This is a genomic window from Paenibacillus wynnii (assembly GCF_000757885.1).
In the GTDB taxonomy this organism is placed as follows: domain Bacteria; phylum Bacillota; class Bacilli; order Paenibacillales; family Paenibacillaceae; genus Paenibacillus_AQ; species Paenibacillus_AQ wynnii.
On sequence record NZ_JQCR01000002.1, the window covers coordinates 1,613,097 to 1,670,767 of the forward strand.

General features: G+C 46.0%; 43 protein-coding genes and 2 riboswitches (2 of these 45 cut by a window edge). Of the genes, 12 read left to right on the forward strand and 31 right to left on the reverse strand.

The window, feature by feature from the left end; genetic code table 11:
• Nucleotides 1–3,781 carry the 5' portion of a glycosyl hydrolase 53 family protein gene (locus PWYN_RS27995; protein ID WP_052087871.1) on the reverse strand. 563 nt of this gene lie to the left of the window's left edge, so 3,781 of the gene's 4,344 nt are visible here — the first part of the coding sequence; the start codon lies at nucleotides 3,779–3,781; its stop codon lies beyond the left edge, outside the window.
• A gap of 312 nt (nucleotides 3,782–4,093) precedes the next feature.
• On the opposite strand from PWYN_RS27995, the gene PWYN_RS09820 reads away from it, so the two are divergent.
• Nucleotides 4,094–5,590, forward strand: a complete 1,497-nt coding sequence (locus tag PWYN_RS09820) for a glycoside hydrolase family 30 protein (RefSeq protein ID WP_036650841.1) — start codon at nucleotides 4,094–4,096, stop codon at nucleotides 5,588–5,590.
• Between the two features lie 131 nt (nucleotides 5,591–5,721).
• Here the strand turns inward: PWYN_RS09820 and PWYN_RS09825 are convergent, their stop codons facing one another.
• From PWYN_RS09825 to PWYN_RS09870, 10 genes are all read right to left on the reverse strand, one after another.
• Nucleotides 5,722–7,923, reverse strand: a complete 2,202-nt coding sequence (locus PWYN_RS09825; protein ID WP_036650844.1) for an alpha-galactosidase — start codon at nucleotides 7,921–7,923, stop codon at nucleotides 5,722–5,724.
• A gap of 55 nt (nucleotides 7,924–7,978) precedes the next feature.
• Nucleotides 7,979–8,800 carry a carbohydrate ABC transporter permease gene (locus tag PWYN_RS09830; RefSeq protein WP_036650848.1) on the reverse strand — a complete coding sequence of 274 codons (822 nt, stop codon included), beginning with the start codon at nucleotides 8,798–8,800 and terminating at the stop codon, nucleotides 7,979–7,981.
• Nucleotides 8,800–9,654 carry a carbohydrate ABC transporter permease gene (locus PWYN_RS09835; RefSeq protein ID WP_036653639.1) on the reverse strand — a complete coding sequence of 285 codons (855 nt, stop codon included), beginning with the start codon at nucleotides 9,652–9,654 and terminating at the stop codon, nucleotides 8,800–8,802. Before PWYN_RS09835 ends, PWYN_RS09830 begins: the two co-directional genes overlap by 1 nt.
• Before the next feature lie 103 nt (nucleotides 9,655–9,757).
• A complete protein-coding gene (locus PWYN_RS09840; protein WP_036650851.1) occupies nucleotides 9,758–11,017 on the reverse strand; it encodes an ABC transporter substrate-binding protein in 1,260 nt (419 codons plus the stop codon).
• Between the two features lie 148 nt (nucleotides 11,018–11,165).
• Nucleotides 11,166–12,209: a LacI family DNA-binding transcriptional regulator gene (locus tag PWYN_RS09845; protein WP_036650854.1), complete on the reverse strand. Its 1,044-nt coding sequence runs from the start codon at nucleotides 12,207–12,209 to the stop codon at nucleotides 11,166–11,168.
• 307 nt (nucleotides 12,210–12,516) lie between these two features.
• On the reverse strand, nucleotides 12,517–13,269 hold the full coding sequence (gene nfsA, locus PWYN_RS09850; RefSeq protein ID WP_036650857.1) for an oxygen-insensitive NADPH nitroreductase: 753 nt from the start codon (nucleotides 13,267–13,269) through the stop codon (nucleotides 12,517–12,519).
• 770 nt (nucleotides 13,270–14,039) lie between these two features.
• Complete coding sequence (locus PWYN_RS09855) at nucleotides 14,040–16,499, reverse strand: heavy metal translocating P-type ATPase (RefSeq protein ID WP_036650860.1); 2,460 nt, start codon at nucleotides 16,497–16,499, stop codon at nucleotides 14,040–14,042.
• A 115-nt stretch (nucleotides 16,500–16,614) separates the two neighbouring features.
• Nucleotides 16,615–17,994, reverse strand: coding sequence for an RNA-guided endonuclease IscB (gene iscB, locus PWYN_RS09860; RefSeq protein WP_052087872.1), 1,380 nt, complete (start codon nucleotides 17,992–17,994; stop codon nucleotides 16,615–16,617).
• Nucleotides 17,995–18,194: 200 nt separating this feature from the next.
• Complete coding sequence (locus PWYN_RS09865; protein WP_036650862.1) at nucleotides 18,195–18,428, reverse strand: copper ion binding protein; 234 nt, start codon at nucleotides 18,426–18,428, stop codon at nucleotides 18,195–18,197.
• A 21-nt stretch (nucleotides 18,429–18,449) separates the two neighbouring features.
• Nucleotides 18,450–18,791, reverse strand: a complete 342-nt coding sequence (locus tag PWYN_RS09870) for a metal-sensitive transcriptional regulator (RefSeq protein ID WP_036650864.1) — start codon at nucleotides 18,789–18,791, stop codon at nucleotides 18,450–18,452.
• Between the two features lie 230 nt (nucleotides 18,792–19,021).
• On the opposite strand from PWYN_RS09870, the gene PWYN_RS09875 reads away from it, so the two are divergent.
• Nucleotides 19,022–20,542 (forward strand): MDR family MFS transporter, encoded by a 1,521-nt coding sequence (locus tag PWYN_RS09875; RefSeq protein WP_036650866.1) that lies wholly within the window; start codon nucleotides 19,022–19,024, stop codon nucleotides 20,540–20,542.
• A gap of 6 nt (nucleotides 20,543–20,548) precedes the next feature.
• Nucleotides 20,549–21,115, forward strand: a complete 567-nt coding sequence (locus PWYN_RS09880) for a PadR family transcriptional regulator (protein ID WP_036650868.1) — start codon at nucleotides 20,549–20,551, stop codon at nucleotides 21,113–21,115.
• Nucleotides 21,116–21,325: 210 nt separating this feature from the next.
• Here PWYN_RS09880 and PWYN_RS09885 read toward each other — a convergent pair whose 3' ends face one another.
• The 3 genes from PWYN_RS09885 to PWYN_RS09895 form a co-directional block, all read right to left on the reverse strand.
• Nucleotides 21,326–21,601, reverse strand: a complete 276-nt coding sequence (locus PWYN_RS09885; RefSeq protein WP_036650870.1) for a hypothetical protein — start codon at nucleotides 21,599–21,601, stop codon at nucleotides 21,326–21,328.
• Between the two features lie 16 nt (nucleotides 21,602–21,617).
• Complete coding sequence (locus PWYN_RS09890; protein WP_036650872.1) at nucleotides 21,618–22,301, reverse strand: hypothetical protein; 684 nt, start codon at nucleotides 22,299–22,301, stop codon at nucleotides 21,618–21,620.
• A gap of 93 nt (nucleotides 22,302–22,394) precedes the next feature.
• Nucleotides 22,395–22,775, reverse strand: coding sequence for a hypothetical protein (locus PWYN_RS09895; protein WP_036650875.1), 381 nt, complete (start codon nucleotides 22,773–22,775; stop codon nucleotides 22,395–22,397).
• Between the two features lie 361 nt (nucleotides 22,776–23,136).
• On the opposite strand from PWYN_RS09895, the gene PWYN_RS09900 reads away from it, so the two are divergent.
• Complete coding sequence (locus PWYN_RS09900; protein WP_036650878.1) at nucleotides 23,137–23,349, forward strand: hypothetical protein; 213 nt, start codon at nucleotides 23,137–23,139, stop codon at nucleotides 23,347–23,349.
• 169 nt (nucleotides 23,350–23,518) lie between these two features.
• Here the strand turns inward: PWYN_RS09900 and tnpB are convergent, their stop codons facing one another.
• The gene (gene tnpB / locus PWYN_RS09905) at nucleotides 23,519–24,640 is read right to left on the reverse strand and encodes an IS200/IS605 family element RNA-guided endonuclease TnpB (protein WP_052087873.1); all 1,122 of its coding nucleotides are present in this window, start codon (nucleotides 24,638–24,640) and stop codon (nucleotides 23,519–23,521) included.
• Nucleotides 24,641–24,779: 139 nt separating this feature from the next.
• Between tnpB and PWYN_RS09910 the strand changes: the two genes are divergently transcribed.
• Nucleotides 24,780–25,757 (forward strand): aldo/keto reductase, encoded by a 978-nt coding sequence (locus PWYN_RS09910; protein WP_036650884.1) that lies wholly within the window; start codon nucleotides 24,780–24,782, stop codon nucleotides 25,755–25,757.
• Between the two features lie 80 nt (nucleotides 25,758–25,837).
• On the forward strand, nucleotides 25,838–26,182 hold the full coding sequence (locus PWYN_RS09915; protein WP_036650888.1) for a helix-turn-helix domain-containing protein: 345 nt from the start codon (nucleotides 25,838–25,840) through the stop codon (nucleotides 26,180–26,182).
• Nucleotides 26,183–26,309: 127 nt separating this feature from the next.
• On the opposite strand, the gene PWYN_RS28665 is transcribed toward PWYN_RS09915, so the two are convergent.
• Nucleotides 26,310–26,456 carry an anti-repressor SinI family protein gene (locus PWYN_RS28665; RefSeq protein WP_157261183.1) on the reverse strand — a complete coding sequence of 49 codons (147 nt, stop codon included), beginning with the start codon at nucleotides 26,454–26,456 and terminating at the stop codon, nucleotides 26,310–26,312.
• 34 nt (nucleotides 26,457–26,490) lie between these two features.
• A riboswitch (cyclic di-GMP riboswitch) is annotated at nucleotides 26,491–26,575 on the reverse strand.
• A gap of 543 nt (nucleotides 26,576–27,118) precedes the next feature.
• On the opposite strand from PWYN_RS28665, the gene PWYN_RS09920 reads away from it, so the two are divergent.
• Together PWYN_RS09920 and odhB are read left to right on the forward strand one after the other, a co-directional pair.
• A complete protein-coding gene (locus PWYN_RS09920) occupies nucleotides 27,119–29,986 on the forward strand; it encodes a 2-oxoglutarate dehydrogenase E1 component (protein WP_036650891.1) in 2,868 nt (955 codons plus the stop codon).
• 51 nt (nucleotides 29,987–30,037) lie between these two features.
• On the forward strand, nucleotides 30,038–31,345 hold the full coding sequence (odhB, locus tag PWYN_RS09925) for a 2-oxoglutarate dehydrogenase complex dihydrolipoyllysine-residue succinyltransferase (protein WP_036650894.1): 1,308 nt from the start codon (nucleotides 30,038–30,040) through the stop codon (nucleotides 31,343–31,345).
• Nucleotides 31,346–32,009: 664 nt separating this feature from the next.
• On the opposite strand, the gene PWYN_RS09930 is transcribed toward odhB, so the two are convergent.
• Nucleotides 32,010–33,446 carry a glycoside hydrolase family 1 protein gene (locus tag PWYN_RS09930; RefSeq protein WP_036650896.1) on the reverse strand — a complete coding sequence of 479 codons (1,437 nt, stop codon included), beginning with the start codon at nucleotides 33,444–33,446 and terminating at the stop codon, nucleotides 32,010–32,012.
• Between the two features lie 135 nt (nucleotides 33,447–33,581).
• Here PWYN_RS09930 and PWYN_RS09935 point away from each other — a divergent pair, with 135 nt between their 5' ends.
• Nucleotides 33,582–34,157 carry a nucleotidyltransferase family protein gene (locus PWYN_RS09935; RefSeq protein ID WP_036650899.1) on the forward strand — a complete coding sequence of 192 codons (576 nt, stop codon included), beginning with the start codon at nucleotides 33,582–33,584 and terminating at the stop codon, nucleotides 34,155–34,157.
• A 93-nt stretch (nucleotides 34,158–34,250) separates the two neighbouring features.
• Here PWYN_RS09935 and PWYN_RS09940 read toward each other — a convergent pair whose 3' ends face one another.
• Together PWYN_RS09940 and PWYN_RS09945 are read right to left on the reverse strand one after the other, a co-directional pair.
• Nucleotides 34,251–35,792: a methyl-accepting chemotaxis protein gene (locus PWYN_RS09940; protein ID WP_084146669.1), complete on the reverse strand. Its 1,542-nt coding sequence runs from the start codon at nucleotides 35,790–35,792 to the stop codon at nucleotides 34,251–34,253.
• Between the two features lie 72 nt (nucleotides 35,793–35,864).
• Complete coding sequence (locus PWYN_RS09945; protein WP_036650903.1) at nucleotides 35,865–37,307, reverse strand: NAD(P)/FAD-dependent oxidoreductase; 1,443 nt, start codon at nucleotides 37,305–37,307, stop codon at nucleotides 35,865–35,867.
• Nucleotides 37,308–37,383: 76 nt separating this feature from the next.
• A riboswitch (purine riboswitch) is annotated at nucleotides 37,384–37,483 on the reverse strand.
• A 213-nt stretch (nucleotides 37,484–37,696) separates the two neighbouring features.
• Here PWYN_RS09945 and PWYN_RS09950 point away from each other — a divergent pair.
• A complete protein-coding gene (locus PWYN_RS09950; protein ID WP_036650907.1) occupies nucleotides 37,697–38,791 on the forward strand; it encodes a GGDEF domain-containing protein in 1,095 nt (364 codons plus the stop codon).
• 48 nt (nucleotides 38,792–38,839) lie between these two features.
• Here the strand turns inward: PWYN_RS09950 and PWYN_RS28000 are convergent, their stop codons facing one another.
• Nucleotides 38,840–41,980 carry an EAL domain-containing protein gene (locus PWYN_RS28000; RefSeq protein ID WP_052087875.1) on the reverse strand — a complete coding sequence of 1,047 codons (3,141 nt, stop codon included), beginning with the start codon at nucleotides 41,978–41,980 and terminating at the stop codon, nucleotides 38,840–38,842.
• Between the two features lie 296 nt (nucleotides 41,981–42,276).
• Between PWYN_RS28000 and PWYN_RS29595 the strand changes: the two genes are divergently transcribed.
• Together PWYN_RS29595 and PWYN_RS09960 are read left to right on the forward strand one after the other, a co-directional pair.
• On the forward strand, nucleotides 42,277–42,420 hold the full coding sequence (locus tag PWYN_RS29595; RefSeq protein ID WP_169744099.1) for a hypothetical protein: 144 nt from the start codon (nucleotides 42,277–42,279) through the stop codon (nucleotides 42,418–42,420).
• 140 nt (nucleotides 42,421–42,560) lie between these two features.
• A complete protein-coding gene (locus PWYN_RS09960) occupies nucleotides 42,561–44,813 on the forward strand; it encodes a TPM domain-containing protein (RefSeq protein WP_036650909.1) in 2,253 nt (750 codons plus the stop codon).
• A 416-nt stretch (nucleotides 44,814–45,229) separates the two neighbouring features.
• On the opposite strand, the gene PWYN_RS09965 is transcribed toward PWYN_RS09960, so the two are convergent.
• The 11 genes from PWYN_RS09965 to PWYN_RS10015 form a co-directional block, all read right to left on the reverse strand.
• A complete protein-coding gene (locus tag PWYN_RS09965) occupies nucleotides 45,230–46,888 on the reverse strand; it encodes an ATP-binding protein (RefSeq protein ID WP_084146670.1) in 1,659 nt (552 codons plus the stop codon).
• A gap of 78 nt (nucleotides 46,889–46,966) precedes the next feature.
• Complete coding sequence (locus tag PWYN_RS09970; RefSeq protein WP_036650912.1) at nucleotides 46,967–47,755, reverse strand: formate/nitrite transporter family protein; 789 nt, start codon at nucleotides 47,753–47,755, stop codon at nucleotides 46,967–46,969.
• A 283-nt stretch (nucleotides 47,756–48,038) separates the two neighbouring features.
• Nucleotides 48,039–49,136: a toxic anion resistance protein gene (locus PWYN_RS09975; protein ID WP_036650915.1), complete on the reverse strand. Its 1,098-nt coding sequence runs from the start codon at nucleotides 49,134–49,136 to the stop codon at nucleotides 48,039–48,041.
• A gap of 11 nt (nucleotides 49,137–49,147) precedes the next feature.
• A complete protein-coding gene (locus PWYN_RS09980; RefSeq protein ID WP_420805763.1) occupies nucleotides 49,148–49,867 on the reverse strand; it encodes a hypothetical protein in 720 nt (239 codons plus the stop codon).
• Between the two features lie 36 nt (nucleotides 49,868–49,903).
• Complete coding sequence (locus PWYN_RS09985; RefSeq protein WP_036650921.1) at nucleotides 49,904–50,959, reverse strand: ATP-grasp domain-containing protein; 1,056 nt, start codon at nucleotides 50,957–50,959, stop codon at nucleotides 49,904–49,906.
• A complete protein-coding gene (locus PWYN_RS09990; protein ID WP_036650923.1) occupies nucleotides 50,956–51,789 on the reverse strand; it encodes an HAD family hydrolase in 834 nt (277 codons plus the stop codon). Before PWYN_RS09990 ends, PWYN_RS09985 begins: the two co-directional genes overlap by 4 nt.
• Nucleotides 51,786–52,937 carry a cysteine protease StiP family protein gene (locus tag PWYN_RS09995; RefSeq protein WP_036650926.1) on the reverse strand — a complete coding sequence of 384 codons (1,152 nt, stop codon included), beginning with the start codon at nucleotides 52,935–52,937 and terminating at the stop codon, nucleotides 51,786–51,788. Before PWYN_RS09995 ends, PWYN_RS09990 begins: the two co-directional genes overlap by 4 nt.
• Entirely contained in the window at nucleotides 52,938–54,368 is a 1,431-nt protein-coding gene (locus tag PWYN_RS10000) for a phosphoribosyltransferase family protein (RefSeq protein WP_169744100.1), read from the reverse strand.
• A complete protein-coding gene (locus tag PWYN_RS10005; protein ID WP_240479709.1) occupies nucleotides 54,313–55,521 on the reverse strand; it encodes an HpcH/HpaI aldolase/citrate lyase family protein in 1,209 nt (402 codons plus the stop codon). The genes PWYN_RS10000 and PWYN_RS10005 overlap by 56 nt, the downstream gene beginning before the upstream one ends.
• Nucleotides 55,522–55,708: 187 nt before the next feature.
• Nucleotides 55,709–56,449 carry a TerC family protein gene (locus tag PWYN_RS10010; protein WP_036650928.1) on the reverse strand — a complete coding sequence of 247 codons (741 nt, stop codon included), beginning with the start codon at nucleotides 56,447–56,449 and terminating at the stop codon, nucleotides 55,709–55,711.
• A gap of 27 nt (nucleotides 56,450–56,476) precedes the next feature.
• On the reverse strand, nucleotides 56,477–57,671 hold the 3' portion of the coding sequence (locus PWYN_RS10015; protein WP_036650932.1) for a TerD family protein. Its footprint extends 98 nt past the window's final position; only the last 1,195 of its 1,293 coding nucleotides appear in the window; its start codon lies beyond the right edge, outside the window; it ends in the stop codon at nucleotides 56,477–56,479.

Here is a 57,671-nt window from a genome sequence, read left to right on the forward strand (position 1 = left end):
CGTATTTGCTGAAGTGGCTAATCTTAGCCGTTATGAAATTACCTTCCTGCTGGCCACCAATGTACTGCACGCTGCCGTTATCAGCGATATAGAAGATCCCTATCGGCCCAGTAACCGCAGGAACTGGTTTCATAATTCGTATCTTGATAGGCTCGTTGAACTTATTCAAGTTAATCGTCTTACCGCTCGTGGTTGTGATAGACAACCCGAAATCATATAGAGACCCAATTACGCGAACCGCTGCATTCGCAGACTTTTCAACTTGAGCAATCCGTTTTGTGCTTTCTGCATCCGTGAGCGACTTCATCGTCAGGGAGATGGATACCGGTTGATCTCCCGCGGCAAGCCCCTTAGTCAGTTGTTCAAAAAGAGACGCCGGAATATCAAGCATCAAGGCTCCTGCCTTCAGCTGTAGTGGAGCTCCAGCTAGAAGTTCTGCAACATTCGCAGGAAGCTTGATTTCGGTAGCAGTTACTGGAACATTAACGACCGTTTTACCCCCAAGAAGTTGATCGGCCTGAAGGGTCACAACAGAAGATTGCCCTGGCACTGTATCCGTAGGTGTTGTATTCGTCGGTGTTGTATTCGTCGGTGCTGTATTTGTTGGTACGTCCGGAGTTATCGGATCAGCCGGAGTCGTTACAGAAACAGACGGTCCGGTAGAGGTCCAGATCGCTCCATCGAGGCTGGTTTCCACTTTGAACGTATAGGCTGTGTTTGGCAGCAGATTCGACACCGTGTAGGTGGCTCCCGTCACACTCGTCAGCAGCTTTCCGTCTTTGTAGATTTTGTAGCCGCTCACGGGGTCCGTTTCAGATACTCCTGACCATGCGAGCTTAATGCTTCGCGCACTGAGGTCTGAAGCAGTCAATGACTTCGAGCTCTCCCACTGAGGAACCTGAACTTGCTTATAAAATTCAAAGCTGTCAATCCAGCCCCAAATCCCATCCGAGGTAGCAGGAGCGTCCACACTCAGCCCAATGGTCGCCTGTCCGTTCGTCACATTAATATTTCCAAGTGTTCCTTCGTTCCACTGCTGCCAACCTGAGTTGACGATATTGCCGCTGGTCAGCTTATCATCGCCATAATTTTCTGCGAATAAGTGTATTCCGTTCTCACCGCCGCCTCCAGATACCTTCACCTTAAGCACATAAGTGCCATTGGAAAGACCCGTGAGCGCCTGCGACAAGATGAATTGATACGCGGAGTTGCTCCAATAGTTGACTGCTTTGTTTCCGGCATAGGCATTGCCGGCATCTGACTTAAAGCTTGCCACGCCGGTGGTCCCAGCAAGAGTCCATCCCGTTGAGGAAACGCTGCTCTCGAAGCTCGGATTGATCGCAATGTTTTTATAGGATGTCACCGTTACGGTAACCTTGACTGTTTTCCCCACACCTTCGACCTGACCTGTCAGCTCGAAGCTGCCAATCCGACTTAGGTCCTCCTGCTCTATCTCCTGCCATTCAACAGGCACTTGTTTTACACTGCCCTCATTAAAGAGCACATCAACGGTCTTCGGGAGCAGGGTTTTGACATTAACCACCGATTCATTGACAGCCACTGTGATGCCTGCTGGATCTTTTGTTATCAAAGCTGCTAGTTCGGCAAGATCTCCAGGCTGGAATTTGAAGGCATCCAGTGATGCTAGAGCATTGCCCTCAAAGTCAAACATCGCCTGATTGTTCCAACTGCTGCCTTCCCCGGTCTTCCATCCGGCTTGGTAATGGCCCTCTGCATCCTTAGGAACAGGAATCCAAGCGGGTTCCCAATAGAAGACTCCCACACCTTTACCATTCGGGACATTCGCTACCGTATTCATAACGGTTGTGACTAATTGGGCTTGCCCTTCAACCGTTGCTGGAAACCCTGCTTCTGCGGCTTCACTCTCTGTGAAGCTGTCTGGAAAACCATCGCCATCTCCCAGTCTAGAGCCGTAAGAGGTTTCGGCAACAAGCACTTCTTTGCCATAACGCGCAGCCATATCGTTCAAATTGTTCTTCAGATTATTAAAAGGACCATGCCAATACGCATAATAAGAGGCCCCTATGACATCGTAATTCACATTCCGGTCCCTCATTGCATCGAAGAAGCTTCTGAACGCGCTATTGTTGCCGCCTTCGGCCAGATGCAGCATAATTTTAACTTCATGATTTGTCGGAGTCGTGTCACGAACGGCTTGAATTCCTTTTTTCAACAAGGACGACAGCTTATCATAATCACTATTCGAACCGTCCGGCAGAAGCATTCCAGGATTGATTTCATTCCCGATTTGCACCATATCCGGATACGCATTCTCTTCCTTCAGTTCATTCATAACATCCGTTGTATAATCGTATACGGCCTGCTGTAACTCGTTAAAGCTAAGATCCTTCCACGCCGCAGGTTTTACCTGTTTACCCGGATCTGTCCAGAAATCAGAATAGTGGAAGTCGAGCAGCAGCTTCATTCCCTTTGCTTTTACTCGCTTAGCCAATGCAACGACATGAGCTTTATCGTTATAACCATCGACCTCCAGTGGATTATTCCATATCCGAACACGAATGTAGTTGACACCGTGATCCTGCAAAATGTCCAAGAGATCCTTCTCTACCCCTTGGTCATAGTATCTACCACCCGCATCTTCGACCGCCTGCAACGAAGAGATATCCGCTCCTTTTATGAACGGCTCAGCCGGAACGGCAGGCGTCTCCACATTTACTGAAGGCCCTGTGGTACTCCAAAGTGATGCTGCATTCCCTGCCTCTACCCTATAGGTATAGGCTGTTCCGGGAGACAGGCCCGTTAACTGGTAAGTCGCTCCTGTAACCGTTGCTTTAAGGGATCCATTCTCGTAGATCTGATAATGGGTAACCCCTACCTCATCCTGTGCGTCAGACCATGCTAACATCACTCCCCGTGAGGTCAGTTGTGATGCCGTAAGCGATTTACCTTCCTGCCAACTTGGTACATTGCCCGAAGCAACCTCTACGGTTGTGACTTCAACCGAAGGTCCGTCCGTGCTTACCACATCAGTTCCATTCTCGGCTTCAACTTTAAATGTATATTGGGTATTCGGGGCTAGACCGGACACCACGTAAGAAGTTCCTGTAGTTGAAGCCTGAAACACACCGTTCTTGAAAACTCGGTATCCTGTAACTTGCGTCGAAGCCTCTACACCGGACCAGTCTAAAGTCGCTCCCGTTGCCGAAACATTAGAAGTTGTTAATGCTTTAGCTTGACTCCAAACTGGAACCTTGTAAAACTCTATATCATCAAAGTAGCCCCATGTACCTGCGGGAGCATCCACTTCGAAACCGATGATTGCCTCACCTCCGGTAACTTGGATTCCCGAGACTGTATACTGGCTCCACTTATCCCAGCCGGTATTTGTGATGACAGACTGCTTCTTGTCACCGCCGTATCCGCTTACAAATAGCTTCGCTGCATTCTCTCCGCCCCCGCCGGAAGCCCATGCTTTCAGAACATATTCACCGTCAGGTAGATTCTTAATACTCTGTGACAAAGAAAACTGGTAAGCGCTTGCGTAATAGTAATTCAAAGATTTGGTTCCACTATGAATATTTCCACCTCCACTCCCAATGGCCCAAACACCCTTTACTCCTGTATTGCCTGAATAATCCCATCCGGTTAGAGAATCACCGCTCATTTCAAAGCCTGGATTGACTACCAGGTTAACTGGTGCTGAAGCGTACGCCTTATTCGGCGAGCCCATTGATAGTCCTGCAACCGCTACCATTATAAATGCCATTAAAGCAGACAAAGTCCGTCGGAACCTCTTCATTACGTCTTAACCTCCCCAAATGTTCTATGTTATTTGCCTTACAGGTTCATTCTAGGTAAGGGCCGATGGGAATTATAGGTTACGAAATGAACATTTCTACACTTTTCTCAAGCAAAATATGCTACTTTACAGAGATTTGGACAGCCTATAACTTTAAAAGGAACGAATTGATTTTTTTGGAATTTTGAAGTACGATGTATTTGATTGAAATCGATTTCATAAATACCTATATTTCTATCCTGAATCCCCAACATAATGCGCAAAATGAAATCGATTTCATTAAACCCAATTACGAGAGGAGTTTTAATTTCAATGAGAAAGTTGATGTGCACAGTCTTGATTGCATCATTAATTACGGTAAGTGGAAGTATTGCAAGCGGACCTGTCTCAGCCGCCGGAGAGCAAGCAGAGGTATGGATTTCATCCTCCGAACCAAACACGGAGCCTGCTGTAGGACTCAGCCCGAATGCCCGCTTGTCCCGCATAGGGGATAAGGCATTCAGCAGCAGTTCCGGCAGCGCCGACTACACTATCACGGTTAACGAAGGCACGACTTACCAGCAAATGGACGGATTCGGTGTCTCACTCACCGATGCCTCGTCTTGGCTGCTCAATTTCAAACTAAATGCAACTAAACGGGCCGAGGTGATGGAGAAGTTATTCGGCTCTTCCGGTATCGGTCTCAGTGTGCTACGGCAGCCGATCGGTAGTTCAGACTTTGCCTGGTCAGCCTACACGTACGACGATGTGGCCGGAGACACCTCACTCAGCCAGTTCTCGATAAGCCGCGATTTACCTTATATCGTACCGATGGTCAAGGCGGCCATCGCCAAAAATCCGAACATTAAAGTATTCGCCTCCCCGTGGAGCGCTCCGGCCTGGATGAAATACTCCAACTCTCTGAACACCGGCAAGCTTAAAGCTGAGAATTATCAGACGTACGCCGATTACTTCAAAAAATACATTCAGGCCTATCAAGCCCAAGGAATTCCAATCTATGCCGTCACACCTCAGAATGAACCTAAGTACGAAACAAGTGCTTATCCTTCTATGGGGATGAGTGAGCAGGACGAGGTTGGATTCATTGGAGACTACCTGGGACCTACCCTGCGCAATGCCGGCATTAATACGAAAATTATTGCTTTCGATCACAATTACCTGGATTGGAGTTTCCCGAACACAGTCATCCAGAATCTTAAGAACGCAGGCAAAGCCAGCTATATTGCAGGAAGCGCGTTCCACCATTATGACAGCGGAGACGGTTCTCAGATGACTTTGATGCATAATGCACAACCCGATAAGGATGTTTGGTTCACAGAAGGGGGCTTCGGGACATGGAATGATCCGCAAAATGGGACGTCGCAAGGCTTCGACAACATGATTTCGGAATTTATCAATATTACCCGCAACTGGTCCAAATCGGTTATTCTCTGGAACGCCGCCCTGGATCAAAAGGATGGTCCTACGTTACTCGCTGCCTATAATTCCAACCGGGGCATGGTTACCATTCAGAACTCTGACAACCGTAACGATAATCCTGAGAACGCTGTCACCTATACCAAACAGTATTATTTACTCGGCCATTTCAGTAAATTTGTGGTTCCGGGAGCCTACCGCATTCAATCGAACACCAGCAACGACCTGAAGAATGTGGCCTTTAAAAATCCAGATGGCTCCAAGGTTGTTGTCGCCTACAATCCGCAAACCTCAGCCCGTAATGTCAAAATCCAATGGGGAAGCCAGTCCTTCGTGGTGAATATCCCTGCTAAATCAGTCATGACGTATAAGTGGTACGGTAATCAATCCTAGCCTTATCCAGCATACAAAATTACAAAAGAGCCTCCCTCCAAATAGATATTGGAGAGAGGCTTTTTGTCTAAGCAAGGCATTCCACAGTTGGCTGGACAACTATGAACATTGTAGGCGAAATTGGGGAACACTTACTGATGAACCGCCTTCACCTTCCACATTTTACTTGCATAATCATGATGAAATTGAGGTAAATGGAGGCCTGCCTGCATGAGTCGGTCTCCCATGTAGAGACTTTCCGACTCTTCAACCTGGTAGATCCATTGGGAATTCAGGCCCTTTAAAGCTAGCCGTTTCATAGAGGCATTCGGCACTGCAAGCACTTGGAAATAAAATACCAATGCTTCTTTACGGTCTTCGGAAACAAACATCCACGCCGTTTCATTCCCTTTCCCGTCAAATGGACTTCTTAAGCGATAAAAATCACCTTTCTGCACCAGGGATCGGATATCCTTATATACAGAAACCTGCTTCCGGACCATAGTCTTCTCTTCCTCGGTAAATACAGTCAAATCAAGCTCATAGCCAAAGTTCCCTGACATGGCTACTTCCCCACGTGTAGCAAGAGGTGTTATCCGCCCTACCTGATGGTTCGGCACATCCGACACATGGGCGCCCATCGTGCTAATTGGATAAACTATGCTCGTGCCGTATTGGATCTTGAGGCGCTCTACCGCATCTGTATCATCACTCGTCCAGGTTTGCGGCATGTAAAACAGCATCCCCGGATCGAAGCGGCCTCCCCCTCCCGAACAGCTCTCGAACAAAATTTCGGGGAACCTTTTCGTTAAACGCTCAAGCAACTCGTAAAGTCCAAGTATATACCGATGGGCTGTCTCAGACTGCCGTTCCGGAATTGCCAGTGCCGAACCAATCTCTGTCATGTTCCGATTCATGTCCCACTTCACGTAAGTGATAGGAGCTGATGTAAGAACCTCACTTAAACGTTCAAACAGATAGTCCCTAACATCCTGCCGCGACATGTCCAAAATCAACTGCCACCGGGCCTCCGTCCGCCGCCGCTCTGGAGCGTGCAGACACCAGTCCGGGTGCTTCCTGTACAGGTCGCTTTCGGGAGAAATCATCTCCGGCTCGAACCAAAGGCCGAACTGCAGACCTTGGCTTTTGACCCTATTTGCTAGATCTTCCAGACCCCTTGGCAGCTTGTTCCGATCTACATTCCAATCGCCCAAAGAGCTGGTATCGTCATCACGCTTGCCAAACCAGCCATCATCCAATACAAAGAGCTCAATCCCGAGCTCAGTGGCCGTTGCAGCGATAGCTTCAATCTTGTCCGCGTTAAAGTTAAAGTAGGTCGCTTCCCAGTTATTGACCAGGATCGGGCGCTCCAGGTCACGATGAACACCTCGGCACAGGCGGGTCCGGTATAGCTTATGATAGGTACGGGACATACCTCCTAACCCTTCTGATGAATAAACCATTACCGCCTCAGGCGTTTGGAAGCTCTCCCCTGGCGTCAAGAGCCATGAGAAATCAAAAGCATTGATCCCGAGGGTTACCCGTGTCGTATCGAACTGATCGACTTCTGCCTTCGCTTCGAAGTTGCCGCTGTACACAAGGCTGAATCCAAATACATCGCCCTGATCCTCATCCGCATTCGGCCGGAGCAATGCAACAAAGGGGTTCATTTGGTGACTGCTGGAACCCCGTCTACTCTCGGCAGATGTACCCCCATGCCCCAAGGGTCTTCTTTCCATATGACGCTCTCTAGCCCAAGACCCATGTAAGCATAGCCATTCAAAATCCGCATCCTGAAAATCCACACTCGCACTTATAGCCTTCAAGAGGCGGAACGGTTCCTTTCCTTTGTGGATAAACTTCACGGATCTTGCAACAGCACTGAATGTCTCGAATACGGAGTAGCTCAAAATCACCGTAAGCCCTAAATACTCATCACTCAGTTCCAGTTCAAGCGTCTGCACCTCATCTTGGTCTTCTGCATATACCGCCGGAAGCCCTTCAAGCACTGGCTTCCCTTGAATAATGCGGTGTGTACTGTACTTCAGCTCTGTCACTCGGGTACCGTCCTTTAGCTCAACCTGATAAGCCGGAGTTCGAAAGTCACCCGTTCCATACTGCGGATATTCCTGGGGCAATGTGTCCAAGGATATGCTATTGTCCCCCGGCACCGAATTAGGAATGAAGGAACAACGCTCTAAGTGCTGAAGCAACCCCGTCAGGTTCCCTTGCTCGCTTAATCTTTTGCCCCAATAGGCATGAGCAGGATAACCATGGACCAGCTGAATCACATAACTCATGTCCTTAGATTGAAGATGGAACAACCCCTCTTGTTCATGGTAAAAGATAGCCATCATGTAATCTCCTTAATGTTCGTGTGATAGTCAGATCTTGTCCGTGCTTTATTTGTTATTTCACTGCTCCGCGTGTCACGCCGCTAATAATCCATTTTTGCGCAAGCATATACACAATTAGCATAGGGGCCATCGCCATTAAGTAGGAAGCAAAGGCAAGGTTGGTATCCTGTCCAAACTTCGATTGAAAAATAAATTGTGCAAGTGGTAAAGTGGCTTGCGATTCTTGGTCCAGCATAATAAGAGGCAGCAAAAAGTCGTTCCATGCCCATACCGTTGTAATTATGGCAACCGTAGCGTTAATAGGAGCAAGCAGCGGAAATACAATTTTCCAAAAGGTTTGCCATACCGTAGCTCCATCTACTCTTGCTGCTTCATCAAGCTCTTGGGGCAAGCTTTTTAAGTAACCAACATATAAGAGGACATTAAAAGACAAGCCATACACGATATACAGCACTATGAGGCCATACAGATTATCCAAGCCAAACTTAGAAGTTAATTTCACTACAGGGAGCATGATAATCGGAAAGGGAACAAACATCGCACTTACAAAGTAAAAATACAAGCCTTTAAAAAATTTATGATCAAAGTTTTTCTTTATCGCATAGGCGACAAAGGAGTTAGTGAATAGTGTAAATGTAACGGTTAATACAGTGATTAAGGCACTATTCCGAAATTTTTGCCAATAATCTATCTTTTCCGCAGCGATGCTGAAATTCTCCCATCTGAACACTTTCGGAAAGGCGAGAACGCCATTTGCAATTTCTTGGTTATTTTTTATTGCCAGCATAAAGGTCATATACAGGGGAAATAACAAAAATATAGATCCGGCAATAAGAAAACAAGTGGATAACCAATTCGTCCGGTTTAAGCGCATTATAAATTCATCTCCCTCTTCTGCAGATAACGAAGCTGGATGAATGAAATCGCTACAATGACCACAAAGTAAATCACAGCATTGGCCGATTGGAAAGCAAATTCATTACCCGAGAATCCATCCTTGTAAATCAACAGTGCGATCGAACGGGTAACTCCGAAAGGACCGCCGCCCGTCAGTGCAAGAACCTGATCGAAGACCTGTAGAAATCCCTTGAGAGAGAGCACCATATTTATGGTGAAGAATGGAGCGATCATCGGAAATGTTATGCCCCAGAATTCTTTCCATTTGTTAGCGCCATCCAGAGCAGAGGCTTCGTACAAATCTTCAGGGATTGTCTGTAAACCTGCCAGATAGAGTACCGTGTTAAAAGCTGCAGATTGCCACACCGTAACGAAAACAATAGCTAGCCACGAACCCTTCTCATTCCCCAACGGATTGACCATCCATTTCTCAATACCTAAGTAACCCATAATATCAATCCAAAAGTTCGCAAAGAAATAGTTGAAAATATAAGCAACAATCAACATGCTCAAGATATAAGGCATAAAATATAGACCCTTAAAAAAGTTTTTAAATTTAACATTACTATTCAGCGCCAGCGCTATAGATAAGCTTATAATATTCACAATAATTGTTGTTACGATAGCGAATTTGAACGTAAACAAATAGGCATTCAGAATATCCATATCTTTAAAAACATTAAAATAGTTTGTGAAGCCAATAATGTTGTAAGTAGGCCGAAGTCCGTTCCAATCTGTAAAGCTATAAAATATCCCCATTAATGCCGGTATTGTATGAAAGATTAAAAACAATATAGAGGCGGGCAATACCATAAACATATAGGATCCCATATTCTTCCTCTTCACCACACATCCTCCTTCTCCCCATTAAAATAGGAATGAAAAGCGAAAGCCTGCTTTTCATCCCCTTTTGCAATGTTATTTAGGTTTCGTTTTAACGGTTAGCCATTTGATCATACTCAGTATCCATTTTCTTCAAAGCGTCATCTACATTTTTCTTCTGCATAAATTCTTGCATGATTACGTCAAGTGCCATACCGTTGATGTAATGATCTGGAAAGTCTGCTACACGACCTTCTTCAAAGATGGGTTTAAGGTCTGCATATACTTCATCATTTTGAAAAACATTTTTAATGGCTGAGAATGATTTTTGCTCATCCACATATTGCTGGGCGTTATCCTCTTGCATCATGAAGTCGATAAATTTTGTCGCTTCCTCCGTAACTTCGGATGTTGCAGAGAGAGAATACAACACGTCTACACCAGACACAAGAAAGTTCTTAGATTTATCATTGCTTAATGGGTAAGGAAATACGCCAAGTTTAATATCAGGATTTGCTTTCAGAATTTCTGGAATGGACCATACACCTTGAAGGTACATTACAGAAGAGCCTTTAGCGAATTTCGCGTTCCCATCATTATATCCGTCGGCGAAACGATCTCCAGGTTGACCATTCTGCATAAACTCAATATATTGTGCTAACAGGTCTTTATGGTCAGCGGCGAAGGTAGTTTTACCCGCTTTACGATCTGCATAAAATGTAGAGGACTGCAGGTCAGCGGCGAATACATTCCAAGCAGGAAGAACGGTCCAGGCGTCTTTGAAGGTCAAATGGAATGGGACTTTGCCTGCTGCTTTAATGGTTTCCAAGACCTTATCCATTTCGCCTTTAGTCGTTGGGATCGTTAAACCCAGGGCTGTGAACTCATCTTTGTTGTAGTTGATACCATTTGCATTCGCAGCAAAAGGGACACCTAAAAGCTTTTCAGAGCCGGTAATCAATTGCAGAGTTTTCTTGTAGTTCTCGATAACATTAGCCTGACCAGGATAATTAGTCATATCGGCCAGGATCCCGTTTGTGGCAAGGTCTTCAAATTGGGCATCCCCGCCAACAGATATGATATCCGGCACCTCACCCTTCGCTATACGTGTTTTTAGAACCGTAGCTGCTTCAGGAACATTAGTCTGAACAATGTCGATGCCAGGATTAGCCGCTTCAAATTTTGCAATCAATGTCTCATAAGTTGCAACCGCTTCGGATTTATATTGAAAAAATTCGACTTTTACTATTTTGCCACTGTTAGAAGCTTCTTCTTTATTGCTGTTTTCAGATGCCTCTTTATTGCCTCCACATGCGCTTAGCGTGGATATTACTACAATCAAAGCAAGTGCAAGAGATAATGGTTTTTTCATTGAACTGACCCCCCGAAATTTAAGTTGAATACGAACTTCATTTCCGATACAATAACATTGGTGTTTTTCCAAACCGGCCTAGTCATTCCCGTGACTAGGTCTTTTTTTACTTCATTCCATAAATCACCCCCCAAAAAAATCTACAAATTTAATTATTCATATTTATGTGTCCTCCGCAGGTGTCTCGAACCACTAGCTCTGTTTCGATCGTAACGTGAACGGCTGTTTCTCTTCCTTCTAAACGTTCCATAAGAAGTTGTACTGCCGTTCTGGCAATCTGCTCCGGAAACACTTTCACACTAGTCAAAGGCGGATTCATAAATGCCGAAACCTCAATATCGTCAAAACCTATGATCGCCATCTCCTCAGGCACCTTCACCTGTTGTTCATTCAACGCCCGAAGGGCACCAATGGCCATCGGATCACTGGCAACAAAGCAAGCTCTTGGACGATTTGGTCTTCCGAGCAGCTTTTTCATTTCTTCGTAGCCGCTCGCTGTACTCCAATCCCCTTGGAACATGTAATCTTCATTGAACAGTCCCTTCTCCTTCATTAGTTGTTCAAAGTAAACTTGCCGCTTATCAACCACAACATCTCCTTCATGTTTAGCCCACAACTTGTAGAGGTAATCCCGTCCTCCAATCATGCCGATATCCGAGTATCCATGACCTATAAAGTGTTCAACCACATCCTTTACTGCCTGCTTAAAGTTGATACTGACCGAATCATACCCTCTTAATTCTTCAAGGGTATGGTTGACCAAAACAATAGATTTGTGATTAGGAAAAATCCTATGGATATCCTCCGTATCAACAGAACCCACGACGATCAGCCCATCCATTTGTTGACAAGCTGCCGGGTCCACTTCGTTTCCTCTAATAACTCTCCCAATGGGAATTCCAAGCTCATCACATTTTTTTTCAACGCTAACACGGATTTTCGAAAAATAAGGATCTTCCTTTTCATCATCGGCAGAGATCCAGATAAGCAAGCCTATTTGCTTACTTGATAAGTCGCTTTCTTGCTTCAATCGCTTCACACGGTTTGGTTTATATTGCATTTGTTCTGCAATTTGAAAGATTCTCTCGCGCGTCCCTTCACTTACAGAAAGGGTAACATCATTATTTAATACACGGGAAACAGTTGCCGCCGATACATTGGCTTGTATTGCTATTTCTTTTAATGTAGCCATCAAACACAGCACCTTTTAGTTAATTTATTTACTTAACAAACAAATTGTAACATGCAAAATAACGTATTGCAAGCCCTTTCATCAGCACTTTATTCGCAAAATTACGTATAAACCACAAAAAGTATAAGCATTAAGTAAACATAACTTTTTTTTTTCTAATTAGTCCTGTTTCCATAAAAATAATTTACTTAATAATTTACTTCGATTCAATTTCATTTTCGCAAATCAAAAAAAAGCCCACTACCACCGGATCAAGTGGTAATGAGACCTCTTGCACACGGCAACACATCTACTATTAACTCATTATCTATTGCTTCATAAAGCCTTTCCCGCGTAAAAAATCCTTCATATGCAACCTGGTGGGTTCTGCCAAACGCTTCGCCATAATAGCTGACCATGGCGCAGCATTCGTGCCACCCGTCCGTTCCCGCATATAATTGCTCGTCACTTCATCATAAGCTTTAACCTGCTCCACCGTCGCTTCCGCATCATATCGGTTGCGATGCAGTACCGCCTGCAGCGGTAGGCGCGGACGCTGACCGACGGCTCCAGCGGGATGCCCTAAGCACATACCGAATAAGGGATAGACTAATTCGGGCAATCCAAGCAGCTCCGACACCTCCGTTATACGGTTGCGAATCCCCCCGATATACACGATCCCAAGATCCAACGATTCTGCCGCCACGGCTGCATTCTGCGCAGCTAATGCCACATCAACGGTTGCTACAATCAAGTTCTCTGTTGAATCCTCGTAACTGGCACACCCTTCTAAGTGAGGCTTCGTAACCTCTCGAAGACGGTACAGGTCGGCGCACCAGACAAGGAACACTGGACATTGTTCAATGTAGGCTTGATTTCCCGCTAATCCGGCAAGCTCTGCCTTCAAGGCTTGGTTAGTAACAGCAATGACACTGTAGGCCTGAACATTACTGGATGTGGAAGCCATTTGGGCAGCTTCTATAATGACAGCCAGTTGTTCCTCACTTACAGGTATATCCTGAAATTGGCGAACAGAACCATGCCGCTTCAACAGTTGAAGCGTTTCGTTATTTAGTTTCATTATACATTCGCTCCCCGTGGCTTATTTGCCAAAATGCCTATCTCCTATTATTAACACAAAAAGTTAATAAACAAAAAAATGCCACAGAAACCTAGTAATAAAACAAAGAGGGTGTTCCAAAAGCCATGACCTACTAGCGCGGAATCAAGTGTATTTTTACATTTGAATGGCTGGAATCGAGCTACTAGGGCGGGGAATTGATCGGCTGCAGGTTAGATAATAATAAATGCTTTAAGCCGCCTTCGCTGTTTTGGGGGAACGGAATAATGGCAGAGGTAAGCCGCTAAGAACCAAAGGGGCTGTCCCAGTAGCCATGAATAGGCTATTTGGGACGGCCCCGCTGTTTTTGAGTCGGATTGACTTGTGCACTTGGTGTGGACGCTCCACGAACGGACCGTTGCTAGCGGTAAAAATCCGGAGATAGCTTATGCTTTCGAAGCTAGTTTTCCTTCGGAAAACTTTCGGGCGACCGCTACCGCTTTTCCGCAATTATCCGTCCTCTCCGCTGCTTTGAGCAGAAAAAGTTTCTACAATCCTTCTAAAATCAAAAAAAAGAAACCTTTCTTTGGAAAATGGAAGTGCGACCAACCATTTCAAAGGAGAGGTTTCTTTTGTACATTCAATATACCATGGACCAACTTTGCTTGCCAATGAATCTGGAAGAAGATATTCCAGAAAACCACCTCGTTCGTGTCGTGAATACCGCCGTCAATCGGCTGGACGACACCACCTTTGACGCTGTACCAATGTCAGAAGGAAAGGCTGCAGCTTTACAGCTTCACCCGCTGCAGACGCAGTGCATTCAGCACAACAGATACGGAGCTGAATGCCATGGCTGCACCTGCAAGCCAAGGTGCCAGAAAACCCAAGGCGGCGATCGGTATCCCAATCGTATTGTAGGCGAGCGCCCAGAACAAATTTTGCTTAATATTATTCATCGTCTTGCGGCTCATTCGGATCGCATCGGGGATGCTCTTCAGATCTCCCCGCATGAGGGTAATATCGGCGGCCTCCATAGCCACATCCGTACCGGTGCCGATAGCCATACCGGTATCAGCCGTAGCTAATGCAGGGGCATCGTTAATACCGTCACCGACCATGGCAACCTTCACTCCCCCCTGTTGCAATCTGCGAATCTCCTCAGCCTTTCCTTCAGGAAGCACTTCAGCCAGCACTCTGGTAATCCCCGCCTGCTCAGCGATGGCCTGTGCTGTAGTCTGATTGTCCCCCGTGATCATAACCACTTCAATTCCCATTTCATGAAGAGAAGCTACTGCAGCCCGGGATGTTTCCTTAATGGTATCAGCAACGGCAACTATTCCCTCACAAACGCCGTTCACAGCAATAATCATAGCCGTCTTTCCCTGCTGTTCCAACTCCTTCATCAAGCCCATCCATAGGCTGATATCTATACCCTTCTCATCCATCATCCGCCGGGTGCCTATATTCACAGCCTGACCTGCAACAACAGCGGAGATACCCCGGCCAGGTATATTCACAAATTGCTCGGCGTCCGGCAATTCCAACCCTCTATCCGATGCACCTGCTACAATCGCATCGGCAAGAGGATGCTCTGAAAGCTTCTCGGCGGCTGCAACGATGGACAGCAGACGATTCTCGGTGTCCCGGTTCCCCGGAGCAGAAATTGCGGCAGTAGTCACCACATCCGTCAACACCGGTTTACCGTTCGTTACGGTTCCCGTTTTATCTAATACAACAACCTTAATTCCCTGTGCCGCTTCGAGATGTTCTCCACCCTTGAACAGAATACCCAGCTCTGCCGCGCGTCCCGATCCCGCCATAATTGAAGTCGGTGTAGCCAATCCCAAGGCACATGGGCAAGCAATAACCAATACTGCGATTGCTTTTTCCAGCGCTTCGGCGAACTGACCCGGTGCTGCCCACAAATACCACACGAGAAATGTTAAAACTGCAATACCCACAACAATGGGTACAAAAATACCGGAAATTACATCTGCAATCCGCTGAATAGGCGCTTTGGATCCTTGAGCCTCCTCTACCACTCTGATAATCTGGGCCAGCGCTGTATCCCGCCCTACTTTGGTAGCTCTTACTTTAAGCATACCGTTTGTATTCAGCGTAGCGCCGATAACGGAGTCACCCTTCTGTTTCTCAACGGGGATACTTTCACCGGTCAGCATAGATTCATCAACAGAAGAGAATCCTTCGACAACTTCTCCGTCCACTGGGATCTTAGTTCCAGGCTTCACCATCACGATGTCACCGGGAATGACTTCTTCTATTGAAATGTTCATCTCAGTGCCGTCCCTGATTACGAGCGCAGTTTTGGCTTGTAGACCCATTAAGCTTTTGATGGCATTGGAGGAACGGCCCTTAGCCAACGCTTCAAACCATTTACCCACTAGAATGAGCGTAATCAACACGGCACTGGTCTCATAATACATTTCCACAGTATGATTCATACCGTTCATATTCAGAGAATCAATCGTCAAATATAAACTATAGAAATAAGCTGCCGAAGTACCTAACGCTACCAGCACATCCATGTTGGCACTGCCGTTGCGAAGCGCCTTATATGCACCCACGTAGAATTGCCATCCGATAATGAATTGTACAGGTGTAGCCAAAATAAGCTGAAACCACGGATTCATCAGCAGCTCAGGCACTGGAATCCAAGACGTGAACGTGAAATGACCTACCATCGCCCACAGCAATGGAAAGGACAGAATCGCAGAGATGATCCATTTACGCCGTTTGTTAAGAATCTCCAACTCCCGGTGATCGGCACTATCCTTGCGTTCCTCTTTCAATGTAGCTTTGTAACCGATGCTGCTAACCTTCTCCATAATATCGCGCGTACCAATAGTTCCCGGGGTATACTCCACATGTGCGGTTTCCAGCGCCAGGTTCACGTTGACTTGGGCTATGCCCGGCATACGTCCCAGCACCTTCTCAATCCGTGCGGAACAAGCCGCACAGGTCATACCCGTAATATCAAAGTCCACTGCTTCTCTGACCGTATCATAACCGAGAGCTCGAATCTTCTCTTCTATTTGAGGCAGCCCTGACACCTTGGGGTCAAAGCCTATCGTCGCTTGCTCCAATGCCAGATTTACATTCGCACGGGACACTCCCTCCATCCGGGACAGCCCCTTCTCAATCCGTGCCGCACACGCAGAGCAAGTCATACCGGTAATTTGTACAGTCATTTGCTGCTCACCGTTACCTGTTGGTGTTGTATTGTTCATGGGTTCCACCTGCCTTTATACCCCGAGGGGGTATGTATTTTTTGAAAAGAAAAGGCATTAACCTGCGGGCGTACCTCTCGGCTCCCTCTAGCTTCATGCCCTGTATCTTCCCCTTTTAACAAATTGCCCGTAATTCCCCGTCCTTAATAGGTGGGGCATGAATAGGGCGTGTCTCAATTTGGATCGTATACTGCCAGTTGTTGTGATGTGCCATTCGGCGCAGTTCTCTCAAAGGCACTTGTTTGTACGATTTTCCTGGCAGTGTAATATACTTTCCTTCAATTGTTTGGACGTATGGTCCTGTGAACCCTGTAATAAAACCACGCTGTCCATGGATGCAAACTTGATCATTCAGAAGGAATCCTAAGGATTCTTTCGTGTTTTTGGCGTTTCTTTTTTGCAAACAATTGGGCTCTTTTCGACCTTTTCGAGCCGTTGCTTCATGCAGTGAACGTTTCTTTTTTCGAAATTGTACGATGCGGAAGTGCGAGCAAGGGTGTTCATTGATTTTAGATATGCCTATGATCGCGATCGCATCATTTTGATGGCTTTTTTCGAGCGCCAATGTTTTCCGGTGGGGAGTCGTTTCACTCCCATACGTAATGCGTGCTTCGGGGTAACGGGAAAAGATTCGTTTGCGCAAGACATGCATAAAGGGCGGTTCCTTATATTGCTTCACTTTCTTTTTAGCCATCATCCACGTCCACAAAATCGCACCTTCTTGATGATTCTCATGCGTATGGCAATCGGTACACACCGTTATGAGATTATCGGCGCGATCACTACCTTTATGCGAACGGTAGATGATATGGTGGGTGTTTAGGATTTTGTTTTTCTTTTTGCAGACTTGGCACGTATAGTGGTCCCGAGCAAACACGTAATAGCGAACCTCGTGGTAGCTGAAGGTTTCTCCTTCTTGATATTCTTTGCCTTGGATCAAAGGATTCATCATTTTCTGCACATCAAATTTCCCGACTTCAAGATGAAGCTTTGGATGTGGTAACAGCTTCGTAAAGGTGTCCACCCACCGAAAGGTATGCTGGATGCGGTTTTCAAGCGAAGGCGGTAACCAGCCTTCTGGACGTTTGGACGTGAGCGAAATGGAGGGTTTTATCCACTTCTTCTTTTTCTTATCAAAAACACGTTTGGTATTAAATTTGTATTTGCAGCGTCTGTAGCGCGTGTTTCGATTTCTACGGCTACGGCGATACGTTTTGCGAGTTTCGAGCAGCGAACTAACATCTTGACGGAATTCAATTTCGCCATGAGCGAAAATTTTATCTTCGCTGATGACAGCGATGCCGAGGTGTTTTACGCCAGTATCGACACCGACGTGAAGTTCTTGAACAGTCTCGCCTGTGGCTATAGTCAATTGAATCGCAAACGGTTGATAACCGACAATTATTGCTTTTTGTTGCTTAAGTAAAAGCCTAGCTTTTCTTACCGAGCAGGGCATGAGTGCCTCTCCTCTTTTGTTTTTGACGAATACACGCATGTTTCGTCCCTCCTTAGAGTTTGTTTCCCTTCGCCAATGTTGGACATGCTTCGTGCCTCAGGTTGACCGTTCCGACCCAACAGAACTGTTACAGCGCCTGAACGACAAAAGGTGCTAGGGAATTACACCAAGCCGTATTGACATGCCCAACGTAGCTTAAAGCTAAGGCTAGACAACTAGGGCTTTTTCAAGCCCCCACTTCATAACGCTTTACCGTTTAAGTGGTGGGGAGTTGACACTACGTCATAACCTTGATCTTCAATCGCTTCTTTAATAGCACCTAGAGTAACCTTGTTCTCATCAAATTCTATTGCCACTGTCTTACTGGCCAGATCAACCTTAGCTGAGGCTCCTGCATTGCTTACAGCCTTCTCCACTGAACTCACACAATGACCGCAAGACATTCCCTCAACTTTTAAAATAACGTTCGACATTCTCCAACACTCCTTATGGGTTTATTTCATTAATTTATTTACGGTAACCAACAGTTCATCAATAACCTCATGTTCACCGGCTTCAATCCGTTCAATGATACAGCTCTTCATATGACCTTCAAGCAGTACCTTCCCAACACTGTTCAACGCAGACTGTACTGCAGCTAGCTGATTCAGAACATCGTCACAGTAAGTATCCCGCTCAATCATACCTTTGATTCCTCGTATCTGGCCTTCAATCCGGTTAAGCCGATTTCCTAGCCCGTTCTTAAATTCATCTGAATGATGACTTTTGCGAACTTTGGAAGTATGGCAATCATCACCGTTGGGTTGGCCCGCATGTTCTTCTTCATGTGTAGCCATGATAGATCAGCCTCCTCAAGTTCAATATAATATACCCCCCATGGGTATGTCAAGCGTTGAACTGAGCATAGGGTTAATCGTCCTGCGGACGGAAATGCTAAAGAATGGGATAAAATTCAAATAAGTATTGCTACCCTATTCAAATTTGACTATAATAAGCTTCTGTTTCCTGTATAGGTTTACCAAAAACAATGTTTCTATGAACAATAATGAAAAGGAGCCTGTAAAGCATGCATTCTAAAGAAAGTAATCTTAAAATGGTCGTCACCGCGCTGCTGCTCGGTATCCTGATGTCTGCTATGGACAATACCATTGTAGCTTCAGCTATGGGCACCATTGTCTCGGATCTGGGCGGGCTGGACAAAATCGTATGGGTAACCTCAGCTTATATGGTTATGGTCATGGCTGGAACTCCTATCTTTGGCAAGCTGTCTGATATGTACGGACGCAAGCGTTTCTTCATGTTTGGTTTAATCGTATTTCTGATCGGCTCTGCTTTATGCGGTACTGCAAGCAGCATTACTCAGCTCAGTATTTACCGGGCGATCCAAGGGGTCGGCGGCGGCGCACTAATGCCTATTGCTTTTACAATTATGTTCGACATTTTCCCAGCGGAAAAGAGAGGGAAGCTAACCGGGCTGTTCGGAGCGGTCTTCGGCATTTCCAGTGTACTCGGCCCTTTGCTGGGCGCGTATATCACCGAATACGTCGGATGGCAGTGGGTATTCTACATCAACCTGCCGCTGGGTGTTATCTCCTTTATCCTAATTGCCATGTACTACAAAGAATCCATAACTCATTCCAAGCAACGGATAGACTGGGGCGGTGCGTTCACTCTCGTAGGAGCTGTGATCTGCCTGATGTTCGCCTTGGAGCTCGGAGGAAATCAATATGCCTGGGACTCTTCTACGATTCTCGGTCTATTTGCAGGCTTCGCCCTTCTGCTTACTGCTTTCTTATTCATTGAGAGAATCGTGGCAGAACCGATCATTTCCTTTGACATGTTTCGCAAACGTCTGTTTGCAACAAGCTGCCTTGTAGCTTTATTCTACGGCTCTACTTTTATCGTAGCGACCATTTATATTCCTATCTTTGTTCAAGGTGTATTTGGCGGCTCAGCCACCAATTCGGGTCTGATTCTCATGCCGATGATGATTGGTTCCGTATTAGGCAGTCAATGTGGAGGATTGCTAACGACGAAGACGAGCTTCCGCAATATCATGCTAATATCGGCTGTCTGTTTCGTAGCCGGTGTGTTCTCTCTAAGTACTTTGACACCGGAGACTTCCCGACTGCTCCTCAACGTATATATGGGATTGACAGGCTTCGGAGTCGGTTTCTCCTTCTCCGTGCTGAGCATGTCCTCCGTTCATCACTTTGATATGCGCCAACGCGGATCAGCTACTTCCACAAGCACCTTCATGCGTTCCCTGGGTATGACGCTTGGAATTACCGTATTCGGAATTATTCAGCGCAATAACTTCACAAGCAACCTGAGCACTGCTTTTGGAGGAAGTCAGGCTTCTGCCTTCGGCGATCCGCGTGCCGCACTGACACCAGAGGCTCGGGCGAAGATTCCGGCACCGGTACTGGAAAAGATATCAAGCGCTTTATCGTCATCCATCGCCCATACTTTCTTGTGGGCAATGGTGCCCACTGTTCTCGGTCTGGTATTCGTGCTACTAATGCCGAAGGACCGTCTAAAGATTGCACCGAAGAAGTCACCGCAGACTTCCGAATCCTTGAGGTAAACACAGATGTCCATGAAATTAGCAATTCTCGGCCTGCTTCAGGAGCGGAATATGCATCCGTACGAGATCACACTTGTTATGAAAGAGCGGGGCATGGATCGAATTACCAAGCTGCAAATGGGCTCCCTGTATTATGCCGTTGATAAATTGGCGATAGAGGGATATATAGAGGCTGTAGAGACCATCTCCAGTCCCGACCGTCCTGATAAGACGATATACCGGATTACCGAAACGGGTTATGTATTATTCGAGCAGCTTGTCCTGCACCAGTTCAAGAAGAACGAGACCGTCTACCATCCGCTTTATATGGCGCTTGCTCTCTCCCGGCATGTGGATCAAAGCAAAATCGAAAAACTGCTGGAAGTGAGAATTCGTGAAACGGAGCATCTGGTTAACCTGGCTTACCAAGTGTACGAAGAGCATGTAGCCATTGTCCCCCGCTCCGCTCTTCATCTTATGTATGGCAGATACGAGCATAGCGTGACGGAGCTGAAGTGGCTGAAGCGTCTCTATGAGGATGTGCTGGACCGTAAGTTGAGCGATGTTGGAACTCCGTTAAATGAAGAGGCCTAAGGGCCTCAGCTTGTCGAGAAATCAGGCCATTTTAAAATGATATTGTGTTACTCCTTTGGGGCAGTCCGTTATCTCTAAAAATTCTCAACACAAAAAATACGGCAAGGTCTTAGAAGAAAACTAACCTTGCCGTATTACACGGATGTTTATATCTTAAAATATAAGCCAACCCTTAATTGGAGTTGGCTTATTTAAAGTTTTTTGTAGGATTCAAAGTGGCTTTTTTGATTTATCCCTACTGAAGTATTCATGGATATCAGAGGCGAAAAACATCATTATAGCAATAACAGCAGTTATTTGCCACTTCCCTTCTGTGTTACTAAATATTGATATTAATAATTGAAAAGTTATTCCACCAAACACAAAAATTTTATTTTTTTTCTCAAAATAAAGAGCTGCTGGAAGATAAACAAGATACAAATAAGGAAACCACAGTATGGATAAGCAACCAATTCCATGGAGTATTGATTTTAGTCTTTTATTCAAAGGGCAAGCTCCTTCATCAAGCTTTTTTATCTATAATGAGTGTTGAGTTTACAAACGGCGATTGATTATATGAGTTTTTATAGATCTTATACTCGGCTTTATTCTCAGAAATAATTTTATGATTGACTATTATTCGTGAAGTCCAAATTCCTTCGGTTAGTGTTGGATTTACCTGCATACCAAAGTAATAATCTCTACTGTTGTTGGTTTTGTTACTTTGCTTCAAAATTTCAAAATGTAAAAAATGAATATGGAATTTTGGATCAAGCAGTTGAAAGTATATCATTGTATCTTGTTTTACATTTGTAACCCTACACCAAAATCCGAACAAAGTATCCATGTTTGTAAATACTTTTGTTTCTAGGTAAGGCTCAAAGTCAGGTTCTAAAAATTTTTTACAAAACAAAGATTTCTCAACAACTAGATCATCCTTATTTAAGTGAGGTTTATTAATATCATTATATGGAACCCCATTAAAGTCAAATAGGCCAAAATCTGATCTACAAAACCAGCAATGATCATTTATGAGGTATGCAAAATATTTAACTTCATCCTCAAATAATTGAAACGGTGGAACTAACCAATATGTATTGCCATCGGATAGCATCGGAACAACATGCAACTCATTTTTTCCTGATATATAAAATAAACTTACGCTTTGGGCCATCGCCTGTATGTCTATTGAAAAATTAACCTTCATTCTGGATTAATTCCCCCAAACTTTTGATTAACATTACAAATGAAAATAAAATGCCGAAAGAGGCTCCTTTCGACATTGTCTAATCAATATTCTTTATTTGCTACCAGTGATATAATTATAGTATCCCTTTGCAACGTTAACCACCGTATCATAGCCGGTTTTTGCTAGAGCCGTGGTTCCAGCCCCCTTTAGAGCTGCCTGAACACCACCTTTTGCTACTGCTGCATATATGAATCCTCCGCTTGCATTCGATTGAACTCCTGGAAGGCCAAAGTTCTTTTGGACTGCATCATTAATACCATTCCCCCAGATCTTCGCCGTTTCAACAAATCCCTTAGCTTGCGATTTCACTACAGTACTTGCAGTTTGTTTTACTGTTTCAGCTGCTTTTGATACGCTTGATTTAGCAGTCTGGTACATGCTTTGCACATAACTTGTAGCTTGCTTTGTAATATTGATACTATTAATAGCCATTTTCCAACATATCCCTTTTAATAGATATAAATGGAATCTACTACATATCAGAAGCAGGAGTCTGTGATATTTCACACACAATGTTACCTGTTTATCGACCTTAATTTTCCGTTACTGCTTTTATGCGGATGTCTGAAACCTCCGATGCATCATATGTCAGGAAATAATTTGCAGCCAGGGCGAGTTGCTACTCCGATGAATAGCGGAGCCTCGCAAGCCCGAAACTGCAATATCCGTTCAAAAAAGATTAGCAGCATTATTCAGTTTTGGTCCTAATCCATTAAGCTAAAAAAGCTGTTTAGAAAAGCCTGGATTGGTTTATTAAGCAGGGATAAATAGTAAGAAGGAGAAGGTGAACTTTATGACTGACAATAAAAAACTCCAGGGTGATCAACGGGATCATCCAGAGCAATATCCTACGGAGAAAGAAAGCCTCTTCGACATGGATGAAAGTGAGCAGCATGTTGACCCTATTCCGGTTGAAGATTTAAATCTGGAGAAACAGGAGGAAAAGGATAAGGAAGGGACCAAGCATCGCTCCTCCAGTGATGAGAAATACCACACCGGCTTCTAAAAGTGTACACTATTCTAGGTCCGTAACTTTGAACACTCCCGCCACCTGTAGAGGTGTAGGATTCTTGGATAGTTGCTTCCAATGAAGCAGAGTTGTCATAATTCGATTTCCCAACATGGAAAATCGAATCCCAAGCGACCCCTGTGGTTCCCACAGTTGAGTGTACCTGCTATATAGCCATTTGTTTGATGTTGTGTGCAGCATTCTCATCCCGATCATGAAGTGAATCACAACATGGACAGGTCCACTGCCGTACCGAAAGGTTTTTCACTTCTTGGTTGATGAAGCCGCACACATGGCACGTTTGGCTGGTGGGTGCGAAGGTGTCAGCCATCTTAACCGTCCGTCCGTACCAACTCGCCTTGTATGTAATTTGGCGTTCGAACTCGCTCCAGGACGCATCGGCAATCGATTTCGCCAGCTTATGATTTTTGAGCATATTCGCTACATGAAGATTTTCTAGGCTGATCGTTTGGTTTTCACGGATCAGTCTGGTGGTGAGTTGGTGCAAAAAATCATGGCGACCGTTCGCAATCTTCTCGTGGATTTGGGCAACCTTCTGCTTGGCTTTAAACCAATTGGAGCCGCCTGTCGTGCGACGAGCCATGCGGCGTTGCCAGAAGGCTAACTTCTTCTCGTAGTGGCAAAACCACTTTGGGTTAGCCACACGTAATCCATCGGAGCAGATCGCAAACTCCTTGAGTCCAAGGTCTATGCCAATCGCCTTGTTGTTCTGCGGCAGGGGATGTATGTCAACCTCACAGACAATGGATGCAAAATACTTACCAGCCGCATTTCGTCGCACGGTGGCAGAAAGGATACGTCCCTCTAAGGCTCTGGAGTTGGCAAACCGAACCCAACCGAGCTTCGGGAGCTTAAGTTTGTTTTCTTTAATTGCAATGTTGCCGTTAGTCTGTTTCGTGGTATAGCTTTGCACGGGATGCTTACGGCTTTTAAAGCGTGGAGCCTGATTCTGTTTTTTAAAGAACCGATCAAAACTATCTGCCACGTGTCGAACGGCGGATTGCAAGGCGATACTATCCACCGTTTTAAGCCAATCAAACTGCCCTTTGAGAGCAGGAAGTTGTGTGGCACAGGTGTTGTAGGATAAGCCTTTGCCTGTTGTCGCATAGGTATCGTTCCACAATGCCAAGAAATGATTGAAGACGAAACGGCAACAACCAAACATCTGATGGATGAGTTGCTGTTGTTCCTTTGTCGGATAGATTCGGTACTTATAAGCTTTATGGACCCGTTTTTGTGAACCAAAATCTTGATCCGATGACAGCATGCCACACATCTCCTTTCAAAAGGGTTATAGGGAAATATTAGCACATATGTTCGGTTTCTTAAACCGCCGATTCATCCCCAACCTATAGAGGTAGGGGTGTTCTTGGCTTTTATTGATAAATATACACGGAGGGATTTCATTGCTGAAAACGTTACCTTTGAACAAACGCGGCATTCCGGCCAGCCGTATTGCACTGGGCTGTATGGGTCTTGGCGGAGGCTGGGATCGCGAGCCCATTACGCTGGAGAACATTAAGCAGGGGCATGAGGCCGTGGATGCCGCGCTCTCCATTGGCATCAATATGTTCGACCACGCTGATATATACACCCGTGGGAAAGCAGAGAAGGTATTCGGCCAGATCTTCAAAGAGCGTCCAAGGCTGCGGGAAGAAATAATTCTTCAATCCAAATGCGGAATTAAGTTGATGGAGCCGGGGGATGTTTCCAATGTTTTTGATTTCTCGGGCGAACACATTCTTAACAGTGTAGATGGAATCCTATCCCGGTTAGGGACGGAGTATATTGATATCTTGCTGCTGCATCGCCCCGATCCATTAATGGACCCGGAGGAAATAGGCGCTGCACTGCGTCAGCTAAAGGCCGCTGGCAAAGTCCGTCATTTCGGAGTCTCCAATATGAGCGCCGCCCAGATTAAGCTGCTTCAGGCATCCTGTGACGACCCTTTTATCGTTAACCAACTGGACATGAGCCTCGCGAAAATTGCCTGGCTGGATACTGTTGTGAGTGTAAACCGCGCGCCTTGGAAAGATAACACCTTTCCTGAGGGGACGCTTGAGCACTGCCGTATGGAGAATATTCAAGTTCAGGCATGGGGACCGCTCGCCCAAGGTATATTCAGCGGTCGTCCGCTGGATGATCAGCCGGAGAATGTCGTGAATACCGCCGCTATGGTGAAGTCTCTTGCTGAAGAGAAGAGCACTACACCTGAAGCCATCGTTTTGTCTTGGCTAATGACTCATCCGGCAGCTATTCAGCCAGTCATCGGAACAGTCAATCCTCAACGTATCGCTGCTTGCGGAGATGCAGACCAACTGGAATTGTCCCGAAAAGAGTGGTATGACCTTTATGTCAGCTCAAGAGGCGTCCAACTTCCCTAATTATCCCAATGTATTAGACTTTGTTCATTGATTTGATTTTTGTTATAATAGTATTAAATATCGTTAAGGGGCGTTGTCACATGCCAGAGAATTTGGGTCAACGCATCCATCAGCTACGTCTGGAGAAAGATCTCTCCCTATCCGAACTTGCGGATAGAGCTCATGTTGCCAAATCTTACCTAAGCAATGTCGAAAGAAACATTCAATCCAATCCCTCTATCATGTTCATTGAAAAGATCGCCGATGCGCTTCAGGTTTCTATGCATATTCTACTTTATGGTGAGCTTTCCGAGACTGAAGAGGCCCTTCTGGATTCCGATTGGTTCGGCCTTGTACAGGATGCTATGGCTTCAGGCGTTAGCAAACAGGAGTTTAAGGAGTTTCTGGATTATCAGAAATGGCGTCTTGACCAAAAAGCAGATTAATTTAAAAGCACCAAGAAGAAATATAAACAAAGTATACTGAAAACTTATACTTTGCTTATATTTGCAAAAAGCACAGCGAAGGTCGCTGTGCTTTTTCGTATGTAGCTGCCTCATCGTGTAGACTCTTTTACATGACCTGTAAAGATCTCTCATTGAAGAATTGCCGAACCTCTTCGGCTTTAATCCCTGCTTTTTTAGCCTTTAGGAGCAAATAGACCCATTCTAAATCCAGATCTATCTCACGTAGCCCTCCGTTATCCACCTGGTTGGACATTTCCAAAAAAATCTCCTCCTAAGATTCTAAGTCCCCAGGCAGTCCAGCCATCATAGTATTTCTACCTTAGACCTGAGACTTTGTGTCCCTGCCTTTCAGCAGGTTTACCCTTTACTGTACCCTCTAATATTAAAGGGTCGGTCTGTATTTCGATGATTCAGCTCTGTGCAATAACATTATACAAGGTATTGAAGGAAAAGTGTGTCGATTTGTGTAATTTTTATTGATAAGAATAGAGAGACAAATAGCTGATTTTGGCAATACTTGTACCAATAACAGCGTTTATAAGGAGTGATTAACTATTAATATAGTATGTAGAAAACTAGTGCTCTGGTATGTAATTAATAAATACCCAATTTTTAAATGTTGAAACGGGGGTTTTTAAGAAAAAAGTAGGACGGTAAGATCATTTTCATAGTCCTTTGGTTTGATAGCGATTGTTAGCATTCGTTATATGAATAAGGTATAAACCTATACCGTTTTGCGAACGGATTGGACAAAAGTATGAATTGATTACAACAGACGAAAGTAGCACAATAGTATAAGGTAATAAAATTTAAATTAGGTTATGATTATTATAGAATGAAAACGCAATCATCGCAGCTCTGAAAGCGCCTATACTTGCGCTTAAATTGGAGTTCATCCGTTAGGAGGATTTATTCATGGCAGCCAAAGAGCCCCACAACGAATCCCTTTGGAGTAAATATTACGGACCCAATCTCGGTTATATCCAAGAGAAATATGAGCAATTCGTCAAAGATCCGGCTTCTGTAGAACATAATTACCGGGACCTTTTTACAATTTCTGGACCTCCTCCATTGACTGCAGAAGAACAGCAAGACCCACAGCCAGTAGTTTCCGGAAATACGGAATGGCTTAAGAAGGCCGTAAGAGCATCCAAACTGATTGCCAACATTCGAATTCACGGCCATCTGGGAGCTAATATTGACCCGCTTGAGCGGAAACCAAACACTATGGCTAAATGGCTTAACCCTGAAACCTATGAGTTAACCCGCGACGATCTGGTTGCATTACCTGCTTCTCTGATTTGGGAGAATGCTCCGGCGGATGTACTTACCGGATGGGATGCCTATCACCGGATGCTTCAAATATATACACAAACCATCGCTTATGAATTCGGGCATGTGAACGCTGAACAGGAGCTCCGTTGGCTGAACAGCCAAGCGGAATCACCAAGCTCCCCCTCCCCTCTGAATAGTGCGGAACGCAAAGAACTGCTTAAGCGGCTCGTTCAGGTAGAGCAGTTCGAAACCTTTTTGCACAAGACATTTGTGGGACAAAAACGCTTCAGTCTCGAAGGAAACGATGCCCTCGTCCCTATGCTGGATGAAATCGTACGTGCCGCCGCACATGATGGTGCGGAGCATATTCTAATGGGCATGGCCCACCGCGGGCGGTTGAACGTGCTGGCTCATATTCTGGGAAAACCCTATGATATTATTTTCTCTGAATTCCATCATTCTCCGAACAAAGAGCTGTTCCCCTCTGAGGGGTCAATGGGCATTAACTATGGCTGGACAGGAGATGTGAAGTACCACTTAGGTGCAGATCGCGCAGTCCGTGAAGGTGAAACCGTGCGGACCCGTCTGACTCTGGCGAATAACCCCAGTCATTTGGAATTCGTAAATCCCGTTGTGGAGGGCTTTACCCGTGCTGCTCAGGAAGATCGCAGCACACCGGGAATGCCAATCCTCGATACCAATAAAGCCATGGCGGTTCTGATGCACGGTGATGCCGCTTTTCCAGGAGAAGGCATCGTTGCTGAAACCTTGAATATCGGCAAACTGAACGGTTATCAAAATGGCGGTACGATTCATATTATCGTTAATAATCGCATCGGGTTCACAACAGAAAGCGAAGACTCCAGGTCTACCCATTATGCAAGCGACTTGGCTAAAGGGTATGAAATTCCAATTGTACATGTGAACGCCGATGACCCGGAAGCCTGTGTGGCTGCCGTTCGTCTGGCCAGCTCTTACCGTAATTTGTTCAAGAAGGACATTGTTATCGACCTTATTGGGTATCGCCGCCACGGTCACAATGAAATGGATGATCCTGAAACAACCCAGCCTATCGTATATGGCAAGGTTCGAACCCATCCGACCGTCTACAATATTTACGCTGAACGTCTGATTCAGGATAAAGTCACTACTCTTGATGAAGTGAAGAAAGTATATGCCGAGGCCGAGAGCCTTCTGCAGGAAGCTTATGATAGTATGAAGGAAGGCAAACATAAAAAAGGTGAGAGCAAATCAGCCGTCCCACTACAGACTGGCGATTCCAGTTCACGCGCTACAGCTGTTCCTCTGGACACTCTGCGTGAGATTAACCGCCAGCTGTTGACCGTTCCCGACGGTTTCCAGGTCTATCCGAAGCTGCAGCGAATTCTACAGCGCCGTAAGGATTCATTGAACGAAGGCGAAAAGGTAGATTGGGCATTGGCTGAAAGCCTAGCTTTTGCCACTATTCTGCACGATGGAACACCTATTCGTCTAAGCGGTCAGGATTCACAGCGGGGCACCTTTGCCCATCGCCACCTTGTTCTACATGACAGTGAATCCGGAAAGCGGTTCTCCCCATTGCATCAGCTGACGGATTCCAAGGCATCTTTTGCGGTGTACAACAGCCCACTCTCCGAAGCCTCTGTTCTTGGATATGAATACGGATATAACGTATTTGCACCCGAAACTATGGTGCTTTGGGAAGCGCAATATGGGGATTTCGCCAATGCTGCCCAAGTCATTTTCGACCAGTTCATTGCCGCCGGACGTGCAAAGTGGACGCAGCGAAGCAATCTGGTTGTCCTTCTCCCGCACGGCTATGAAGGGCAGGGTCCTGAGCATTCCAGCGGCAGGCTGGAACGCTACTTGCAATTATCGGCAGAGGAGAATTGGACCGTTGCCAACCTAACTACCGCAGCGCAATATTTCCACCTCCTGCGTCGTCAGGCAGCCTTATGCGGTCAGGGAGATGCCCGTCCACTGGTTATTATGACTCCTAAGAGCCTCATCCGCAATCCGCGCAGCACCTCGAACGGTACGGAGCTGGCTGCAGGACATTTCTTGCCGGTATTCCCTGAGTCGTCACTGGGGCAGAACCCGGGTAAAGTGAAGCGGCTGGTTGTATGCAGCGGGAAAGTAGGGGTTGATTTGCAGACAGAACTGGAGTCGGGTCGGGATCAGGATTGGTCTTGGCTGCATATTCTCCGTCTGGAGCAACTTTATCCTTTCCCAAAAAGCGAACTTTTGGCTTATCTTGAAACGTTCACCTCACTTGAGGAGATTGTATGGGTACAAGAGGAACCGAAAAACATGGGCGCTTGGAGTTATGCTGAACCCCGGTTGAGAGCCATTGCTCCAGCGAATACAGGCGTTCAATATATCGGCCGCCCGGAACGTTCCAGCCCGGCCAGCGGATATGCAGACGTTCATGCCTATGAGCAGCGGAGAATTGTCTCTGAAGCCCTGAAGTTAAACACGCAAGTACAAGCGGCTGTGCCGTCCACCTAAGGGACGGCGTCACAATAGCAAAAACTATAATATTTGGGGAGGTAGCGGCCTGTGTCTGAAATTAAAGTACCCGATTTGGGTGAATCCATTTCCGAAGGAACGATCTACAAATGGCTAGTCAATGAGGGTGACACTGTCGGACAGGGAGATGTACTCGCAGAGCTTGAAACCGATAAGGTCAACCTTGAGATTAGCGCAGAGGAAGACGGCGTCATCACCTCCATTCTGCGCCAAGCCGGCGAGAATGTAGCCGTCGGTGAGGCTATCGGCATCATCGGCAGCGGTGCCGGAAGCCAGCCGCAGGTTACAGCTGCGGCTGCAGTTGAGGGCGCGGCTTCTAGCAGCGCCCCGGCTGAGCCAGCGGCGAGCGTTAGCGCCACTGCACCTGAAGCTGCGCCCGAAGGGCCTGCGGCAGCGGGCGAAAGCAACGCTGCCCTGGCCTCGCCAGGCGCACGGAAGCTCGCACGGGAGCGCGGCATCGACCTCGGCGAGGTGAGCGCCCGTGATCCTATCGGCCGCATTGGGCAGGCCGATGTGAAGGAGCATGGTGCAGCAGCGCCTGCGGCCGCTGCACCCGCGGTGTCTGCACCGGCGCCGCAAGGCAAGCCGGAGGCGGCGAAGCCGGCTGCCGGCAAAACGCAGCAGCCGGAGGACGGCAAGTCCGTCGAGCGCAAGCGCATGTCGCGCAGACGGCTGACGATTGCCAGCCGCCTGGTGGAAGCGCAGCAGACGGCGGCCATGCTGACCACCTTCAACGAGGTGGATATGACGGCCATCCTCGATATTCGCAAGCGCCGCAAGGACGCCTTCAAAGAAAAGCATGAAGTCGGACTCGGGTTCATGTCCTTCTTCACCAAAGCAGTCATCGGCGCGCTCAAAGCCTACCCAATGCTGAATGCGGAGATTGACGGCGAAGATTTGGTTCTGAAGAAATTCTATGATATCGGTATTGCTGTAGCTGCCAAGGAAGGACTTGTAGTTCCGGTCGTCCGTGATGCAGACCGACTCAGCTTCCCGCAAATCGAGCGACAGATCGGCGAGCTTGCCTCCAAGGCACGGAGTAATACCCTCAGTCTTTCCGAACTTCAGGGCGGCACATTTACAATTACGAACGGCGGTGTATTCGGATCACTATTATCCACACCGATTCTAAATACTCCACAGGTCGGCATTCTCGGAATGCACAAGATCCAGCTCCGCCCGATCGCGTTGGATGAAGAGAGAATGGCTAACCGTCCTATGATGTATATCGCGTTGTCTTACGATCATCGGATCGTTGACGGCTCGGAAGCCGTAAGCTTCCTTGTCAAAATCAAAGAACTGTTGGAAGATCCAGAATCCCTGTTGCTGGAAGGGTAATTTCCAATCTAATATAAAATAGAACGCCCCGCCTGCTCTCTCGAGTAGAACGGGGCGTTTTCCTTTTCGTTTTCGATTTGGACTAGCCCTTAATTAATTTTCAATTAGTCCTATACCCAACCCTAATGAGGAATAGTAGATTGAGGGCATACGTTTTTGCAGTTTAGTAGCATAGTTGCGTACAGTGGCATAGTTACAGTTTAGTTGTACAGTCACTGTAGTGGCATAGTTACAGTTTAGTTGTATGGTCACTTTAGTTGCAATTTATTGTACTTTAGTTGCAACTTAGTTACAGCCTCAGTTGCACTTCATTAGTTGCACTTTCTACACCTATTTCGAGCATATAGCCGACTCTGCGTGAGATAAGTGTATTCAGTGCAACTATAAATCGAAAAACCACCTATTTTCACCAAAAACCAAATATATAAGTGCATAAAGTGCAACTAGACAACCGACGCGAGGTGATAACTCGTCTATAGTTGCACTTTCTACACTTAAAAGAGGCGCACAGCAAAACAGGCACCGGGAACGCCCCCAAATGCCTGTTTACCATGCCCTTATACTGTTACAACTACTCTCCTCTGCCTGTGTTACAATTGCTGCCCCACTTGTGTTACAACTACTCTCCTCTGCCTGTGTTACAATTACGCTCCCTTGCTTTGTATCACAATTCCTCTCCGTTACTTTGTATAACATCCCTGTACCAGTAAAAGCTGTCCTTCGGAATGCGCTTCAGCTCCTTGGGGTCGGTTTCATCACGGTCTACATAGACGAACCCGTAGCGCTTTTGGTAGCCGTTGAGCCAGCTAAGTACATCCGTAAAGGACCAAGGACAATAACCTAACAGATCGACACCGTCGGTGATAGCCTGCTGGCACTGCTCCAGATGTGAGCGAAGGTAGGCAATACGGTAACCATCATGTATGGTACCATCCGCTTCCAGCTTATCGAATTCACCCAGGCCATTCTCCGTAATCATCACCGGCAGACCATATCTGCTCATCATACGGCGCAGTCCGATCCGCAATCCCGTCGGGTCAATGGCCCAATCCCAGTTAGTGGTCTCCAAGTTTGGGTTGGCCGTTGTTTTGTACAAGCCGGGGATGCCGGTATCGGCATTGCTGCCTTTTTGGCCGGTAGTATTCATCTCCCCTGTCTCCACACCATCCACCGGATTAAACTCATAGGTCAGTGATTGGTAGTAATTCATTCCCATAAAGTCCGGTGTTCCTGCAGCCAGTAGCTCATAATCACCATCTTCGATGATGGGTGCCCAGCCTTTTTCCTTCAAATAGGTTAAAGCACTTTCCGGATATTGGCCCCAGCAGTACACATCCAGCCACCAGTGATTGGTTAACTCCTCTGCATTCTCAAAAGCCAGCATATCCTTAGGGCTGCTCGAAGCCGGATAAGCCGGGGAATACGCGAAGCTTGGGCCGATCTGTCCGTCCGGAACATATTGACGGAATGATGCGATGGCCTTGGCATTTGCCAGAAAAGCAATATGATTGGCATCAAAAAAACGTCTTCGATCCTGCACACCCGGTGGATGCATACCTGTAATGAATGCGTGGTTCGTATTATAATTCTGTTCATTTAGCGATACCCAGTACTTCACCTTTCCCCCAAACCTTTTATATAGAGTGATACAATAATTGTCGAAATCCTCAATGATCTTCCTCGATTCCCAGGCTCCGTATTCATCCATGAGCGCTTGCGGAACATCCCAGTGATACAGAGTAAGAATAGGCTCAATGCCGAACGCAAGCAGTTCATCGATCAACCTCTCATAAAATTGCAAACCTGCCTCATTCACTTCTCCTCTACCCTGCGGAAAAATACGCGGCCAGCTTACCGAGAACCGGTAGGCTTTCAGTCCCATTTGAGCCATTAAAGCAACGTCCTCTTTATATCGGTGATAATGATCGACTGCAACCTCACCGTTCGAGCCCTTGAAGGTCTTACCGGGAATTTTAGTGAAAACATCCCAGACCGACGGTCCTTTCCCATCCTCGTTCCACGCACCCTCAATTTGATAGGCAGCTGAAGCAGCTCCCCACAGAAAATGTGCGGGAAATGGTTTTAATTGTTCGTGCAGCATGCTTTTCCACTCCTTGTAGGACATCTGAGTTGGCGTGTCTTTTGACTATCGATATTCATAGCAGTCCTTAATATTTAAGTATTCTTCCCAAATATCTGTAGTTATACTTTAAACATACTTTGTGGAGGTGGCCCTTTGAATATTACAAGCGAGGAAGACTTAAAACAGCTCATTAAAGAAGACCCATGGATGATGGAGATTTTAGAAACAGCTATGCTGTTAGAACTCCCGGAATGGTGGATTTGTGCCGGCTTTGTACGATCGAAGGTATGGGATGCGCTGCATGGTTTCGAGGAAAGAACACCTTTGCCGGATGTAGATGTTATCTATTACGACAAACACAATCTTCACGAAGATGAGGAGAAGCGATTGGAACAGAAGTTGCGAAGCCTAAATCCTACGATTCCCTGGTCCGTGAAGAACCAAGCCCGAATGCATGTCATTAATCACCTTGCGGCACCTTATACATCATCAGTAGATGCAATCTCCAAGTTTCCCGAGACCGCCACAGCACTAGGAGTTTCATTAAGCGAAGAGAAGGGACTGATTTTGACCGCACCGCATGGGATTGAGGATGTTGTGAATATGTTGCTAAGACCGACCCCACATTTTACAGAAAATAAAAACTTGACTCCTATCTATGAGGAACGGCTACTCAAGAAGGACTGGAAATCGATTTGGCCTCGGCTGCGAGCTTATTCTGCTGGGTAAGTATACTGAAAACTTATACTTTGTTATATTATGAAAAAACCAGCGGAAGTCCGCTGGTTCAGCCTAACTATGATCTAAATGGAGAGCTTAAGCTTATACCGCCAAATCGATGCCAACCACGCCAACGACTTCTCCTTGGTGGTTCCGGATGGCCTTGGATAAGGTTATGCACGAGCGTTTTGTTATGGCCGAAACATAAGGATTGGAGACATATGCCCCTTCGCTCATTGCACCGTTCCACCAATCCCGTCTCTTCGCATTCAACAAACCTGCCGTTGGTTCGGAAAAGATAAAGGTTCCATCCGTCCGGTTCGACCAGATGGCCTGGACATCCGGCACTTTTTTAATGCAAGCACCCAGAACACCGCCATGACTTGCCGGATCCGGTACATACAGCTCCTCCTTGGCGGAAATATCCTGCAGCAGGATCTGCATCTCTTGCAGCCTTCCGGCATATTGGCTCAGCTCGATCTCTTCTTTGCCCGCAATAACAGCAACTGACTCCCTCAAAGCTTGAGATTCCGTCAGCAGATTAGCACTAACCTCATTAAGTTGTCCTATTTGGGTACGTTGGCGGGTCACCTGCTCCAAGGTAAGATCCACATTAGCGATAGTCTCGCTAACAATGACTACCGCACCGCGGAGCTCGGTAGTGGTGTCCCCAATTAACTGGCTTTGGCGGGACGCAGCTGCTACAGTGTCAACCACCACAGCTCCAACCTCATCTACCCGGGCCGCAATATCATCCAGACGCAGTCTTACCGCGCCCACTTCATTCACTCCGCGTTCCACCGCTGCTTGCTCTACGGTTACCGAGTTTAATACCTGCTCAACCCCGTTGTTGATATCCTGCAAAAGACCGGAGGATCGATCTACCGAAGCTTTGCTCTGATCAGCCAGCTGCCGGATGCGGCCCGCCACTACCGAGAAGCCCCTTCCCTGTTCTCCAGCCCGCGCCGCTTCTATAGAAGCATTCAATGCGAGCAGGGAAGTTTCGTTCACAATACCTATAATAAGGGCGTTTATTTCCTCCAGCATGTTCAAATGTTGGCTTAAAGTTGCGAACTTGCTCCGCATATCTCCGCCTTGTTCCTTTAACTCCGTCATAACCGCATCTGTATTTCTTAGAGACTCGACCATTTCAGAAACTCCCTGGCGGGTATCCTTCATATTGGCCCCAAGTTTGTCTGTCAGTTCCTGAATATGCGATGTGGCAGCCGCGACTCCACCCATAGTTTCAAAAGCTCCCTCTATGTTTGCTTTTGCCTCGTAACTGCGGGTACGTAGCCCAATCTCATATTCATGAGAATAATCTGCAGTCTGCTGCAGTTCCTCCGTATGTCGGCTAATCTCCTCCAAGGCTCCATGCAGCCGGTCTGAAGTAACTACAATTTCATTGCCAAGCAGCTCCACTTTGTTATTAGTATCCTGGAGCAGCTGTTCTTTACTCAGCTTGGAGTCGTGCAAGGTCAAGGACCTCCAACTCAATGTCACAATTAACAACATGAACACCAGCTTGTGTACCCAAAACATGTCAATCAACCAGCTGTACAGGCCAACAAGAAGTACCAGAACGATAAACAGACTTAAATTCCTGCGGTTACGCATCATCAACTGTCCACTCCACTCCATCATGTTATGTATTCTGACATTATAACAGTTGGAGTCCTCAAAGGAAATACTTTCCTAATGGTTTAAGGGGACCGCTTAGTTTTGTATACCTGCCTGCTCCATCATTCCACGGGCGATCCATACTCCAGCTGCTCCCGCTTGGGCCAAACCGCGGGTTACGCCGGCTCCGTCTCCTCCGCAGTACAAGCCGGATATTTCTGTCTCCAACTTGTCCGTAAGTTTTGGCCGGGCCGAATAGAATTTCGCCTCTACCCCGTAGAACAAGGTGTGTTCCGATGCGATACCCGGGGTCACCTTCTCCAATGCCTCCACCATTTCGATCAGACTCTTCATGGTGTTGTATGGCAGCACAAGCCCAAGGTCTCCGGGAACAGCTTCCTTGAGTGTCGGCTCCAGAAAACCTTCGCTGATCCGCGTTTCCGTGGAACGCCTTCCCCGCAGGATATCACCGTACTTCTGAACGATAACACCGCCGCTGGACAAGTCATTTGCTCTTTTACAAATTTCCCGGGCATACTCATTAGGCTTATCGAAGGGCTCTGTAAACTTATGCGATACCAGCAGGGCAAAGTTAGTATTTCTCGAGCCGCGTAACGGGTCTTTATAAGAGTGTCCATTCGCTGCCATTACTCCGCTGTGGTTCTCCACTACGACATGACCGGAAGGATTGCTGCAGAAGGTGCGGACACGGGTGCCCACAGAGGTGTTATAAATGAATTTTCCTTCGTAAAGGTGTTCATTAATCTCCCGCATCACCACATCCGAGGTTTCCACACGTACACCTACATCAACTTGGTTGTTATACATTTTGAGACGGCGTTTCTTCAAGATCTCTGTCAGCCAAGCTGATCCGTCACGGCCTGGAGCAATCATGACTTGGGCAGCTTCGTGGGTTTCCCCATTTTTTAGAATAATCCCTGTAATGCGGTGTGTGCCATTATCTTTGACAGTTGCAATGTCCTGAACCTCTGTCTTGAAGATCATATCAATGCGCGTTTTCAAATATTCATAAATGGATTTAAGAATCTCCAAGTTTTGTTCTGTTCCAAGATGCCGCACCTGTGCCCGCAGCAGCTTAAGTCCTGCGGCGTAGCCCCGCTGCTCAATATTGCGTATGCTCTCCGTAGTAGGATCGGTAATATTCGGGGTAGCCCCGTGCTCCAGATTGACATCATCGACATAACGTATCAGCTCCAGCACCTTCGAAGGAGCCAAATAATCCGTCATCCAGCCGCCGAACTCGGTTGTAATATTGAACTTTCCATCACTATAGGCACCTGCTCCACCAAAACCGGCCGTTATAGAGCAGGCAGGCAGACACCCTGCAAATTCTTTACGGCCTGACGCAGGTGGACACAGCTTGATTTTTTCTTCAAGAATCGGGCAGGTTCGATGATAGATATCATGCCCCTTGTCCACCAGCAGTACCTTCCAATGCGGTGCCTTCCGCGTAAGCTCATAACAGGCAAAGATCCCAGCCGGGCCCGCACCTACAACAATTACATCATATTTACTCATCTGTTCCTCCTACAATGGATAGAGATTTGATTAGTCTAGTGGTTAACGCAACAAAAAACCCGAATACTTCATAGGTATGCAAAAGCACCCTATTCGTAGCCAGGAATTTACGGTCCCCTGTAGAAACCCCCAAACCTTATCTTTGAGGATATACGAACAGCTTATCAATATTTTGTGATCCATAAGGAAGCTTACTTAATATAAGCGAATGTGTCAAGCTTAAATTTATATAATATACGTGTTTATATCAATAAATAACTAAAAACTAATCTATAACATTGACTCATGCACCTAAACACGAACATTCGCAGCATCACACCCTATGGAAGGAAACTGCAGATAATTGTCGAATATATAAGTATATTGACACTGGAAATGAGGAACACCTTATGTATATTCCAACCCAAACTCCTCGTGCTACCTACTGGAACCGCGTGCTTCTAAATGTGTTCTGGATCCTTCTGGCTTTAGATCTGTTGAGTCAACTATTCGTTTTTGGATCGATGTGGGGTTATCGCCCTCGGGTTACGGCAGGGGAATATTTTTTTTCCTATATATTAACTCCTGATTTAATCATATTGGCTCTCCTTCTTACACTTGAAGGTATCTATAAATGGAAGCCGCAGTTCTCTGAAGCCTCTATTACGGTTGGAAGCCATTTATATGCGATTTTAATTATCATGTTTGTGAGTCCAGAGATAGATGTTAAGCCGTTAATTATGCTTTTACCGCTTCTTGTGTCCATGATTTATCTGAATAGCACTTACCTAATAGCATCTACGATCATCTGTTTGACATATACGATTATCTTATTCAGTACTACTCCAACACACGATTATACGCTGCGGGTTGAGAATATAATTATAGCTCTCATCTTTGCCGGTACTTCAATTACTGGCTTTGGAGTCATTCACCGAGGGCGGGATCTCCTACATTCCCTGGAGAATTCAATGAAATCGGAGCAGGATTTGCGAATCCAGAATATCATCATGGACCGCCTGTCCAAAATCGATCCGCTTACCGATCTTTACAATCATAAAACCTTTCATGAATACCTCGGCTGGCTAATTGATCATCAGCAGAATAATCCCTTTCCGATGCAGCTGGCGGTACTCGATCTAGACAATTTCAAGAAAGTAAATGATATGTACGGGCATTGGGTTGGTGATATTGTTCTTAAGCAGGTAGCAGCGATTATATTGAAGAATATCGGGGCTGACGATTTTGCCGCGCGGTATGGCGGAGAAGAATTCGTAATTATCCTGACTGCCAAATCGTTAGATACCTCCTATGAGATTATTGAAAAAATACGTGCAGACATTGCCGAAATGCCGATCACGGAGATGGAAGGAAAATCGGTGACCGTTAGTATAGGAATGCATGATTTTGTGGGCGCAGACTCCAAGAGCTTTGTTTTTCAAAAAGCCGATGATGCCCTCTACGAAGCTAAAAAAACAGGCAAAAACAAAATTGTGGTTTTATAAAAAAAACGAGCCCTCAGAATCCTCTGACGGCTCGTTTTGTATTTAACTCTAGTTTATAAGCAAAAGCTCCTCATCCCATTTCTTCTGCGGATCAAACCATTCGGCTATCCTGTGCTCCGAAATAGGCCTGCTGACCAAATAACCTTGGACCTTGTCACAGCCCGATTGTTTCAAGAAAGCCAATTGCCCGGTATCTTCGACACCCTCCGCCACAACCTTAAGTCCTATTTTATGCCCAAGCTCCACTATGGTCTGAACAAAAGATTGGCTGTATGTGTTATCCGACAGGGAATCAATAAACGTCTTATCCATTTTGAGTGTAGTAATCGGCAACTGCTGCAAATAGCTGAGCGATGAATACCCTGTACCGAAATCATCAAGAGCAATACGTATCCCGCGGGACTTTAGAAATTCCAGCTTACTGACTATATTCCCGAAAGACTCCATGAAAATCGATTCCGTGATCTCAAGCTCCAAGCATTCCGGCTCCAGACCACTCTCCGTTAGAACATTCAACACCATATCCGTGAAATCATCCTGCATCATTTGTATAACGGAAATATTTACCGAAATTTTGTATGGAGTGCCCACCCGATTATGAACCTCTTTCATAAAGAAACAGGATCTCCTAAGCACCCACTCCCCGATAGGGATAATCAGCCTAGAATCCTCTGCAATTTTGATAAAAGATAATGGAGAAACAAACCCCAACGCTGGACTGTTCCAACGAATTAACGCCTCTACCCCGGAGATTCTTCCCGAGTGGATTTCCACCTGAGGCTGGTAATGCAGCTCGAATTCATCATTGACTACCGCACTGCGCAAATGCTTTTCAATATTCATCCGTTCATTGAAAGAGGCATGCATCGATCTGTCATACACAATATATCTGCTCTTGCCTTCTTCCTTTGCCCGGTACAATGCCACATCGGCGTTCTTTAATATTTCTTCAGTAGTTGTACCGTCTTCTGGATAGAAGGAAATCCCCATACTGACAGTGACATATAAATTGCTTTCTCCGATTAGAAAAGGACTTTTGAACTCTTCCAGAATGTCCTCCGCCAATTTTAATACCTCTTCACGATCCCGTGTATCTTTTAGAAAAATAACAAATTCATCCCCGCCAAGTCTAGAAAGAATTTCACCCTCGCGGATTACAGACTGCAGTCTCTCACTGGCCTGGCGAATAAGAATATCCCCAAATTTATGTCCCAGCGTATCATTGATGTATTTGAAATTATCCGTGTCCACGAAGATCAGCGCTGCCTGACCCCCGCAATATCGGAAATAATTCTCCATACCCTCCAGCAGACTTGCTCGATTAGGCAAATTACTCAAGGAATCGTAATAAGCCATATGGAAAATCTTCTCTTGATTCTCCAGCAGCAGGTCATACTGCCCTACCAGCTCTTGCTGTGTGGCCGTAAGCTGTTCATAAGTGGCCTCCAGCTCCTGATAGCTGTTATTCAGTTTCAACTCCACCTGCTTCCGGGTGCTTATATCAATCAGTGAGCCTAAGAAAAAGGCGACTTTATGATTGGAATCAAAAATAGCCTTCCCCCTAACCTCAAACCATACATATCTACCATGCTTGCTACGCATCCGGTATTCCGTTTCATAAATAGGGGTTAAGCCCTCCAGATGATCTTCCCTTGATTTGCGGGCTGCCTCTTGGTCATCCGGATGAATGATGCTAGAAACACCCGCGTATGTATTAACCTCGTCCGTGTTATAGCCCATGTTCTCATACCAGCGCTCGGACATCGTATAAATCCCTGTATCTAAATCGAGCTCCCACATATAAGCGCCTGATCCTTCGGATGCAAGCCTGAATCTGCGTTCATTCACTTGAAGTTTTTCAATCTGATCCTTCAATTCTTCCTCGGTTGCCGCCAGCTCTTCATATGTAGCTTCGAGCTCTTCATAACTCATTTGCAGTTTAATTTCACTGTGCTTTCTCTCATCGATATCCATACCCACCAGAACAAATACATCTGACGCCTGTTTATCCAATCCCTGAAGGATGGATGTCCGAAATACAAAGTGAGGTCCCGAGGAATTCCCATTCTTAATCTGCATTTCTAAATTATTTACACAATCCTTCTGTACCGCCCTCTGGAGGAGTTCAGTGAGATCAGTGACCTGACTCCCTTCCACTCCGTCAATATCATCTATGCTCTCCCCCAATATATCCTTCTCCCGCAGTCCGGTCATTTTCTCGGCATACTTATTGAATCGAATGACTTTCTTATCTGCATTCAAGGCCCATACAAAAATTCCAGTGTGCTCGATAACATCTTCGAAAAATTGCTGTTCGGCATGTATGGACCTGCGTAAATAGTTAATATACATTTTGATAAATACCATACAGAATACCAGCAGGCAAAAGCCTATGGCCGTCCCGGAAAAGATTTTGTTATGCATTCTTACTTTGTAATAATCGGAATGGGTGAAGAAATACTGCTTGTACATTTCCTCGAATGCCCCGGACTGCTTGACCTGGTCCAATCTGATATTAATATACGAGACCAAATCCGGGGAAGACTTACTAATACCATAAGCCACATCCATAGGGTAAAGATTATCCATTTTATGTATGATTTTGCCCATCAAGCCTTGCTCGACAATCAGATAATCAACAACCAACTGATTCTCAAACAACAGGTCGATCTCCCCATTCTGAAGGGCCGTTAGAGCCTGAGGAACCGTGGAATATGTTTTATAATCGGAAATTCCCACTTTATTCTTCAGAACTTCCTCCGAGTATTGATCGCTTCCTACCCCTATTTTATAATTCGCCAATGTATTAATTTTTACATTTTCTTGTAAACTCTGTTTGGCATAGATAGAGATATAACTTTTCAAAACCGGTTTCGAAAATAAAATACTTTGTTTTCTTTCATTTGTTACTACCATCAGACCTGTCGTATCAATTTCTCCCTTTTTTAAGCGCTCGTTCACTTCGGTCCACTGCCCGGAACTGTAATTAATTAAATATTCCTGCTTCCTAAAAAGCATACTTGTCAAATCAATGTCGAATCCGGTCAAATAACCATTCTGAATATATTTATATGGAGGATAATTCAATTCCGCCTGATATTCGATCTCCTCTCTGGCGGCTTGTGCTGTGACAGGAAGGGCTGCTGTAATCAGAAAAATGAACAGGAGTGTAACTTTACACCACTTCATCGCAATTCTCCTTTAGGATATCCGCAAATTCTAGGGCTTTTACACATGGGGTATTCGACAAAATATGAGAGTCTTCCTGCTGCTTTAGCTGCTATTTCATACAAATTGTACAAATATACCATCTATCCTGTGAATATATAAAATTGCAACAAATTAGTTATAAACCCCTTCAAATTTTAGGTTGCTTTTTAGGTATAAAGTGTGGATAATAGCAGTAACGCTTGATAATGATTATCATTATTGAAAAGGAATTACAGAATTTAATCTATTTGAGATAAAAAGGAGACTGAACACCCATGAATGCAACGACTACCCGCACTACATTGAAAGTTGACGATTATTTGGATCTGCTCAATCTTGCTGTTAAAGTTGGAGATCTGAAATGGCAAAGGGAAATCAAATCCAGACTTCAATATATCCTCTGTATGCAACCGAAATAACACTATAGATTCCGCCGCATTCCTATTTTTGGGGGTGCGGCTTTTTTTGTTATCTTCGCGAAAGACCGATAAGGTTTAATAAATAGTATGAACTTAAGTATAATAATTGGAATACAGTCTTCAGATTGGGGTGTGTGGGCTTGAAAAAAGTTATGTTGTTCATTTGGATGCTTAGTTTATTATGGGTAACCGGTGTTTATGCCGCAGAAGTTCCAGTCCAGCAAGGCTTGGTAGTGGATGAGGCCGGGCTGCTGAATTCCGGGGAAACCTCTGCAATCGCCGACACTGCTGCAGGAAGCCGCTATACGTTCCATATCCTTACCATAGAGTCCCTGAACGGTGCCAATTCAGCTAACTACGCTGGGAATGTGTACGACTCATGGAGTCTCTCGTCACGTGATATACTGCTGCTCATCTCCCTCGAGGAACATCAGGTGGAACTTAATTTCCAGAATTCAGGGCTGCGTTCCTCGCTGGATTCCTGGTCACAACAACAGGGCGGCCCTTCCGGAAGTGCAGCAATCACTAAATGGATTGACACTTATTTCATTCCTTATGCAGTGGACGGCGACTTTGCAGGGGGGATCTCCTCTCTAATGGAAGCTACACATTCACTGGGTCAGTCGCAAGGTACTACAGCCGGAACAGGCAACATAGAGAAGGATAGATCTACAGTGTCAATGCCCGCAATCCTTCTAATCTTAATAGGGGCTGCCGTAGTTCTTGGATTATTATATGTTGCAGTCACAGGACTCCGGAGGCGCAGAGCACTGGATGAACAGAAAGAACAGCTAGGCGACCTGCTAGTGCAGGCTAATCGGGCAATTGAATCACTGAAGCCGTTCCAGGGTATTGTTCAGGGTAAAACTGCTGAAAGGATCGAAGCCATCTCAGAGCGCCTTACGAATGAGCTGATCCAAATTTCTGCATTAAGAAATGAAGATAGCGACGTTGCACCAGCATTTTATCGCCTTACCGCCCTCAAAACAGCGGCGGCTAAGCTCAGTGAGGCCAATATTTCCTTTCGGACCGCTATCCTGGAGGAGGAACAGCAAATCGCCGTTATCAGTGAAGCAGATAAAAATGTAAAGCAGCGCATTACCGAACTGAAGAAAGATGCTCCCGAATTAGATCAGCAGCTCCAAAGCGCCGTTCGGGAAACGGGCTACGAGCTTCAAGGGATTGCAGAAGACCTTAAGGAGCTGGCTGAGGAGACCACCAAGGCGGATCAGCTGGAGCTGTTTGATCCGATTGCCGCGCAGGAAATTACTGAGGATGCCCTGGACAAACAGGAGCAAATCGAAAAGGACCTGAAGGATGTCGATACCTACGATGACAAAGCAGATGATTTCCCGGAAACTCTAGCCGCCATTCGCACCAAAATGACTGGAATTATAGAACAGAACTCCCTTCAAAATATGAAGGTAAAGCCTTATGACCTCTTGGAGAAGGCTAGTGTAGAAGCCGCTAACCTGGAGGTTCCTCTTAGCAAGGGAGATATGGACGAAGTACGCAAAATCGGAGCCAGGCTGGACACCCTCCTGCTGGATGCTGTTTCTATGACAGAACGCCAAGCTCTCATAAGGAAGGATAATCGGCGTGATTTGGAAACTGTCCGTTCGAATTGGAGCCGGCTGCACCAGCGGCGTGAAACTCTTCAAGCCCGGATCATGGAGTCCAGAGCACGCTTTATAGAACAGCATTTAGCGGCTGCTAAGAATGATCTGGAGGCTTGGAGCACCCGGATTCGGGAGGGTGCTGAGGAGGTTCCCCAAATTGAAAGCTGGACCAGTGATGAACGCGGCGAATATGACCATGCCCGGAGCGCACTTGATCGGCTGCTTTCCCTTCAGGAAGAGGCTAATCGGCAGTTTAATGAAATCTCGGGCAGTCTGGATTCTCTGAATGAAAGGCTGAATACGATCATTCACCTCTTCTCCGAAGGACAGGAACGTGTTGATTCAGCAGAACAGCTGCTTCAGAGTAGAGGATTCATCTTAAGGAGTCATTTTAATCTCTCCTCGCTTCCCGAATTCACTGAACTACAACACAAACTTTCTGCTGGACCTTATCATTTGGATGATCTGGAAGCCTTGGCCCATTCCTATCAATCACAGATTGAGACCTTTGTAAATGAAGCAACCCGGCTGGTACGCCAGAAGGAAGAAGAAGAACGGCAGGCACAGCTGGCCCCAATGCAGGAAATACAGAGAAGGGAACAAGCCCGCAAGCGAATGTCATCGGGTCCACCCTCCTCCGGCGGTTTCGGCGGCGGACGTTCCTCCGGGGGCTCCTCTTGGGGCGGTGGGAGCGGTGGACGTTCTTCAGGCGGCTCCTCATGGGGCGGAGGAGGAAGATCAGGGGGCAATTCATCCGGGGGTTCCAAGTGGTAGGTGTGTGAAGACTTTTGGGGAACAGAACATCTATATAAGCTGATCAAAAGAAAATAACAAAAAGCGAAAAGGAATGAAAGGGAACTTTGGAACTGTAGGAGCGATAGCGATCGCCCGAAAGCTTTCCGTAGGAAAGTTCGCTTCGAAAGCATAAGCTGTATCCGGATTTCAACCGCTAAAAGAAGGTTAAATCAAGAAATCTGGATACAACAGCGGCCGGAAGTCCAAATCTTCACGGTAGTGACGCCTGAGCCAGCTTTAAGTTAATATCTTAAGTTAATATCTTAAGTTCATCTTATATAGTTTTTAAAAAGCCAGTCCCCCAATTAGGAGACTGGCTTGTTTTTATTTTCGGTCCGTAGCGGCCTACGGTTAAGTGATTCAATACATCTGGAGCCAACAGCTACTATTGCTAATCAAGTGGGGAGATAAATCGTGACAATGGTACCGACCCCTACTTCACTCGTTATCTCTACATGCCCCCTGTGTGCGGACACGATTTTCTTAACAATCATTATTCCGAGTCCATTCCCGTTTGTTCGGGTCGTGTGGAAGGCCATCCCTATGTTTTGCAGAACTTCATGGCTCATCCCTTCTCCATTGTCCGAGAATTTTATCGTTTGAAATCCATCACCGGTATTTAACTCTATACGAATCATTCCGCCAAAAGGTAATGCCTCTAATGAATTCCTCAATAAATTAAGGCAGACCTGCTTAATCTGATTTCGGTCACAATCAATTACAGAATCAACATTGACCTGTGTATGAATTGTAATCCTATTCATCTTTGCCTGAAATTCAAAAATATGGAGGACTTCCTGCAGAATAGTACTGCATCGCTCCTTTTTGAATTGTACGGCCTGAGGTTTACCTAAGATTAAAAATTCACCAACAATTAAATTCACTCTTTCAACTTCAGACATAATAAGGTTGTAGTGCGGAAGCTGTGAATTTTTATTAGATAACTGGAGCATGCCTTTGATCGTTGTAAGGGGGTTACGGATCTCATGGGCAATACTCATGGCCAACTCACCTGCAAAAACCAGCTTCTCCGTATTTCGAAGAACTTCCTCTGTCTTCTTCATCTCCGTAATATTGCGTAAGCTTCCGATGACGCGGCTCAAAGATCCCGTAGCATCATACACAGGAACCACGTCTATTATAAAATGTTGCGCAGAGCCCTCCCGCTCCAGGGTAAGCTCCACTCCGGCACAATCCTCCTGCTGTAGTATCACACGCCGAAAATAATCTCCCACATCATTTAATGAAAATACATGGGTACCTATAATACCTGCATACTGAGCAGTTTCCATTTGGAGCATCTCTGCAGCATTGTCATTGATATTAACGATAGTTCCTAATTCATCCGTAATAATTACACCTAAATAATTGGTCTCCAACAAGATTCGGTTGAGCAATTGAAACTGTGCATTTCCTTTCCGTAGCAAAAGCTCCCGCTCAATGGAATCTGCCATCGTACAGAGCAGCGGCAGCAGATGTGGGTGAGCGGCTTCAATATCCGCCATAAACGAGATTGTACCCAATAACTCCTGCCCATCCTCTTTATAAAAGGGAGCCGTACAGCACACTAGTCCATGCAGAATATGATGAAAATGATCCTGTCCTACCAATTGAAAGGATTTCTGGTAACGAAGACATAAGGAAATAGAGTTTAAGCCCACTTCCTCGGTAAACCGAACCCCCTCTTGCATCCCCACCAACCTAACAGTGTCAATAATTGTAGGGTCTCCTTTAAATGCCAGCAGATAACCCTCTGCGTCTGAAATAGCAACTAATATAGGGCTGCCGGTTACAGAGGATAGAAATTTATTTACGAAAGATTCAATAACCTCAATAATTTCCTTGTATTTAATTAATTGTTCTTCCAGCCCCTCTGCTGAGAAACGTTCTGCAAAAAAGGGAGGCTGTTCAGGGTCTATTCCTGCATGGAAGCAATTCTGTCTGTAGGCCTCAATATCAACCTCATCCGTCAGTACCGATGCTCTCTCCAAATACACAACCCCACTTTTTGGAATATTTAATTTTAAAGCTATATTATGTATTCTACCTTTCATGTCCTAATCCTTCCCAACTGATCTATCAAAAAAACTTCGCCCCTTAAAGGGAACGAAGTCTCTGGCTGGTGTAAGTTACTAATGCTGGTCATCGTCTAAATAGGGCTTATTCACATAATAATACATTACGCCCATCAGCACACCGCCGCCAATTAGATTTCCGAGGGTAACAGGTACAAGATTATGTACCACGCCCGCCCATGAAATCGTACCTGGATGATCAAGCACCAGTGCAATAGCAAAGGTACACATATTGGCAATACTGTGCTCATACCCAGAGATAAAGAAGCAGAATACAAACAATACCATGGCGAACATTTTGGCGCCGTCACCCTTCATGGACATAGGTACAAAGAAAGCCAGACAGACGAGCCAGTTACAGAGTATACCACGGAAGAACAATTGTGACGTTGGAGCCTCCATCTTATGGGCTACCACATCCAGCAAGAATCCATTCACATCGGAACTATAGAACAATCCTGTCAAATAGATGAGCAGTGCAAATGCGATCGCGCCCAAGATATTACCAAAGTAGCTAACGACCCACAATCGTACAACTTCAGCCCATTTCATCTTTCGTCTTAATGCTGCATACGTGAAATAAAAGGTGTCCCCGGTGAATAGGTCACCACCCCCGTAAGAAATCAGGATGATGGCTGCACCGAAGGTAATAGCCGCCATTGGGTAGGTCATCGGCGAATGTTCCATATAGAAGAAGTTCCCTGTCTTAAACGCAACAATGACGCCAAACCCTATAAACATACTAGCCAGCATAGCTCTGGCAATGTAGCGGAATACGCTTTGCCGGTATATTTTCTGCTTTTTTAGAGCTAATCGTTCCACCTGCATCAGCGCTTCGTTTTCCATATACCCTCCGTCTCAGGCCTGTTATTTTCAGCTAATGGGTTAGAAGTACAACCCGGGCTTATTATACCCAATAAACCGCTGGAAATTGCTTGAACCATGGAACGGTAATTAATTGCTAGCTCTCTTCGTTTAATTCTGCGATGGCCTCCGCCTTTTCGCTGCTGGCTACTATGATAAGCACTAGTATTAAACCTCCAAGAATCATAGGCCTATCCCCTTTTTTCCCCACATGTCTTGCCTTATGTGACAATTTATGTGTGAAAGAAGGGTTATATGATGGTTGTTAGTTCAAAAAATTGCTTAATTCGCCGGAAGCAGCACCTTCTGGGAGCGAAGGCTTGTCCGCCTGATTAAGTCCTAGACGGTTGTTAAGCTGGGTATTGATCGTAGTCATCTTAGATGTGTAATCCTGACAGCTCTCAATAATACGGCGATTGGACTGTTCTGAGGTATCCAGAGCAATCATCAAGTCCCCGATGGCCTGATTCACGGATTCCATAGACATCGAAGGCTTGGAGAGCAGCTCCGTTGTTTTTTCGGTAGTTGTGCGAAGCAACCTCGCATTCTCCTTGAACTGATCCTCTATCGTCTTATTCGTTGCCTCTACAGCGGAAATTACATTCTCCTGATCAGCCAAAGACATGGCAATCATTGCAGATACAGTGATTAGATTCGAGGTCTTATCAATCGCATTGTTTACGGAATCAATGAGCTTGTCGTTGTTATCATTAATGATGTCCGTAGCAGCAATCGCTTGGTTATAGAGCATAATCATCTCTGTCATTGACTGAACACGCACCATTACTTTACGCAGACCCCGCTCAAGATAAGCTTTACGAAACTCATTCTCCGGCTTGGCGATCTCCACATCGAACATTTCCTTCAACTTATTGCCAAAGGCAATCTTGGTCTGAAGGTTGTAGATCTCCTCCATGGAGGTACGCTTCAGCTGACGCATGTTAACGATGCTTTCTTCCAGCGTATCTCTGCCATCCCGAAGACCGGTTACAATAGCCTCGATATTCGTACGGACGGACTGATATTTGTAGACGTAGTTCTTGAGCGGACTTTTACGGAGTATTTTTCCAAAAAAGCTTACATTCTTGCTCTGTTGTAAATCCTCGCATTCGTTCCGCAGCTTCATGATCATGTTAGGCACTTCTACACGTTTGCCTGACATCAGATCATTCACAGGTCGATCCAAGAGCTTCAGGGTTTGTCCCGCTTTCTCCTGTGTTTTGACCCCTAGCTTGCCGATTTCATCCATGAGGGAGTCCAGTGTTACAGTATCCGTCTTACTTACCTTCTCAATCAGCTGTGAGGCCTCTTGGACAACCTTCTGCTCGTCTTCTTTCTTCAGTTGAATCAACTGTGTGGACATAAGCTTTCCTCCTATAATTCGGAGCTGCTGTACCGCTGATGAATCAGTTCCGCCTTCGTCTGAAGTTCCATCAGGTCTTTATGCTCGATCGTTGAAGCGATATCGGATATTTTGGAATCGACATCCTTCAGACCGTTCAGCAGCATTCTCCGATTTCTGGTTTTTGCTTCGCCGCCAAGCCGTAGGAACGGATTAATGACAGCATTCAAATCCTTCAAAATCAATCTGCGGACCGTATGATTAATTTCGCCGTTACCCAGCTCCTGAAGCAGCGGAATGACCCGTTGAAGCCTAGCGAACAGTGCCAGTGACTTCTCCACAATTTCATTGTCCAGTGTATCCTTCTGCCCTTCGGAGATAATCATATCCTCCAGAATGCTCAAATACTCTACCACGGGTGCGAACTCCGGGCCAATCTTGACCTCCTCGCTCCCCCTGCCGCTGATGGCGTGGCTAGGGGATAGCGTAGGAACAGATACAGGGCTGCTTGCCGGAGTACCGGCAGAAGCACTCTTATTGACGGATGGAGACGCAACCTGTACAGACTCCGTCCCTGCAGGAAGTACCTCTTCAGGAAGATTCGTTCGTTTCCGTTGTCCTGATACTAAACCGACAGCTCCTCCTGCAGCTGGCAACAGCAAGGATAGCATTTCCGGAAGAAAGGGACTGGTCATTACCGCAGCCACGTAACCAATTCCGGCGTACATCAATATCTTCGATTTCGAATGAATGTTAATCACCTCTTGCGTTAACGTATTCCTAAGCTGTTAGTTCACGGTATCCGGAACGGCAGATTCGCCGTTTGATTTCATAATTAGCGGTTTCTCAACATGGCTGGCTAGGACGTCCACTGTGAAATCCACAGGCTGCACCTCGCCGCCAAGCGCACTTTTTACCGCTAGATAAGGAAAGTTGATTCCAGACAGACATGAAATATGCAGGCCGCCCGACATCCGGGGATTAACCTCCAATAGCTTGGGTATAGAGCCATTGTACTTCATTTGGACATTGAAATTGTATGGGATTTTGTACGTCTCAGCAACTTTCGCAGCAATTTCCTTCAGCTCAACGTTATGCTCCATAAGCCGCAAACGCCCTCCCGCCTTACGGCGCGGAACCGCGGCCAGCAAATTACCTGCCTCGTCTGCCAGACAATCAATACTGTATTCAAATCCCTCAAGCAGCTCCATGACCATCAGTTCGGGGAAAGACGGTTCACTGGAAAGTATTCGGTATGCATCCTCGAACGAAATCATAGAGGTAACATGGCCGAACAGATCCTGCAGAGGGCTTCGGTTATTATCAATAATCCGGAAACCCAGTCCACCCTCCGAATCGGTGGGTTTGAAACAAACCTGGTGTCCTCTAGCTACAAGATCCTCATAGGCTGCTTTGAACTGTTCTGCCGTACTGACTACATGGTAATCAGGTATAGTCATAATCCCCTTTTCCTTAACGCTCTCGTAAAATTTCCCTTTATCCATAATGGTCTCCAGCAAATCGACATTCCTGCAGACGATAAGCTTCGTACCAATAGCGTCGAACAAATGGGCATGCAAAGCAATATCAAGCATATGCAGACGCGGAATAAAGATATCTATCTCATTTCGTCGGCAAAAATCAACGCAGAACTGCACGTACTCTATCCCCTCAAGCTTAGGTTCAGTTTCCGCAAAGTCAGCTCCCTGAAGTGACATGTGCAAAATATCAGGATGGGTTGCGAATATGGTGAACGGGATTTCATCTTCATTATTACGAATTAGATTCATATAATGGAAAGCCACAGAGAACCAACGATTGAAATATATATTAACCTTTTTCATGGCAGTCCCACTCCCAATACCCCTAAATTGTTGTAAATAGTCCTTACATACTGCAAAATCTCATCACTGGCGAACACACCCGAGCAGGTGGTGAAAGAGTACACCCCTACCCTAAAACCCTCTTGATGTTCAGCAAATATTTCTCCATGGCAGGGGGCAATCGCATAATCAGCGGCATCCAGCAGGCATTTATCCAGCAGAGAATCTCCGGAAGCCACCATGGGTTCATTCTGAACCGTTCGCCGGACGTGCTCGATAGCAGCACTCTTATTCACCGCTTCCGGTACCGCATACAACTTTCGGCCTTGAAGGGAAGCCTTCCAGCCAAGATCATTCAGCTTATCTGCCAATTGGGATACCACATTCAGAGGAAGCAAGTCGCGTTGAACCACAAAGGTGAAAAATAATCCGTCGCAATAACGCTCAGTAAGAATCCACTCATCACGCAGTGCCGACCTTACGATCGTTCTGATCTCCTCTGCCGGTGCAGAATGGAGCTCTAACCGCTTCCCAACGGATGTTCTCCACTCCATGTCGACCTTGCCGTCAATCAGGATGTTACCGCCATTACTCGTGACAGCATAATCAGGAATTACTGTCTCTTGAAAAAGGTTGATCCGCTTGTACTGCTCCACGGTCCGAGTGGTTACCGGCATAAACACTATGTTTCCGGCAAGGCTTATAAGCTGCGAGAGTGCTCTCTCTGAAATGTATGATACCGTTATTCCATTAATGATCTCCGCCGGAACAAGTCCCGGTGAATCTTCGGGAACACCGATAGCATTCCGGGAGTAGATCAGTGTACGATCCAAATCACTGGCGTAGATCATTCACTCTCTCCCTTCAGCGGCTTAATGATACCGCAGCAGGAATAAGTTAATCCCGGATATACCTCAACGGGTACCCCTCGGTCTTTGGCCAGCAGCATAATATGCTGCAGGTTGGGGTTGTCCATGGAGTTAACAAGGATTTTCCACGGTACCCTCCGTAGAAGGACTCTGGTTGTCTCCCCTACCCCCGGCTTGATCAAGTTAATGTCTGCAATATGGAATGATTCCTGAATGCTGCGAATATCTTTCAAGCCTTGCCAAGTGATCTCTGGGGGAGACTCGATCATATCTACGGCAATATTCGACGCTTCTTGGGCGACAGAATCAAAATGGGGACATATCGCCTCAATAAAAGTATTGGACACATCCGTTTCCAACCATTCTTTATAGAATTTCGCTCCATGGAAGTCATTGGGGCCTATTAAGTCATCCCGCTGCACCGTACGGCTCATGAGTCCGGAGACGGTAGAATTTAAGCAGGCGCTCGGAATCAGATAATCCTCTCTAGTTCCGTAGGTCGCAGAACAGTACCCCGGATCAGCTAGCACCGCCAAGTCGTCACTCAGCTTAATTCCATATTTATTATAAAAACTCTCACAAGCCGCAATCAGGACTTGGCGAATGGCGCCCTTTCCTGTCCAGCCGTCAATAAACTGTAGATCCGCATCCAGTCCATGCTTCTGAAGCATGTAAATTACAGCATTCTCATCAATACCTTTGCCGCGGATAATCGATATACTATAATGCGGCAATTCCACCCCATATCGGTAAGCAATATAACGTTTAATTAGTACACCGATAGGTGTTCCTGCTCTCGCAAGAGAAACAAGTACAGTATTCAAACCTCTTTGCTCTACGATCAATTCGGAGACAACCGCGACAGCAAGAGCTACCTTACGAGAGGATTCGCGAAGTGTTTCGTGGAACAACCCGATGTAAGCATCCGTAGGCTGGTATTCAACAGGAAGCATTTCTGAGTAGTGTACACCGGATTGAATGGCCTCTTCCCGTTCCTCTGTTGCCCGTTCTAGGGATACATCACTCAGGTCTTTTAACAGAAAGGTTACATCTGAAGGAGGATAGCTGCCGAGTTGCACCGGGGGAGCAATTCTTCGGTTCATGACTTGTTCCATTCCTATAATGTTCATTCACACGCCTCCCGTTCCTGTTTCTTCTGAGGTTAGAACCACAAGATGCACTTTGTGACGGGCAAGCTTGTTCAATATATTCATCATCGGCTGAATACGCGTCTGGGGAACCTCACGCTCCAGCAGTACAAAGATTTCATCATATTGCCCCGGTTCAACATTATAGATAAAGTTTGTAATTTCCGGGTCACCGGCAGATGGATAACCAGCGGCGCTATGGACTCCATAATCCAGTCTGCGATTAGGATGAATTGGACTACGTGTCGTTGATTGATAGGAGATTCCATCCCCCATCTCAGCCGCAATTCGCATAGGAAGATACATGAACTCACCCACGCCGAGCACCAATGTCTGAGTACCCTCCCGCATGGTCCGCAATTGATCAGCTATCTTACGTACCCCGGTATCAACTTCGGCATTCTGCCCGGATTCCAGCCCGAATCGGCCGCTGTATTTCATATAGGGAGACTTATTCACCTCATGCAGAGAATCTGTAGAAGTCACAGGAATTCGTATCATTCCATCCGGGACATAAGTTGTTACCACCGGTACCTCTGCAGCGGTTGGCATTTCGTTATTGTTATTAACGGTATTCAATAGCGGGATACCCTTAACCTCAATACTACCCTGAAGGAGGCACAAGGACTTGATTGAAATCCCCAGCTCTTGCTCCAGTTCCCGATAGACCTCCACATTCTTACCACTCCTCCAGTCGAGAATGGAGGCAATTACATATTCGTGGCGCGGGAACTTGGACTGAATATCACGAATCGTATTAATGGCTGTATTTCCTGTCGTAATCTCATCATCAACCAATATAATCGGCTCGGTGCCGGACAGCATGCTGGCGTCTAGTGCGTAGCATAAATGGTCAACAGCGTGAGAATGCTCTTCTTCAAAGTTAATAACGGATTCCAGATCCGGAATATCCTCACGGGTGGTATGAATATAAGAAGCATTTCCTGCGAACAAGTTGTACATACTATGTCCAAGCGCCGTTGCTGTCTCTGCAAAGCCTATAAAAACAACAGGCTCAGGCAAGATCAGATTGGCCTTCATCAACTCATGATAAGCTTCCTCAGCATGCCCCGGGTGAATGAGTCCATTCATAGCTTGCCGGAGCAGCCTTTCTACGATGTCACTGTGAGTGTTACCACTGCAAAGATCCATCTCCCGGTACAATAACAGACCCAGAGCTGCTCCACTTAGCAGCGGTGTGTATGGATTAACGGGAATGTGCTTGCCGAGGACTTTGCTGACGAATAAAAAAGAACGTTTCTTATTAATGCGGGCCGCCATCGAAAATAATGCAGATATCGGCATATGAAAAGGATTGGAGGTTTCAGTTACTGAAACCTGCAGGTTCTCGACGATATTAAACGTATGAGTATTCGTTCTCGGGCAATAGTCCGACAAAATGCTGTTGTTCATGTAACACCCCGTATACTTGAGATCGTAGTAAGATACGTCTAGCCCAATTCAAATGCGGCTTAATCTCATTCATTTTATTAAAATACTGACTCTTAAACACACCACGGCTACCATCATTACTCTCTACGATGCTCATCGCATCCACATATTCCTCATGCATTACCGTATACATAGCCTGAACCGGCTTCAGATGGGAGGGATGAATAATAGTCTTGCCTATAATCCCATTCTCCTTATCCAAGACAACCTCACGAATGAGTCCATCCATAGCACTGGAGATATAATTGTTGCGCAGGTCTCGTCCACTCTTGCCGTACGTGTCCTCGAAAGGGGTCTGACGCAGCTGCGGACGAAGCACCCGGTGTCCTTTATTCGCAAAGTATTCCCACACAGGCCCGGAAATTACATATCCACCGTCCATCCGCCCGAACACATTAATAATATCAGCCATGCAGTCGCGGATCGGAGTGAGATCATAAATACTAACATCAGGACTGCGGCGAAGGCCGAACAGACTTGAGAAATCCGTTGCCCCTATTCTTACATTAAGCACATAATCCCGATATCCCTCCAGCAAATCGCGGACTGCCAAGAGACTTTCCAGCCGGCTCTCCCGATATATGATGGATGCACTTTCCAGGATCGGCATTCCGTACAGGACGGAGGCTGAATAGCTTCGAGTGTTGTTGTAATCTGCTAGAACCTCAAAATACTCCACACCGTTCTCTACCGAAAATTTTGGAAAAACAAAGCCCGTTAATATCGTCGTCAGTGAACCCAGCCTGTAGATGAGATTCTGAAGTTGTTCGGGATTACGTACGCGGATAAAGATAAGGGGAAGGCTGCTCTTAGGATCTTTTTCATTCTCAGCATAAGCCGCCAAATAAGCCAGATGTCGGGTGAGACTTTGTTCGGCGAAATCAACCTCTCCGTCTCCTATAGCATCTTCCAGATCAATAATGACAGTCACCAGGCCGCTTTCCTTCAGCTTTAAAATATCCTCAGCAACAGTAGGGCGTGTAGCCGGCATGTAAAGAGCAGCGCCTACAGCGTAGGACAGCAGATCCTTGTTCATCGTATGATCAAATGATACGGGCGGAGAGTAAAATAAGGACATTTCTTGCTCGTTGGTTAGGTAATCAAAATATTTCAAAGCCCTACCCCCTTAATGTTATGCCAAGTTAGCTCCCGCATTCATTCTCTGTAAAGAGGAGTAGAACCAACGATACCGTCCTCAAGGGGACGGTATCCGGTTCTGCAATGACAGCGAAAGCTAAATTGTTTCCTATACGATTTCATAAAGAATTGCTGAACGTTCTCTATGAACGGCTGCCCATAGATTAGAATTTTTTATTGGCTTCTTTTTTCTTCTTACTTGAGCTGTAGAGAATGGTTCCCACAAAAACAGCAATCAGAATGGTGAAGAATAGGACATGTGACATTTCGTATCCGAAAGCACCCGCAAGCATTTTGCCGGCAATAATAGCAATTAACAAAAATGCTGTCTGCTCCAGTTCAGGAAATCTGTCAATCAGCTTCAGGAATACTTGTGCCACTCCCCGCATCATCAGGACACCGAGAATCCCGCCCAAGAATAATACCCAAACTTGACTGCTTAGTCCAAATGCGGCTACTACACTGTCAATACTGAAAGCTATATCCATTAATTCAACAAGAAGGACGGTCTTCCAAAATGAGGTCCCTTTGTTCTGTGTTTCTTCTTCGCCGCCGCCCTTAAAAATACCTTTATATGCGATATAGAAGAGATACGCCGCTCCAAGGACTTTGACCAATGTAAATTTAATAAGAAAGGTTCCTAGGCCGATGGCCAAAAATCTAAATACATAAGCTCCTAAAATCCCGTAAAAAAGCGCCTTCTTTTGCTGCTCTTTAGGTAAATGCTTAACCATGACCGCAAGTACGAGCGCATTATCCGCAGAAAGGAGACCTTCCAGTAATATCAAACTGCCGATAATGCCCCAACTCACTGGATCTGACAGCGTTGTTACAACATCACTCCATGAGAAGAAATGCCCGTAATTCTCGCTAATACTTCTAAAAAAATCGGCTAACCAGTCCATTCCGATTTGCGCCTCCGTTACAATATTTTATTTCTTACCTGCTACCCAGCGCAGTCCCCATTGATAGGCTTCGTCCATTTCCTTATGGCCGCTGTAATACTGCACCAATCGCTCTATACTGAAGGTCTCGTTATTCACATTGCGGAATAGTGCAATGGCGCACATGCCCTTACGATTATTATGCTCGTCCAAATTCACAATAATATCAGGGCCTCCGCTCTGCTTAATCGTGACCACTCCATCAGCCTCTGACCAGTTCGTTACCCCTTGATAAATAAAGGCAAAGATCAGAATTCTCTCAATCTGGGCAACTTTTACGCCGTTAATCCGTAAATTCTCACCGGTTGTCACCGTACCTGTACGATCATCGCCGTCCAGAGAGGTATAAGGAGGTTGATCCAACGAACCAAAAGCATTACCCAGCGCTTGAACAACGCCCTTTCTTCCGTCCTTTAATTCATATAAACAGGCGAGATCCAAATCCACTCCGCGGCTGCGGTTAAATAACCCGCCGCCTTGTTTCTGGTTCCAGTTCAGGTTGATCAGAACTTCTCCCAGACCTCCGGCAGATTTCTTGAGGTTGATGGAGTCTCCCTTTTTCTTCAACTCAATCTTCTTAAGGTTAAGATTAAGCGCCGGGGGAGCAACTCTACTTTCTTCTATTGGCACTGGAGGTGGAGGTGTAGCTGCAGGCCTTGGTGACGGAATCTGTATCCGGGGCTCCGTCTTCGGAATCGGTTTAGATTCCTGCTGAGGCCTAACCTCCGGTTCATCCCTCACTTCTATACCGAAATTCTCGCAAAGTGATTGCAGCCCCCCAGAGAAGCCTGCTGCAACTGCGTTGAACTTCCATTCACTATTGTATCTATATAATTCTCCCACCACGATGGCTGTTTCCACAGAGAAATGGTTTCCAAGATCACATCGGAGGATTTCTGAACCCGCTGGCCCATTCGTAATACGCAAATAGGCCTGATTCACTTGTCCGAAGTTTTGTTTGCGCTTATCGCCCTCATAAATCGTAAGCGTAAAGGCAATTTTGTTGATTTCGGAGGGTATCTTATCCAGCTCCACCTCAAACTTCTTGAGATTGCCGGAGGCAGGCATTTCCTTATATCTGATATAAGGCGTGGAAGGATTATTATAAAAAATAAGATCCTCATCCTTAGCTACCGTCCCTTGCGGTCCAAGTAAAAAGGCGGAGGTGTCTATCTCCAATGAA

Excerpts from the sequence above, each read along its gene's own strand:
- PWYN_RS09820 (WP_036650841.1), top strand. The coding sequence starts at position 4,094 with ATGAGAAAGTTGATGTGCACAGTCTTGATTGCATCATTAATTACGGTA.
- PWYN_RS09825 (WP_036650844.1), bottom strand. The coding sequence starts at position 7,923 with ATGGCTATCTTTTACCATGAACAAGAGGGGTTGTTCCATCTTCAATCT.
- PWYN_RS09830 (WP_036650848.1), bottom strand. The coding sequence starts at position 8,800 with ATGCGCTTAAACCGGACGAATTGGTTATCCACTTGTTTTCTTATTGCC.
- PWYN_RS09835 (WP_036653639.1), bottom strand. The coding sequence starts at position 9,654 with ATGGGATCCTATATGTTTATGGTATTGCCCGCCTCTATATTGTTTTTA.
- PWYN_RS09840 (WP_036650851.1), bottom strand. The coding sequence starts at position 11,017 with ATGAAAAAACCATTATCTCTTGCACTTGCTTTGATTGTAGTAATATCC.
- PWYN_RS09845 (WP_036650854.1), bottom strand. The coding sequence starts at position 12,209 with ATGGCTACATTAAAAGAAATAGCAATACAAGCCAATGTATCGGCGGCA.
- nfsA (WP_036650857.1), bottom strand. The coding sequence starts at position 13,269 with ATGAAACTAAATAACGAAACGCTTCAACTGTTGAAGCGGCATGGTTCT.
- PWYN_RS09855 (WP_036650860.1), bottom strand. The coding sequence starts at position 16,499 with ATGAACAATACAACACCAACAGGTAACGGTGAGCAGCAAATGACTGTA.
- iscB (WP_052087872.1), bottom strand. The coding sequence starts at position 17,994 with ATGCGTGTATTCGTCAAAAACAAAAGAGGAGAGGCACTCATGCCCTGC.
- PWYN_RS09865 (WP_036650862.1), bottom strand. The coding sequence starts at position 18,428 with ATGTCGAACGTTATTTTAAAAGTTGAGGGAATGTCTTGCGGTCATTGT.
- PWYN_RS09870 (WP_036650864.1), bottom strand. The coding sequence starts at position 18,791 with ATGGCTACACATGAAGAAGAACATGCGGGCCAACCCAACGGTGATGAT.
- PWYN_RS09875 (WP_036650866.1), top strand. The coding sequence starts at position 19,022 with ATGCATTCTAAAGAAAGTAATCTTAAAATGGTCGTCACCGCGCTGCTG.
- PWYN_RS09880 (WP_036650868.1), top strand. The coding sequence starts at position 20,549 with ATGTCCATGAAATTAGCAATTCTCGGCCTGCTTCAGGAGCGGAATATG.
- PWYN_RS09890 (WP_036650872.1), bottom strand. The coding sequence starts at position 22,301 with ATGAAGGTTAATTTTTCAATAGACATACAGGCGATGGCCCAAAGCGTA.
- PWYN_RS09895 (WP_036650875.1), bottom strand. The coding sequence starts at position 22,775 with ATGGCTATTAATAGTATCAATATTACAAAGCAAGCTACAAGTTATGTG.
- PWYN_RS09900 (WP_036650878.1), top strand. The coding sequence starts at position 23,137 with ATGACTGACAATAAAAAACTCCAGGGTGATCAACGGGATCATCCAGAG.
- tnpB (WP_052087873.1), bottom strand. The coding sequence starts at position 24,640 with ATGCTGTCATCGGATCAAGATTTTGGTTCACAAAAACGGGTCCATAAA.
- PWYN_RS09915 (WP_036650888.1), top strand. The coding sequence starts at position 25,838 with ATGCCAGAGAATTTGGGTCAACGCATCCATCAGCTACGTCTGGAGAAA.
- PWYN_RS28665 (WP_157261183.1), bottom strand. The coding sequence starts at position 26,456 with ATGTCCAACCAGGTGGATAACGGAGGGCTACGTGAGATAGATCTGGAT.
- PWYN_RS09920 (WP_036650891.1), top strand. The coding sequence starts at position 27,119 with ATGGCAGCCAAAGAGCCCCACAACGAATCCCTTTGGAGTAAATATTAC.
- PWYN_RS09930 (WP_036650896.1), bottom strand. The coding sequence starts at position 33,446 with ATGCTGCACGAACAATTAAAACCATTTCCCGCACATTTTCTGTGGGGA.
- PWYN_RS09940 (WP_084146669.1), bottom strand. The coding sequence starts at position 35,792 with ATGATGGAGTGGAGTGGACAGTTGATGATGCGTAACCGCAGGAATTTA.
- PWYN_RS09945 (WP_036650903.1), bottom strand. The coding sequence starts at position 37,307 with ATGAGTAAATATGATGTAATTGTTGTAGGTGCGGGCCCGGCTGGGATC.
- PWYN_RS09950 (WP_036650907.1), top strand. The coding sequence starts at position 37,697 with ATGTATATTCCAACCCAAACTCCTCGTGCTACCTACTGGAACCGCGTG.
- PWYN_RS28000 (WP_052087875.1), bottom strand. The coding sequence starts at position 41,980 with ATGAAGTGGTGTAAAGTTACACTCCTGTTCATTTTTCTGATTACAGCA.
- PWYN_RS29595 (WP_169744099.1), top strand. The coding sequence starts at position 42,277 with ATGAATGCAACGACTACCCGCACTACATTGAAAGTTGACGATTATTTG.
- PWYN_RS09965 (WP_084146670.1), bottom strand. The coding sequence starts at position 46,888 with ATGAAAGGTAGAATACATAATATAGCTTTAAAATTAAATATTCCAAAA.
- PWYN_RS09970 (WP_036650912.1), bottom strand. The coding sequence starts at position 47,755 with ATGGAAAACGAAGCGCTGATGCAGGTGGAACGATTAGCTCTAAAAAAG.
- PWYN_RS09975 (WP_036650915.1), bottom strand. The coding sequence starts at position 49,136 with ATGTCCACACAGTTGATTCAACTGAAGAAAGAAGACGAGCAGAAGGTT.
- PWYN_RS09985 (WP_036650921.1), bottom strand. The coding sequence starts at position 50,959 with ATGAAAAAGGTTAATATATATTTCAATCGTTGGTTCTCTGTGGCTTTC.
- PWYN_RS09990 (WP_036650923.1), bottom strand. The coding sequence starts at position 51,789 with ATGATCTACGCCAGTGATTTGGATCGTACACTGATCTACTCCCGGAAT.
- PWYN_RS09995 (WP_036650926.1), bottom strand. The coding sequence starts at position 52,937 with ATGAACATTATAGGAATGGAACAAGTCATGAACCGAAGAATTGCTCCC.
- PWYN_RS10000 (WP_169744100.1), bottom strand. The coding sequence starts at position 54,368 with ATGAACAACAGCATTTTGTCGGACTATTGCCCGAGAACGAATACTCAT.
- PWYN_RS10010 (WP_036650928.1), bottom strand. The coding sequence starts at position 56,449 with ATGGACTGGTTAGCCGATTTTTTTAGAAGTATTAGCGAGAATTACGGG.